Below are 52,988 nucleotides of genomic sequence, written 5' to 3' on the forward strand. Positions count from 1 at the left end.
TCCGCCGTGGCGACCTGATCAGCCTTGGACCTCTCCGAAGGTCGGCGCTCTTACACCACCTCTCGGGGCACTACCCGCCACGGCGCCGGGCTTGAAGACCTACTTCGCAGGTTTCCTGCCATTCAGGGCGCAACCTTTCGCGCAGCAATCGAAAAATGCCTGATCCCTGGCGCCTCCACGGGTGATCTTCGGAACGCTTTAGACGCGGCCTGTGAAACGCTGCTTTCTTTAAGAGAGGAGGATTTCCGCCCGCTGCCTGTTGATGCCGAAGGGCGGATGGATGTTGATGCTGGGCTACGTTGGTATGCAACCCGCTTTCGAGACCTTGCGAAAGCCGCACAGCGCATGTGACCCTCAGATGGCCCGCGACCGCGTTTTCGTGCACGGGGGCCATCCCAGCTCTATTTTGCGTTAAAGAACCCTGGACAGAAATCCGCGCCCGCATCAGATAGCGTCTCCATTTCTCGGTCAGGCGGCAAACAGACGCCAGATTCAAAATGGGAAAGCAAATGAACACATTTTTTGTCCTGATGGCGAAATACGGCCCCGAAGTGATGATCCCCTCCGAAATCGTTGCCAGAGATTGGTTCGGGGTTGAGAAGAGCAAATTCAACGAAAAGGTTCGAAACGGTGAAATCCCGCTTCCCGTCATGAGGATGGAAGATAGCCAAAAGAGCCCGCGTGGTGTGCACATTCTGGATCTGGCAGAATACTTGGACAAGCGCCGCGAGGAAGCACGCCTGCTCGGGCGGACATAAGCATATAAGACCCGAAAACTTACCCAGGCTCGGCTCGGAGTAGATATTGGGGTGCTGGGCACAAATTTGGCCCGCCTGTCAAAACGCGCAACGGCGGCGAAGCGCGAGTAATTTGGGCTATCCCACGCTATAGATCATTTGGGCCTGCGACCTGACTACTTCGGAAAATATTCTCAATTTCAACGTAGTAGCGCAGCCGGTCATGCTGCGATCGGCCTTGAGTTCGTCCGTAGATCGAACGAATATCTCGCCCTTCCGGCTTCACAACCCACCCCAGCGCCCTGAGCACGGTTTCAGCTTCACCTCGGATGGTTCGCCGCGTCGCCTGATCCCGGGCCAACGGCACGACATGCGCAACCGCGTTGTCGGCACAACCATGATGACGCTGCAACTCAATTTTGACGGGCTGTATTGAATGCCTCTCCTCGATCCAGCAGCAAACTCGGACAAGATCGTTTTTAAGGCGTTCCTCAGCTTCAATCGTGCGCTGAATCGCTGCGACAACGTCCGGGGGTCGGTTGAAATCGGTCATGATGCCCCTTCGACAAGAATGGCCTTTGCTTATGCAAGAGGTGATAGGGAGCATCGCGTACCGCTGCGCTCACATCAATATCCCGTTTCTTTGCTCGCTGTGGCCAAACGGCGCTCAATGCGCCAACGATGATCAAAACGCTGACCCCGATCAAACCGAAGCTGACAAGTATTTCTGCTGTGACGGCGTCGAGCATAGCATTCGCCTCCCGAGATTGCTTCCACACCATCTTGGCACAGGTTCCCCTTCGTGGCGAGCATCCGCTTCAACATGTAACCGGAGAGGAGTGGTGCATTGAGGAAGCGGCCTTCAGCCGCAACTCCCTTGAGCTGCGCTCAGGCCTACGGAGGCAATCGACCATGCGGCCTTCTGGGGAACATGATGCCTTCCGGCCCATAGCCGACCTCCGTTACTGGCACAGCGAATGTCTCGTGTCAGCCCTTACTTTGGACCTAAGTTATCGCGCCGACTTGCGCGCTCATCATGCCAAAAAACTTTTGACGCGGATACTCAGCGCAACGTCTAAGAAGAGTGGAGGCTCCTTCCATTCGGCTATGCAAAAGTAGCCTCATGGTAGAGCCCCGTCCAGTCATTCATATATTGGGCTCTAAGATGAAATGTTAGTGGGTGAGCCTAACTGATAGCCGCCTTGAGGCTTTCTGTGAATCTACTGAAGTCGATCACAGTCGGCAAATCCGCAGCCAATTTCTCGACAAAAACTTCTTCCGAGATGCCTCGATATTTAAGATCCTTTAGAATTCGGCGATAGAATTTTTTACTTTCCGATGAAGTGCCTTTTGGAAACTCTTTCCGATGCTCTTCCGCGAGCTCCGCGATTGAAGTTATCGTGAAGTATTTGTCGCCAATCATCTTCTTGACGCTTCCAGATCTCCCTTCAACGCAAACTTCCAAGAGAAACTTCTCTATACTTTCCACAGGTAGAAAAATCTTCTTTTGATGTTTGTAGTCGTCTGGAACCTTGTCCCTCATGTCACCATCAATGATGCTCAGGATACTTCTTTCAAGTCCCAAAACATTCCCTGCTAAAAGATCGCGGTGAAGCTTCAAAACGTTTTCCCAGCCTCCAACTGGAACGACATGAATGAGCCTACTTTGTAATAGACCTGCTTCTTCAATTTGCTTCTGAACAAGTATCTTGGCGAGCACATCTTCAACCAGTATCAAGGTGTCGAAGCCATCGTGTTTGTAAACATCTCGAATAACGTAACTGGGATAAGCGGGATTGATAGATTCGACTTTCCCGCCTTCGTTCTCGATCTTGAAGATGTTCTTGGGGTCAATTCGGCGAATAACCTCTGGAGAGTGAGAAGTTAGGATCACCATGATGTTCTCATCTTTCTCTACTAAGTCATTGATAGTCGATAGAAATCGATATACCGCAATAGGGTGCAGGGCTACTTCAATTTCATCAATGAGGGCGAGAATAAATTCACTCTTAGGCAAAGAGCGCCTGACAATTGCATTATAAACAAAGTGGAGAAGGGTAATCAGGAGGCATTCACCAGAACTCATCCTATACTGACTGATGAGTTTGCCGCCGACGTCGTTGAAGTAAGGAGTGTTCTTCAATCCGTGCTTTTTTGCGATATCACGATTTCGAAGCTTTTTCAGTCCCGAGTATTTTCCAGGAGTTCCGTGAAGTATGTAGCTAAGTTTGTCTTTAACGTATTCGTCGGCATCTACAATTTCATCACTTCCAAGAGTTCCGGATTTCAGAAGCGTGTCGACAAGGCGAGAATCGTGAAACCGTGAGCCATAAAATAGGCTGCCCTCATACATACCATTTATCTTGAGGCGGCTCCCGTCATCAGCCCACCAGCCTTTGGTTGGGTGAGGTTTCCAAGTGCGCGAATCTCCGGCTATTGAGATTTGGACTTTGGAATCGGGGCCGTAGTCATCTTCGTCAAGCTGCCGAAGTGAGCCTCTCAAAAATGCTTGAGAAAGAGCTTGTAAAATCGTGCTCTTCCCAGAGCCGTTCCCTCCGACGATAACACTGGTTCCTTTGGAGAGAGGGAACTCCATGAACGCGTGGTCTACGTTCTTGATGTTGTCTACCTCAATAACGATGGTGTCCATGTCGCTCTCTTCCGATGAATGATATTCAGCCCTAAGTATCAACAGAGTAGATCGCAGTCCATGTGAGACAGACCATAACTGCGCCATTTGTGATCGCAGGGGAGGCAGGTATGAGCCGTAGAACGCATCCCCTTGCTGAACATCAGTCTTACTTTGCAGAGCCTTCAGAAGTTTTTCTTGGCAACGCGGCAGTTCTTTGAGTTTTTTCGCACATGCGACGCTCATCCAGATCGCAGTGAACGGCCGCTTCCCACCGCTCTGCACAGGTTACGCCATAGAGAAATGGCTCTACGCATGCTCTTGCACCGTGGGGTTCAAGCCTGCAGAAAACGACCATCTCCCGCCCATTTGAGTTGGCTGTAAAGGCTGCCGGAATTGCTTCTACATAATCCCAAGATTAACATTTTCGCCAAACCAAAGCGATAATAAGGTTTAGGGTGCAACATTCGGTGCAACAGATTTTGCCGGAGTCAGTTTCAGCCAATAAAACAAGGCGCCTCAGGACTCCTTGGGACCATCCATCATCGGCGCGACGCTCAGGCGAGCGGCACGGACAATGTCTAGGTTGCCTTCGTTCATTGGCTTTACAAGCTCGCTCATCGTTTCCGCGCCCCTCGGTTCGGGGCCCGTTTGTCCCTGTTTTCGACCCCGGTGCAACCCAATGTTGCCCCAAACCCGAAATGTTGAATGGCCGCGCGGGGGATTACGGTGAAATCAAGGTAGCGAAAAGCGGCAGGTCATGCGCCCGGCGCTCCGGCGCGGCGTACCATGCCGAACAGGTCGCGCGGATCGTCCGGATCGGCGATCAGGTCGAGTTGCTCGAACAAGCCGGTCTTGGTCAGTTGATCGCGCAGATAACGCAGGGCCGAGAAATCCTCGGTTGCAAAGCCGACGCCGTCGAACAGAGTGATCTGGCGCGCGTCGCGACGGCCCTGCGCGGCGCCGGTGATCACCTGCCACATCTCGGTGACGGGGAAATCTTCGGGCATCTGCTGGATCTCGCCTTCGATGCGGGTCTGGGGCGGGTATTCGACGAAGACATCGGCGCGGCTGAGGATATCCTTGTGCAGCTCGGTCTTGCCCGGGCAGTCGCCACCAATGGCGTTGATATGCACGCCCGCGCCGACCATGTTGTCGGTCAGGATCGTGGCATATTGCTTGTCGGCGGTGCAGGTCGTGATGATCTGCGCCCCCAGAATCGCCTCTTGCCCAGTGGCGCAGGCGGTGATCTCGAACCCCTGATCGGCAAGGTTGGCGATGGTCTTGCGCGTCGCCCCCGGGTCGACGTCATAAAGCCGCAGCTTGTTCACGCCGCAGATGGCGCGAAAGGCAGTGGCCTGAAATTCCGATTGCGCGCCGTTGCCGATCAGCGCCATGGTGTCGGCCCCCTTCGGCGCAAGGTATTTCGCCACCAGAGCCGAGGTCGCCGCCGTGCGCAGCGCCGTCAGCACCGTCATTTCCGACAACAGCACGGGATAGCCGGTGCTGACCTCGGCCAGCAGGCCAAAGGCGGTCACGGTCTGCAGACCCTCGGCGGTGTTCTTGGGGTGACCGTTGACATATTTGAACCCGTAGACATGGCCATCCGAGGTCGGCATCAGCTCGATCACGCCAACATCCGAATGCGAGGCCACGCGCGGCGTCTTGTCGAACAGTTCCCAGCGGCGGAAGTCGGCTTCGATATAGTCGGCGATGCCGGACAGCATGTTTTCGATGCCGATGTGATGGATCAGGCGCAGCATGTTTGCGACGCTGACAAAGGGCACAAAGGCCAGCTTGGAGGGCTGGGGAGCAGACATGGTATACCTCGCAGGGGACATGTCTGCGATTATCCGCTATAAGGATTGCAAGGAATATGACGAAACTGCTGTGAAATGCGCTATCGGCTATACAATATGCCAGTGTGAATTGCACAAATTGCAGGAACAGCATGTCAAAGCCGAACGCCGCCAAGCATATCTTCGACGATCACGACCGCACCCTCATCGGCCTGCTGCGGCAGGATGGCCGCGCCCCGGTGTCCAAGCTGGCCGAGATCATGGGGGTGTCGCGCGGCACGGTGCAGGCCCGGCTTGACCGGCTGTTGGCCTCGGGCGCGCTGCTGGGGTTCACCGCGCGTGTGCGCGACGACTACGATGCCAGCCACATCCGCGCGGTGATGATGATCGAGGTGTCGGGGCGCAACACCACGCAGGTCATCAACAAGTTGCGCCGCCTGCCAGAGCTGACCGCCCTGCACACAACCAGCGGCAAATGGGACCTGATCGCAGAGATCATGGTGGACAGCCTTGCCGATTTCGACCGGGTGCTGCGCGAAGTGCGAGTGGTCGAGGGGGTGCTGAACAGCGAAACCAACATTTTCCTGTCAAGCGTCTGATCCCATCGCCAACCGGCCCGGGGGTTGCAGATCGCGCGGGTCCTGACGCCCCTTGCGCGATGCGCTCCGTCACACCCCGTGCCATGAGCGTTGGCCCGATAGCGCCCAGGCTGGAGCGATCGCGCCGAACTGATCGAGATGCCAAGGACGCGGCCACATTCAAAGGCAGCGTGCGTCTGCGCATTGCGCAGGCAGGCAAGAGTTGACCCCGGCGCCGCTGTCCGACCCGCCTTTTCAAGCTGGTCGACGCTATGGGCGAAACCTGCGGCGGTCTTCGACAGGGGCTGAAGGCTCATTCGATCAGAGCCTTGCAGGCTAGCACGCCGGGAGCATTGCAAATCGAACGCGTGGCAGGCGGCGTCTGGGGCTATTGCGCGAGATCCCTGCCGTAGTGCGACAGGATCGCCTTGATGTTCTCCGGTTTGGAGGAAAGCTCTGCCCTGTTCGCGACGGCGCCAAGATGGTGTTCCATGATCTCGATGGCGCGCGGGGCATCGCCCTGCCGGATTGCCTCGATGATCTGCGAATGCTCGTCGACGGCGCAGTCGGAGGAATGGCTTCGGGCATAAAGCGACATGATGAGAGAACAGCGCAGGACCACATCGCCAACGAAGCGCGCCAGCACGTCATTGCCGGTAAGCTCTGCCAGAAGCATGTGAAACTCGCCCGCCAGACGGATGGAGACCGGGCCGTTCTTGCCGTTGACGCTGTGCTCACGGCGCAGATGCGCCTCGAGGCGATCGTATCCGCTTTGCGCCATGCCCTGACACAGAATGCGGACAACTTCCTTCTCGAGGCAACGGCGCACGGCAAAGACATGCTGCGCCTCTTCCTTCGAGGGCTCGGCGACAAAGGCGCCGCGATTGCGACGGGTCACGACGAGGCCCTGATTTTCGAGCCTGACCAGAGCGTGGCGCACGATGGTGCGACTGACGCCGAACTGTTCGCCCACCGTGTCTTCGGGCAGGCGCATTCCGGGCTTCAGCGCTTGCTCGATGATTGCCTTGCGCAGCAGGTCATGCACTGCGTCGGTCAGGGTGGTCTTGTTGTCGCTCATGTCCGCTCTGCCCGTAAAAATCTGCCCCGTCATATCGGGTACAACTCTTCCGTCAACTGGAGACAATAGCATTGGATGGCGGCGATTCGCGCCAAATAACCGAGAAATCGTATCCGATACTGGCCAGGTCAGAATACAATGCTCTGCCGCCGAGAGAAACAGAATGCGGCCAGAGTTACGGCTGCGCAACTCTGCGGCAATCTCTGGCGGCGCAGGCAGCAAACCCTGCCGGGACAGCGAGCGACGTGTCGCCTAGGCAGCGCGCCAAGGGCAAGACGCCGAATGGCAAAGGCAGGTGCGGCCGGTGTTCTGGCCGCGATGGGCGGGGGTTGCCCCCGCCCGCAGGTGTCAGCGCTCTGACACGGGGGTCCATGCGAACTGCTGCATCGGCGCATCGACCGGCGTGTCCGCGAGGTGGTTGGTGTAGTTGCTCATCACCTTCTGGGCGATGCCAAGCACGATATCCAGAACGCTCTGCTCGGTGTAGCCAGCGGCGTAGAAGGCCTCCAGCTGCGCGTCCGTCGGGTTGCCCCGGCTGTCGGTCATCGCCAGCGTGAAGGTCCGCAGCGCCTCGAGCTTGGCGGTCGGAAGCGGGGTTTCGTCGCGCAGGGCGTTGCTGATGGCGTCATCGACCTTCATCATCTTGGCGATCCCGGTATGGGCGGGCACACAGTAATGGCAGGCGTGGTAGACGTTGATGGTCTGCCAGACGACGGTCTTTTCCTCGGCATCAAACGAGGTTTCCTCGGCGAACAGGCGGTGCAGCACCTGATAACCATCAAGCAACGCCGGCGAGCGCGACATCACGGCGTGCAGCCCGGGCAGGCGACCAAAGGCGGCTTTGGATTTTTCGATCAGCGGCACGGCGGCGGCGGGAGCGGTGGTTTCGTCGAGCTTTGCGAACTTGGTCATGAAAGCAGTCCTTGCGTTTGCTTTTGCGGATGGCTGCAACCTGTACATTCTTGAGCGATTGCTCAAGTATTTTCTTGAGTGATCGCTCAAACGTTATCGTGAAGCCATTGCATGGAACCGCGCATCCCCCCTAATTTGCCGCCATGGCACGTACCGCATCGTATGACCGCAACGCCGCGCTTGAGACGGCGATGAACCTCTTCTGGACGAAGGGCTATCATGCCACGTCGCTCAAGGATCTGGAGGCGCGGTTGCAGATGAAGCCGGGGTCGATCTACGCCGCCTTCAAAAGCAAGGAGGCGCTGTTTCGCGCCACGCTGGATCGCTACGCCGCGCGCATGAGCGCTGAGCTCGAGGCGTTGATCGCCTCCAGCCCGACGCCGCTTGAGGCGCTACAGACGCATCTGCGCTCGCTGGCGGTGATTGCCCCTTGCGATCGGCCCTCAACGGCCTGCATGTTGGTGAAATCCCTGCTGGAAGCCCCGCAAGAGGACGAGCTGCGCGATTTCATCACCGCGCATCTGGACCGGGTCGAGACGCTGATCGCCGCCGCCCTGAATGATGCCCAGCGCAAGGGCACGCTGCCTGCAACCTGCGACACCGGGCGGCTGGCGCGGCGGGTGCAGACTTATATCTTCGGACTGAAGGTACAGGCGCAGCGCGAGACGGATCCGGACCGGATGCGCGACCTTTGCCATGATCTCGCCGATGAGATTGGCCGCGCGGCTGCCACCTGAGACAGGCCCGCGCCCGCCCCCGAAGCCGGTCAGGCGGCGCTGGACAGGATGTCTTCCATCGTCACCGGCACCAGCGCACCGCGCTGCGCGATCACCCGGCCCGCCACACGGGCCGCGAGGGTCAGGCGGCTGTCCATCGGCAGGGACAGCTGGTCGGTGGCGAAAAACCCGGCGTTGAAACTGTCGCCCGCGGCGGTGGTGTCGACGGGCTGCGCGCTTGGCACGGGCGTCACCTGCCCGCTCTCGCCGCCCTCGCGCCAATGGATCGCGCCGGGGCCGTTCTTGACCACCACCGTGCGCGCCGCTGCATAACGCGCCAGCGTCGCCGCCGGGCTGGCATCGCCGAAATGGCCCTGCTCATCCTCGAAGGACGGCAGCACGATGTCCGAATGGTCCGCGCCCAGCATGATCCAGCGCCGCATCTCGGCCGGGCTGCGCCACAGCGCGGGACGCAGGTTCGGATCAAAGGCCACCCGCGTTCCCTGCCTGCGGGCGCTGTCGATCGCCTCGAACAGGCGCAGGCGGGCGGAGTCTGACAGGATCGCCAGCGTGATGCCAGAGAAATACACCATGTCCGCCCTCGCCATGGTGCGGCGCAGGCGGCCCCGGTTCTCTGCCAGCTTGCGCGCGGCGGATGTCTCACGCCAGTAGGAAAAACTGCGCTCGCCGTCTTTCAGCGCGATCATGTACAGGCCCATGGTCCGGTCGCTGCGACGGTGCACGTAATCTGTGTCGATGCCTTCGGCCCGCAGCATATCGAGGAACCTGCCCGACAGCGCATCCTGCCCGACGCAGGTATGATAGCCGCAGTCCACATCCGGGCGAAGGCGCCGCAGGTACCAGAGCGTGTTGAACGTGTCTCCGGCAAATCCCTGCATCACCTGCCCGGCGGCATCGGGGGCCAGTTCGACCATGCATTCGCCAATGGAAATGAAACGCATTGCGTGAATCCCTGGGTGGGGCCCCGCCCGGCGACCAGAGGCAACCGGGCGGGGCTTTGAGGTAAGGCGCGCGCGCCTTAGCTGAACAGCACGCCGCCGTTGATGTCGACGTTCACGCCGGTCAGGAATGCGCTGTCGGACGAGGCGAGGAAGGCCACCGCGTTGGCGACATCTTCGGAGGTGCCCTGACGCTTTACCGGGGCGGCGGCTTCGTAGCCACGGCGCGCCTGATCGGGGGTAAAGATGTTGTGGAAATCGGTGTCGATCATGCCGGGGCACAGCGCATTGACGCGGATTTTCGGCCCCAGTTCCTTGGCAAGGCCACGGGTCAGGGTCATCACCGCGCCCTTGGAGGCCGCATAGGCCGCAGCGCCCGCGCCGCCGCCGTCACGCCCGGCCTGGCTGGCGAGGTTGACGATCGCGCCTTCGTCCATATGCTCGAGCGCCGCCTTGGTCATCAGGAAGACGCTGGTCAGGTTCAGCTCCATCACCTTGTTCCAATGCTCCAGATCCATCTCACGGATGGTCTTGCGCGCGATCAGGCCGCCCGAGTTGTTGACCAGCACATGCAGCCCGCCAAAGGTGTCGACGGCGGTCTGCACCAGCTTTTTCACCTGCTCCGGATCGTTCAGATCGCCTTGCACGGCGATGGCTTTGCCGCCCTGTGCCTCGATATGCGCCACGACCTTCTGCGCGCCTTCGGCAGAGGAGAAATAGTTGATGACGACATTTGCGCCCTCGGCCGCCAGCTTGATGGCGCAGGCCGCGCCGATGTCACGGCCACCGCCGGTCACGATGGCAGTTTGTCCCTTGAATCGCATGGTATCTTCCTTCTTGTAGATTGGGTTTTGCCGGAGAGGTCCGGCGTTGTTTCAGGTGTTGGCCAGCTTTTTGAGAACCACCCGGAAGGCGTTCTCGTCCGCGTCTGTGAAGTAAAGGTCGGCGTCATAGCCCTGATCGTCGACAAAGTGAAAGATCCGCTTGGGCGCTTCAAGGCGATAAGGCACCAGCAAGGTGGCGATGCGGTGCCGCGTCGCCGCCGGATAACGGGCGGTCAGGAAGGTGCTGACGGGCAGGCCTTCGTAATCCTTCGGGTCGACATCGGGGAAATCGGTGGTCTGGGTGATCTCGGGCTTGCCTGCCTCGGACCAGACGACCTGTCCGTAGAACCCGGCGCGCTGGCCGGTGTTGCGGAACGATGTCTGCCCCAGATCATAGCGGTTGTTGGCGTGCAGCAACCAATCCACCGTGACCGGCTCCGAAGCATCCACCTTGTCGACGATGACAAAGTAGCTGTTGCGGACGAAATACACCTCGCGTTCGGCGCGGGTCACCTCGGGCGACAGGCTTTGATAGGCCGCCGTGGCATCGCCGTGGATGAACACGTGATCCTCATGCTGCTCGGCCGCGAGGATGCGCCCGGTGGCGGCCATGGCGCGGGCCTTGTCCTTTTCGGCGTATTGGCCCTTGCCGTTGATCAGGATGGCGTTCTTCGATCGGGTCTGGCGCCGCCAGTTGCGGTGCATGGTCGAGCCAAAGGCGACGTAATAGCCCGACTGGATCGCCAGATCCTCGCCGTAAGCCGACAGGCAGAAGGCGTTCTGATCGCCATGGCTGTGGCTGACCGAGCCGAAGGGCGAGGATTTGAACACGAACTGGATGTGCTCGTCCGGGTCCGCCATGGCGTGCTGCACGCCGACCCAGCCGATGCCGCGAAAGTGTCGCATGCCGCCTTCGGGCGGGGTGGCCTCGACCTCGGGATAATCGGTGCGAAAGGCCATTTCGTCAAAATTGGTGTCCCACCAGCCCCAGTTGTAGAACGCGCCTTCGGTGCCGGGGTTCAGCCTGAGGTTTTCCTCGCAATACCACTGGTACGCCCCGTTGCCGGTGACCCCGGCAAACTGACGCATGTTGAGCCCGGTCTTGATCCCCGGAAGCTCGCCCTGCGTACTGTCATCGCCAAAGGTGGCGCGGCGGGTGTCGGGGGCCTTGCAGAACAGCGGGAAATCGCCGGTGTTCTGAAAGAACGGGCGCTTGTACAGATCGATGCCGCTGAAGGATTTCAGCCGGTTGGCCGCGTCGATCAGATAGGCGATGCCCATCATCCAGTAATTCGTGCCCTCGGCCCAGCCACCGTCGCTGTCGCCCCAGGGCGAATAGACGGTGAACAAGAATTCGACGCAGTAATCGAGCCATTCGCGGGCCTCGTCATCGGCGTCATCTCCCAGCAGCGCGATGCAGGCCGGGATGATGGTCAGCGAGACCGAGCGCACGGCGTGGCTGTCATAGGGGAACAGGTGGATCTTGGCGTTGATCATCGCGTGTTCGGCGATGTCGCGGGTGCGTGCCAGCAGCGCGCCGCGCACGGTGGCGCGCTCGTCTTCGGACAATGCGCCATGCAGCCAGTCATAGCCCCAGGCCAGCGCGTTGTTCACGCGATAGGCCCATTCGTCGGTATAGGCGCGGCTGGTCATGCCCATCGGGTCCCAGCTGGCCAGCTCCAGCAGCCATTCCTTGGCGCGATCGGTCATTGCCGCGTCATCCAGAACCGCGCCGCCGATGGCGAGGTGGCGGATGGCGTACCACGCCTCTTGCAGGTCGATGTAGGTCTGGCGCCAGACCGGCGGGGTGCGCTGGTGGTTGGGGTAGCCAGCGGGTTCCGTCATCACCGGGCGGTCCATCCACGGCAGCACGGATTTCTTCAGGAAGACATCCCAGCCGCAATGGCTTGGGTCCGCCGCCACCGCCGCCTTGAACGCGGCCAGCCGGTCGGGGCCGAGCCACAGGCGCGGGTGCGCCATGTCGGCCTTTGCAAAGCGATCCTTGCGCGCGGGCAGCGGCGTTTCCGGCAGCCCTTCGGCGAGGGAGAAGGCGCGTTCCTGCGACCAGGTCGTTGCCTGTTTGCCCACCTCGTCGCAGGCGGCAAAGGCCCAAGTATAATCGCCCGGCGGCAGCGCCGCATCGGGGGTGAACATGTTCCAGCGGATCGGGCCGAAGGTCTGCGGCGCTCCGTCGGCAGGAGTGATGCGCAGCAGGTAGCGCGCTTCGTCCTCGATCACCGGCAGCCAGGTGAACCGCGGCGGGTTCTCGGCGATCACGGCATGTGCCTCGGGCGCGTAATGGATCGTCAGCCGACCGGCGCGGGGTTCGTCGAGCGTGGGAAGAGAGGTGCCGGACATGGGGGTTCTTTCGAATTGGATATGTGGGTCAGACAAGCTGCGGACGCGGAGGGAGGAGGAGGCCCGCGCCCGCCGGACCGCTCTGGTGACGCGTGGTCAAAAGAGCGGCCTTTGTGCGTTCAGCCGTACTGGCGGGCATAGGCCGAATTCATCGCATCCAGAACCTTTTCCAGCCCCATCTTGTCGAGGGTCGACATGTAATCGTCCCAGTCTGCCTTGACGTCGCCAGAGCCGAGGATCCAGGCCTGCTGACGTTCCAGCATGTAAGACAGAAGGCTCGGCCAGTACTTGTCAAAGACCGCCTGTTCGCCCTTGTCGAAGGCAACGCCGAGGAACTGGTCGACCAGCAGATCGTTGGCATCATACAGTTCGATGCCCTCGCGGGCGGCGGGGGCTGTCCACTGCCATTCGTAGCGATAATCCATCCAGTAGCCGCGATAGATCTGCGCCCCCACGGTGTACATCTGGGTGTTGACCGGCGTGTCGCTGTTGAGCACCGCATCGGTGAACACCGGCTCGCCGTCGATCATGTTCCAAGTCTCGCCCTCGACGCCGAAGTTGGACAGCAGGCGGCCCTTTTCGGTGAACCAGAAGTCGAAATACTTGATGGTCTCGACCGGGTGTTCGTTGGAATAGGAAATCGCCCAGCCATCCGGCTTGATCGGGGTGCGACGGTGTTCTTCCATGCGCACGCCGCCCGCAGATTTCGGCGGCAGGAACGGCGCAAAATCAAACCCGGGGATCTTTTCGGCCAGCGCCGTATTATAGCCAGAGGTCGAGGCGAACCAGTCATGTGTTACCCCGCCCAGATTTTCAGACAGAAGATACTCGCGCGCCGACGAGCCGCGGGTGAACACTTCGGGGTCGATCAGACCTTCGGCGTACCATTTGGCGATATTGGCGATCCCGTCACGATAGGCCTCCTGCGCGTAGGGGTGCACGACCTTCCCATCCTTGACGTAGAAATCGTGATACGTGTCAGACCCAGAAGAGCGCGCATCCCACAGCGTCAGCAGACGCAGCACCTCTTCCCAGTCGCGGGCGAAATAGGGGATCTCGTCCTTCTTGCCATTGCCATTGGGGTCGTCGTTGCGGAACGCGGTCAGCACCGTGTAAAGCTCATCGACGGTGTCGGGCTGCTCCAGCCCCAGCTTGTCGAGCCAATCCTGACGGATGTACCAGGCCCGGCCGAATTTGCCATCGGGCAGATAGGGGATGTAATACATCTTGCCGTCAAAGGCCGAAATCGCCTGACGCAATTCCGGACGCTCGTCGAAGAACGCCTTGATGTTCGGTGCGTGCTCTTCGATCAGATCGTCGAGCGCAAGGAACGCGCCTTCCGGGCCGTATTGGTTCACCGGCTGCTGGATGCGGTTGCCGCCCACGATGTCCGGCAGCTTGCCCGTGGCCAGCAACAGGTTCATCGCCTCGTAATTGTCCTTGGTGTTCTTGCCCGAGGTCGCGTCCTTGAGATGGATGCCAGTCATCTCGCGCGCGGCAAGTTCGACCGGGTAATCCTCTTGGTAGCCCTGACTGCGGGGCCAGTGCATGTGGATGGTCAGCTCGAGCGGGTCGCTGACGATGGTCAGATCGTCCTCGGCCCATGCCGGCGCGGTCAGGATCGTGCTGGCCAGAGCCATGGCCGTCAGTTTGGTGATACGCATTCCAAGTCCTCCCTTGGGGTGTACACAGGTCATTCCTTCACTCCTCCGAGAAGAATGCCCTTGCTGAAGTATTTCTGCAAAAACGGGTAGATAAGCAGGATCGGGATGATCGAGCAGACGATGATCGCCGCGCTGACCGTTTCCACGCTGTAGTTCGCGGTCAGCAGGGTCGAGGCGAATTCCTGATCGTCGGTCAGCTCCGCGATGGTCTGGCGCAGGTAGACCTGCAGCGGGATCTTGTCTTCGTTCTGAAGCAGGATCATCGCCCAGAAGAAGCCGTTCCAGCGCGACACGATGCAGAACAGCGCGACGGTGGCGATGGCCGGTTTCGACAGCGGGACAAAGACCTTCCACAGCACCTGGAACTCGCTGGCCCCGTCCATCCGGGCGGCTTCCTCGAAGCTTTGCGGAATGCCTTCGAAGAAGTTGCGCAGCAGGATGATGTTGAAGCCGCTGACCGCGAAGCCGATGATGATGCCGAAGTAGCTGTCGAGCAGGCCAAGGTCCCGCATGTTCAGGAAGAACGGGATCATCCCGGCATGGAACCACATGGTGAAGGCCACCATCAGGTTCCAGAACCGCCGCCCGTAAAGCTGCGGGCGCGACAGCGCGTAGGCACCGGGAATGATGAACGCAAGGCTCATCAGCGTGCCGAACACCGTGTAGACAAAGGTGTTCTTGTAGCTGATCCAGAACATCGGTTCGGACAGCACCCGCTTATAGGCTTCGATGGTCCAGCCGACCGGGGTCAGCACGACGTTGCCGGCGCGCGCCTCGAAGCCTGAACTCAGCGACAGCGAGGCGATGTAGATGAACGGATACAGGGTCGAAAGGGCGAACAGGCCGATCAGGATCATGTTGACGATGACAAAGAGGCGATCGCCACGCGAGTAGAGATTGAGGTTGTTCATGGCGTCACCACAACGATGTGCGCGAGAAGCGCTTTGAAATCATGTTGGCGGAGATCACGAGCACAAAGGCCACCACCGCGTTGAACAGGCCCGCCGCGCCGGCAAGGTCGTATTGCCCGCCCTGGATGCCCTGCCGGTAGATGAATGTGTTCACCACATCCGCCGTCTCGTAGGTGGCGGGCTGGTACAGCAGGATGATCATCTCGAAGCCGACTTCGAGGATGTTGCCGATGCGGATGATCAGCATGATGATGATCGTCGGCAGGATGCACGGAACGGTGATCTTCCACATCATCTGCCAGCGGCTGGCCCCGTCGACCACGGCGCTTTCGTACAGCGTCGGCGACACCCCGGCGATGGCCGCAAGGTAGACGATCGACTGAAAGCCCGCCTCTTGCCAGACCCCGGTGCCGATGAAGATCGGGCGGAACCATTCGGCCTTTGTCAGGAAATAGATCGGATCGACCCCGAACCAGCCGAGGATGGTGTTCACGATGCCCGCTGATGGCGAAAACGCCGTGATGACGATGCCCGCGATGATCACCGAGCTGATGAAATGCGGCAGGTAGACGATGGTCTGCGCCACGCGTTTGAACCAGGCGTTGAGCACCTCGTTGAACATCAGCGCCAGCAAGATCGGAACCGGGAAGCCGAACAGCAAGCCGTAGGCGCTGATGATAACGGTATTCTTCAGCGCGCGCAGGAACTGGTCATTGCCGAACAGGGTCTGGAAATGTTCCAGCCCGACCCACGGGCTGCCTTCGATACCCCGAAAGATCGAGTAATCCTTGAACGCGATCTGAAGCCCGTACATCGGCTTGTAGAGAAAGACGAGCAGCCAGATGATGGTCGGCAGCAGCAGCAGGTACAGCTGCCATTCGCGCTTCAGGTGGTCGCCGACACGCTGGATGCGCGAGGCTGCGCGGTTGCGCTGTGCCTCGCGGGCCTGAAGCACCAGCTCTTCGGTGCGGTTGCCTTCGATTTCAGGGGTATGGGTCATGCCGCCTGCTCCACCGCCGTGGTCTGGCCGGGCAGCGCCATGCCGGTGTCCGCATCAAAGACGCGCAGCAGGCCCGGCTGCACGGCGAAATGCGCGTGTCCGGTCGAGGCCGGCACATGGCCGATGGTCTCGTGCCGGATGACGAAGGGCTCGCCGCCAAGCGTGGCATGGATCAGCGCCTCCGAGCCCAGCGTTTCCACCAGATCGATCTCGACGGCGACGCCGGTGGCGGCCAGCGTGGCGAACTCGGGCCGGATGCCAAGGATCACCTTGCGCCCTGATTCCAGCCCCGGCAGCGACGGCAGCGGCAGGCTCTGGCCATGGAAGTCCGCATGGGCCATGCCATCCCTGACCGCGACAACCGCATTCACCATGTTCATCGGCGGCGAGCCAAGGAACCCCGCGACAAAGGTGTTCACCGGGTTCAGGAACAGATCCATCGGCGTGCCGACCTGCTCGATCCGCCCCTCGCTCATCACCACGATGCGGTCGGCAAGGGTCATCGCCTCGACCTGATCATGGGTCACGTAGATCGAAGTAACGCCCAGCCGGTTGTGCAGCCGCTTGATCTCGGCGCGCATCTGGCTGCGCAGCTTGGCGTCGAGGTTCGACAGCGGCTCGTCGAACAGGAACACCTTGGGGCGGCGCACGATGGCGCGGCCCATGGCGACGCGCTGGCGCTGACCACCAGACAGATCGGCGGGGCGCCGTTCAAGGTAATCGGTCAGGCCGAGGATGGCCGCGACCTCATCGACGGATTCGGCGATCCGGTCCTTGGGTTCCTTGCGGATGCGCAGGCCGAAGGCGATGTTCTCCGCCACGTTCAGATGCGGGTACAGTGCGTAATTCTGGAACACCATGGCCACGTCGCGGTCTTTTGGTGCCACCCGATTTACCCGCCGCCCATCGATGGTCAACGTGCCGTCGCTGATCTCCTCCAGCCCTGCGATCATGCGCAGCGTGGTGGATTTCCCGCAGCCCGAAGGCCCAACGAGGACGACGAATTCGCCCTCTGCGACGTCGAGTTCGATGCCATGAACAACGCGCAACGCGCCATAGCTCTTGACGATACCGTCGAGGCTGACTCCGGCCATGTGCTCCTCCCTAAAAAGCGAGCCTCGGGTCGGTCGAGGCCGCAGGTCCTGCCTGATTGGTGGCGGCGAATCGGCGCAAAGTCAAGTCTTGTATCCAAGTTGGGATACCAGTATTTTCGGATCAACGCGTATCTGCGCCACCACGTCCGGCGCCCCTTCCCGCCCCAAGCTGGAATTGAAACGCGTCCTCGGTTATGGGGGAACGCTCAAAGGGGAACCGTATGACGAAGACCGCCAGCCTGACCGCCAGCCGCCGCAACAGCGTCGACGATATCGTCGATCACCTGTACCGCGAGATCACGTCGCTGCGCCTGCTGCCCGGCACGCGGATCTCGGAAACCGACATCGCATCGCAGTTCGGCGTGTCGCGCCAGCCGGTGCGGGACGCCTTCCGCCGGCTGGAAACCATGGACCTGATCCTCGTGCGCCCCAAGAAGGCGACCGAGGTCAAGAAATTCTCCATGCGCGCCATCGAGAAAAGCCGGTTCGTGCGCGCCGCGGTCGAGGCCGCAGCCCTGCGCAAGGCGGCAGAGCTGTGTGACAAGGCCGGAGGGTTCGAATTGGACTCACGCATTGCCTTGCAACACAAGGCTTTGGCCAATGAGGATTATTCCGGATTTGGCGCGCTGGATTACGCCTTTCACAAGGCGATCTGCGAGATCGGTCAGGTGCCCTTTGCCTTTGACATCATCAAAGAGGAAAAGGAAAAGGTCGACCGCCTGTGCATCCTTGGCCTGTCAAAGGAACGCCGGATGCCGCAGCTGATCCAGGATCACGAGGACATCGCCGCCGCCATCAAGGCGCATGATGCCGAGGCCGCGGTCGCCGCCGGAATGCGCCACCTGTCACGTCTGGATGAAACCATCGCAGCCATCCAGATCAACAGCGCCGCCTATTTCACCGATGACTCCTAAGCCACACCGCATCTCGCGATAGAGGATGCTGCGATCGGGGTAAGTTTTCTACCTCTTGCAAAAAACAACTTGTATCCCAGATTGCATACCAACATGATGCCTTCCATGGACGTGGCGCTGGGAGAGCAGCGCCCTGCCCTTCTGGGAGGAAATGCATGACCGATATCATCCTCGCGAAGCGATTCTCTGCCGCCGCGGTGGCTCTTGGACCGGTTCCCGGCGGCGCGCAGGCTCCGGAGCTGCACGGCCGGGCTATCCACGTGGGGGATGCCCCCGCCGCCATCGCCAAGCAGAGCCTTGTCACGAACCTGAGCGAAAACACCGGCAACAGGGTCCAGGCCACCGTGCGGTTCAAACGACCCGGCGCCTTTGATCAGGTCTTTGCAGGCACCCCGGATCGGACCGAGGCCAATCCGACATGATCCGCAACGCCAGATAACAGCAGTGTCGGGGATCGCCCAAAGGCGGCCCCCATCCCGCGCGAAAGCTACTTACATGACACCCCAACCGCATTTCGTCACGCGGATCGGACAGGCGCCGTGCGCCGTTCGGTCTTCCGACATGCTCCTTGCCTCCACCGCCTTGGTGGCGCTGACCGCCCTCGGCGACACTCCCGGTGCGATCCTGCGGATGCCTGGCATCGGCCCCTATCTGCCGGAAGTGTTGCCGTGACCGCCGTCGGGGCTGGCGGCATGAGCGCCCTGCGCAGCCCCGGCGGGCTGTTCGCTCTGGCATGGCCCATGGCGATGCGGATGCTGATGCTGCACGGTATCGTGGTGGTCGATGCATGGCTGGTGGCGCCGCTAGGCGAGGCATCGGTCGCCGCCATCGGCCTCGCCAGTGCCGTGGCGGCGCTGCTGCTCGGGGCACAGAATGCCTTTGCAAACGCAGCGCAGATCCTCGTGGCGCAGGCTTGGGGATCGGCCTCGCCATCGGCTCTGCGCAGTGCCTGCCGCACCGGGCTGGTGATCAACCTTGCGGTCTGCACGGTGGGGCTGTCGGTGCTGGCGCTGGCCACCGATCCGCTGCTGTCCCTGTCGGGACAAAGCGCCGAGGTTCAGGCGCAGGCCCGGCTGTACCTGTTGATCTTCATCGGCGTCGTGCTGGCCGAAGCGGTCGGGCAAAGCCTGTCGGCGTTTTTCAATGGCTGCGGTGACAGCCGCGCACCGTTCCTCAGCTACATCGTGTCGGTGCCGATCAATGTCGGCCTGTCATGGGCGCTGATCCATGGCACGGGCGGCTTGCCGCAGCTGGGGCTGGCGGGCGCCGCCGTGGGCAGCGTGCTGGGCTCGCTGGTGCGGGCGGGCTACCTCGTCTGGCGCGTCTGGCGATCCACCGATAGCTGGCGCCGCGCCGACTCCTTGCCGCTGCGCCCGGCGCTGCGGGCGCATCTGGCCTTTTCGCTGCCGATTGCCGCGACCTTCTTTAGCGCGCAGGCGTCGGGCAGTGTCTGCATGTTGATCTATGCGGCCTATGACGTCTACCAGTTTGCCGCGCTGACGCTGGTCATGCCATGGATCAACGTCGTCGGCACCCTCGGCATGGCATGGGCGCAAGCCGCCGGGATCGCGGTGGCGCAGCATCTGGGCCAAGGCGGCGGACGGGCAGCGATGGACCATTTCCTGCGCATGGTCTGGCGCGGATCGGCCGGGTTGTCGGTGCTGGTCTCGGGGTTCTACGCCCTGCTGATTCTGGAAGCCGACAGCCTATACGCCGCGCTCGCGCCGCAGACCCTGACCGCGCTGGCGACCTTCCTGCCGGTGCTGCTGATCTTGCCCTGGCCGAAAAATTCCAACGCCATCTGCGGCAACACCCTGCGTGCGGCGGGGCGGACGGTCTACGTCATGCATATCTTCTTGTGGTCGCAATGGGCCTTCAAGGTGCCGCTGAGCGTGGTGCTGGTCTTGTGGCTCGACACCCCCGTGGTCTGGGTGCTGGCGCTGAACCTCGCGGAAGAATTCGTCAAATTCATCCCCTTCCATCGGGGCATGCTGAAGGGGCGTTGGCGCGATGCGTTGCCGGACTGAGCCCGCCCCCTGCCCCGTCGCGCCTGACCGGGCCAGACCAGCACCCGCTCTGTTGGCGTTGCCTGCGTGCCCGGCGCGAGGCGGCCAGCATGAAACGCGCGCCGCGACGCGCATCTTGGATGCCCTTCTTGTATCCAAGATTGAAACATTCTTACATCACCAAGCGCGCGGGCGTCGCCTGACGCGCCTGTCATCATCGGGGGGAACGACATGAAGGTGCTGATCGCAGGAACGGGCTTTGCCGCCGAAGGGCACGCCGCTGCCTTTCGTGCGGCGGGGGCAGAGATCACCGGCATCGTCGGGCGCACCCCGTCGGTGGTTGCCGAGCTGGCGCAGCGGCTGGAGATCCCCTACGCAGGCACCGACTGGGCCAGCGCGCTGAAGGCCTGCCGCCCCGACATCGCGTCCATCGCCACACCCGGCGGCGCGCATCACGACCAGATCACCCAAGCCATCGACGCAGGCTGCCATGTCTTTTGCGACAAGCCGCTGACGATCACCGGCGAATCCGCGCGCGAGCTTGCCGACCATGCGGCGCGGGCCGGGGTCAAAACCGCCTATGCCGCCAGCTTTCGCTACACCCCCAGCGTCCAGCACGCCGCCCGACTGGTGGCCGAAGGCGCCATCGGCGAGCCGACCGAGGTGGAGTGCATCTCGCATTTCAACCTCGAACGCGGCATCCCTTTTGGCTGGTCGCACCGCGCCGAACAGGGCGGCGGGCGGCTCAACAACAACTTCACCCACACGCTGTCGATCGTCACCGCCGTTGTGGGCGAGCAGATCACCCAGATCACCGGAGATCTGCGCGACGACATGCACCGTGCGCCCATCGTGGACGGCGTCCACAACTTCGCCACGCGTCGGGAGTTCATCCCCGAAGACCTGTCCGCTCCGGCGCTGGACTGGGGCGACAGCAACGTCGAATGGTCCTACACCGTTCTGGCCCGCATCGACAGCCCGCTGGCGGCGCAGCCCGTGTCGGTGCTGTTCAAACATGGCGGTCTGGTGCCGCGCTTTGGCGACGATCACATCGTGTTCTACGGCACCAAGGGCGCCGTCCACCTCAAGGGGCATTACGGCAGCGGGCAGGTCTCGCTGTATGGGGCCGACCGTGACTGGCGCGCCCTGCCCTTGCCCGATGACATCGCATCGACCCTGCCAAAGGTCGCCGGGGAAACCGAACTGTGCTGGCACATCCTTGCGCGCGATTTCGTCCGCGACCTCAGCGGAGAGCCCGCCGCCCCCTATCCAACCTTTCGCGAAGGCGCGCAGTACCAGCAGATCATCGACCTGCTGCGCGTCGGCGCCCCGTGGATATCCGCCCCCAAGCTGTGAGCCAGACATGAAGATCACCAATGCCAAGGTATTCGTCGGCGGCCCCGGCAAGAATTACGTCACGCTGAAGATCGAAACCGATCAGGGCGTCTACGGGCTCGGCGATGCGACGCTGAACAACCGTGAAACCCTGCCGGCAGCGTATTTGCAGGACTACCTGATCCCCTGCCTGATCGGAATGGATCCGCGCCGGTCCGAGGACATCTGGCAGTTCTTCTATCGCGGCGCCTATTTCCGTCGTGGGCCGATCGCCATGGCGGCCTTTGGCGCCATCGACATGGCGCTGTGGGACATCAAGGGCAAGCTGGCCAACATGCCGCTGTACCAGCTGTTTGGCGGCAAATCCCGCGACGGCGCGCTGGTTTACGCCCATGCCACCGGCGCCGACCTGCCCGACCTGATGGAGTCCATCGCGCATTACGTCGATGCCGGTTACAAGGCCGTGCGGGTGCAATGCGGCATCCCCGGCATGCCGTCGGCCAGCTACGCCGTGCCGGAAACGTCGGGCGCGTCGAAACACTACATCACCGATTTCAGCGGCATCCGCCCCAGGACCGAGATCTGGGACACCGACCGCTACATGCGCTACATGCCCGGCGCCCTGACCGAGATCCGCGAGCGGTTCGGCCCCGACCTGAAACTGCTGCACGACGTTCACCACCGCCTGACCCCGCGCGAGGCGGCGCAATTCGCCAAGGCGGTGGAGCCGGTCAATCTTTTCTGGCTCGAAGACCCGACCCCGGCCGAGGACCAGACTGCGCTCAAACTGATCCGCCAGCATTCCACCACCCCCATTGCCATCGGCGAGGTGTTCAATTCGCTGCACGACTGCCAGCATCTGATCGAACAGGAGCTGATCGATTTCATCCGCGTCGCGGTGACCTATGCGGGCGGCATCACCCATGTGAAACGCATCGTAGAGCTGGCAGGCATGCACCACATCCGCACCGGATTTCACGGCGCGCCCAGCCATTCGCCGCTGTGCATGGCGGCGCAGGCCCATCTGAACGCCTGGGCGCCGAATTTCGGCATTCAGGAATATCTGGTGCTGGGCACCCCGGAATGCGATGCGCTATTCCCCTCGGATCATCAGATGCAGGACGGGCTGTTCCATGTCAGCGATGCGCCCGGCCTTGGCGTCGATTTTGACGAGACGCAGGCCGCCCGCTACTGCTATGCGCCCGGCAGCCACCCTGTCGTGCGCCTTCAAGATGGAACGCTCTGGAACTACTAAGCGCGGCGAGGGCTATGTCCCGGCCTGATCCAACGCCCTGTGCCCCTACGGCATTCCTCTCGGCTTAACGAGACTTGGTCGCAGGGCCTACACAGGCGTTTTCAGTTTCGGGGCGGAGCTTATCTTGCCACGCCCCATACTCTGCCGCTCGGTGTTCCTTGATGAGCCCCCCTCGGCAGCGATCTGCCAGACGCCCTTGAGCGTCCCTCTTTGACGTGCCCGCCCCTATGTGTCGCATCCGGTCAAATGCTATGGCGGCGGCTATAACAGCTCTGGCTTGATGATATGCCAATCCATCATCGCCCTTAACAGCGTCTTTGCGGCCGATCCGGCATTGATGCACAAACAGGTGACGGATTCACTTTTTGAATACAGAGACGTAGCAGGCAACTCCCCCCCACGAAGTACAAGATCAGGAACTTGGCCTGCTGCTGGTTTCGTGGACAGCGGGTAGGGTTTGCATAGCGCGGCCCTCGACCGCCATGGGATTGGGTCGCCCAGCTTCGAGGGGCGGCGCCTCGGACTGTAGAAGCGCTCAATGAGGTCAAACACGTCGGCACGGAGGGCATCACGGGTGCGGTAGAGCTTGTGGGCCGTCCGGTCGGTCTTCATCGCCGAGTTGTTCCGGACGTCGCCGGCGCGGTTCATCCACTGCCCAGCAGGGCATCTGCCATGCAGATGTCTCGAAAGGAATGAGCATGTCCGTGACCAGCGAGGCGCCCCGGTCCGCCTGCATCGACCAACCGACAACGCGCCGAAAGAAGAGGTCGAGCAGGACCGAGACGTAGAGCCAGCCCTCCGCGGTCCAGATGCAGGCGACGCCGGCAAGCCCTGTCTGATTCGGACGGTCGGCCTTGAAATCACGGTCGAGAATCTTGTCGGCGATGACCGAGCGTTCAGCGTCGTCCTACTGCTTCCCGCGTCGCTTCGGCCGCGCCCTCATTGTATCCCGGCGCATCAGCCGTTCGATCCGGTGCAGTCCGCAGGCAGGCCCACCCTTGGGCACGCCGCGCCATAGGTGCAGTCGCTGGCTTTGAAGCTCTAGTCGATCTCCACGATGAGCTTCGCCTCGTAGCTTGCCCGCGCGCTGATCGCTCGCCCGGGCCAGACGTGGACGCCCCACCGAGACACGCCCAGAGCGTCGCACATCCAGCTCACTGGCCAGATGTGCCGATGCTTCGCAACGAGTGCGAACGTCATGGCGCGTCCTGCGCGAATTAGGCGGTCGACCATTGCCCTCGGACCGATGGCGAATAATGGTCTCACCCTTTTTCAGGATGCTTGAGCTTGGCGACCTCTTTCTTCAGGGCTGCGATCTCGGCAAGATCAGCGCGCTGCTGGCCATTGCCAGAGAACGCCCCGGTCGGCGCCGCCGCTTCACGCATCCACCGCCGTAGAACGCTCGCGGCCAGTTCCAAATCACGGCATGTCTGGGCCACCGCCAAGCCTCGCACGGTCACGAGCTTCCCCGCCCCCGGCTTGAACACGCGACTGAACTTCGGCGTCGTCATCTCCACTCTACAGTTCCATCGTCACGATCTTATCTTTGTGTCCATGAAACCGGCAGCAGGCCATGACGCGCAGATCAGTTCAAGTGCCTTCGCTGCAAGTCGCGGGGGTTTCCAAAAGTCAGCTCGGCCTCAATTGTTGGGCTTACGCGCAGTGACGTCTCGGCCCATGCTGCCTGTTTCGACTGCAATGCTAGCGTTCGTAAGTTACCGGGCGAGGCGGAATGAAACAGCGTCCGTAGATACCTTGATACCAACACAAGCCTGACTTTGATCGACACGGCTGTTGTTACCACCGGGGCCTGAGCAATCCAGCGCGATGACGCCCGGCGGCGGCTTGGTATCGGTGGGGATGTCGTGGATCGGGCGGCGCTCTGGCGGATCAGCCTGCGGGCAAGGATTGCCGCCACGGCGACAAGCGCGGTGAGTGACAGGATCTACGGCGTGCGATCCCGCCGGGCAGGATGCCCCGGTAGCGCGCGCGGTGTAGGCGATCGGATTGCAATAGCTGCGATAACCCCGGCCCCACAGTCTCGGCGTGCTCAGTCTTGGCGTGGCGCCGACCATGATGATGGTCACGGCGATCAGCGCCAGAATGGCGACGATCCGGGCAAAGGCCCCCAAGACGCAACGTCAGGCTGGTGGCCTCTTTGCGGTAAATCGGGGCTGTTCGCCTGCGCTATCCTATACCGGGCTGGCTTGGGACGGGGCCGGTTTCCCCGAGCCTCACAAGGGCTTTCATGACGCCCGGGACCAGCGGGCATCAGGCCCGGTCACGCCAGTGGCTCTGGCTCGGCCCCTGTCAGGGCGACGGCCCGGTCGGCACTCAGGATGGCAGCCGCCATGTTGGGAGAATGGAAGTAATCTCCCGCAAGGGCGATGCGCCCCAAGGGCATCTGTAGCGGCGCCTGCAACGCTGCCCGGCCCGGCAGCGCGACCGGGGCGCCGTGGGGCCAGCGGGCGATCTGCGTGGCCTCGATCCGCAACGCCGCGCCCGGGAACAGCCCCTGCAGGTGGCGCTGCGCCAACTGGGTCAGGGCGTCGTCGGTCAGGGCCGCAAGCTCCGCCGCCCCTGCCGCACCGCGAAACAGCATCAAAGTGCTGAGCCCGCCGGTATCGAGCCCGGTGCCTTGATCGAACATCACGCTGAACGGCGCGCCGGGGGTGGCAAGCGCATAGGCGCCGCGCCACGGCGCAGCCCCGCGCACGCCAAGCGCGACGCTCAGGAACGGGCCATAGGCGATCTGGCCAAGCGCAGCCGCGCAAGCCTCTGGCAACCCGGACAGGATACTGCGCGTGATCGGCGCCGGGGTGCAAACGATGCAGCGCCGGGCGCGCAGCCGGGTGCCCGCAAGGTCCACGCAGACATGATCGCCCATGTTCTGCACATGGGTCACGGGGGCCTGGGTCAGCACTCTGGCGGAGCCAATGGCATCGACAAGCGCGTCAATCATGCGCTGGCTGCCGCCTGTCAGGTTTGCGCCGGGGGCCTGCCCGCTCCAGACATTGGTGAAACTGCGCAGCGCGTGGCCTGCGGACATGCTGGCGGGGTCTCCGCCAGAGCGTTCGGTGAGCGCGGCCAGCATCACCGACACCTGTGGGTGCAGCGGGCCGATGAACTCGGCAAGGGTGCGGTGGTCCTCGAACGTGGCATCGGTGCCATCGGCCATGGCGCGGGCCATACGCGCCGCGCCCCAGCGCAGGCGCAGCCCCATCCGCGCAAAGGACGCCCGCGCAGGCAGCGACATCGGCAGGCGCAACGGCCAGAGCTCGGGCCGCCCCTGCACCATTTTCCCGCCCAGAGACATCGCCATCAGCGCCCCCCGGATCGGCGTGCGGGTCAGGCCCAGTTCGGCCACCAGATCGCCCACCGGGGTGCCGGGGCCGGAAAACATATGCGCCCCAAGGTTCAGCGGCACGCCATCGTGCAGCACCGAACACACCCGCCCCCCGGCGCGCACGCCCGCCTCTAGCACCAGCACGTCACGCTCGCGCAGCCGATAGGCGGCCGTCAGCCCGGCAAGCCCGCCGCCCACGACGATCACGTCGCGCAGGCGGTCAGGGTCAGGAATCGCCGCGCTCATTGCGCCGCATGGGGAGACCGCGCGCGCGGCACATAGGCCCCGCCCGGAGTGGCCGAGGCCAGCGTGTCGCCTTGCGTCACCACCTGCCCACGCAGCATGGTCAGCACGGGCCAGCCGGTGACTTCGAGCCCCTCGAACGGGGAATAATCGCAGCCGTGATGCAGGTATTCCTGCCGAATGGTGCGGGTCAGATCCGCATCCCACAGCACGATATCCGCGTCCGAGCCGACCTCGAGCGCGCCCTTCTGCGGATACATCCCATAGGTTTTGGCGTGATTGGTGGAGGACAGCGCGACAAAGCGGTTCAGATCGATGCGCCCCTTGGTGACCCCTTCGAAAAACAGGATCGGCAGGCGGGTTTCGACCCCCGGAATGCCGTTGGGCACGTAGCGGAACGATTTCTCGCCCTTGGGTGTCAGCTTGCCCTCTTCGGTATAACGGAACGGGCAGTGATCGGATGAGAACACATCGAAGGTGCCATCGATCAGCCCCTGCCAGCAGGCCTCCTGATCGTCGGTGCCACGCGGCGGCGGGCTACAGACGAACTTGGCGCCCTCCATGGCGTCGCCCTGCATGTCGTCTTCGGTCAACACAAGGTATTGCGGGCAGGTTTCGGCGCGGATGTTCAGACCCCGCGCGCGGGCACGTTCGATTTCCTCGATCGCGGCGCGATTGGACACATGCACGATCATGATCGGCACCTCGACGATTTCGGCCAGGCTGATGGCGCGGTGCGTCGCCTCGCGTTCCACCGCAACCGGGCGTGAGGGGCCGTGGTAATAGGGCGCGGTCTTGCCCGCCCGTTCCAGTTTTTCCGTCAGGAAACGGATGGTGTCATAGCCTTCGGCATGGACCATGACAAACGCGCCAGAACTGCGCGCGGCGTCCATCACCCCCAGCAATTCGCGATCATTCAGCACCAGATCGTCATAGGTCATGAACACCTTGATCGAGGTATAGCCGTCCTCGACCAAAGCCGGAATATCCTGCCCCAGCACGCCCGCCGACGGATCGGACACGATGACATGAAAGCTGACATCGGTGTGACAATTGCCGTCCGCCAGCGCGTGATAGGCGGTCAGCGCCTCGCGCAGGCCCTTGCCCTTTTCCTGCAGACAGAACGGCATGACGGTGGTGTTGCCGCCAAACGCGGCGGCCAGCGTGCCCGAGGCGAAATCATCGGCCATCACCACCTCGGGGCCAGAGGGCTGGGCAAGGTGGACATGGCTGTCGATACCGCCGGGCATCACCAGCTTGCCCGTCGCGTCAATGGTCTGCGCCGCGCCGTCGAGCGTTTCGGCAATCGCGGTGATGCGCCCGTCGGTGATGCCGATATCGGCGCGAAAACTCTTGGTGTCGGTGACAAGGGTGCCGCCAGAGATGATGGTGTCGAAGGTCATATGTGGCCTCGTTCCTGCCTGCGAATTGGGCGTCTTTGCGCCTTGGGGTGTTGTTTCATGCCGCGCGGGGCGGCGAAGGGGTTTCATTCGGGCGGGCCCCATCCGACAGATCAGCCAACCGCCACAGCCGGAGCAGATCATGCCGTTCGACCCCACCCGCCTTCATGGCATCCATGCCGCCACCGTTTGTCCGTTGACAGCCGATTTTACCATCGACCGCAAGGCGTTGGTGGCGCATGTTGCCCGCGTGATGGACTGCGCTGGCATCAAGGGCTTGCTGATCAACGGGCACGCCGGGGAAAACGCGCAACTGTCGCGCAGTGCCAAGCGTCAGGTGGTCGAGATCCTGCGTGACGCCTTTCCCGATGCCTGGCTGACCTGCGGCGTTTACAGCGAAAGCGCGCTTGAGGCGGCGGATCATGCCCGCGACGTAGCCGCAGCGGGCGGCGATGCGGTGCTGGTGTTTCCGCCCAATGGCTGGGCGCTGGGGCAATCGCTTGCAGCGGTGGTCGACCATCACGCCCGGATCGCTGGGGCGAGCGATCTGCCGGTGGTGCTGTACCAAGCGCCGGTGACGGCGGGGCGCATGGCCTATCCGCTCGACACGCTGCTGGCGCTGTGTGCCCTGCCCCATGTGGTCGCGATCAAGGAAGGCAGCTGGGAAATCGCCCGCTATGATGCCAATCGCCGCGCAGTCAAGGCGGCGTTCCCCGACATTGCCGTGCTGGCGTCGGGGGATGAACATCTGCTGACCGGCTATCTGATCGGGACCGAGGGTAGCCAGGTGTCGCTTGCCGCCGTGCTGCCCGACCTGACGGTCGATCTGTGGGATGCGGCGCAAGCGCAGGATTGGGACCGCGCGCGCGCGTTGCACGACCGCCTCGCGCCGCTGGTCAGCGCGATCTACAGCCCACCGCCGGGGGTGTCGCCGACCGCCTGCCTCAAGACCTGTCTGGTACTGTTGGGGCATCTGGACAATGACCGCACCGCGCCGCCGACCCAGCCGCCAAGCGATGCCTATCGCGAGGTGCTGCGCTCCGCGCTGGACGTCGCGCTGGATGGGGCACAAAACGGCTGAACGGGCCGCCCGATGGGCGACCCGTCTGGCACGTGTCAGGATGGAATATCCCGCCACCCGGATCAGTTGGTCGGGGTGGCCATGACCGCGTCGAACAGCGCCTGCTGGGTCTCGGTTTCCAGCATGGCGTTGTACAGCGGCACGGCAGCTTCCTGGAACGGCTTGGGGTCGGGCTGCGTGATGGTCACGCCCTTTTCGACCAGCGCATCCAGCAGCGGCTTTTCCTGATCATCGACATACTGACGCTGCCAATCGGCGGATTCGCGACCGGCTTCCAGAACGGCGGTCTGGATGTCTTCGGGGAGCATGTCGAACGCGGCCTTTTGCATGAACACCGGGGCGGTCATGTTGAGCCAGCCAACCATGGCGAAATCGGGCGCCACTTCGTAAAGCTTCTGACCGGTGTAGTTGGTCGCAGCGCCTTCGGCCCCATCAACCACGCCGCTTTGCAGCGCGCCATACAGTTCCGAATAGGCCAGCGGCGTCGGGTTGGCCCCAAACGCGGTGAACGCATCCACGTGAATCGGGTTCTGCATGGTGCGGATCTTGACGTTTTTCAGATCGTCGATGGAATTGACCTCTTCCTTGGTCATGATGTGGCGAATGCCAGAGGAATAGACCGCCAGCAGTTCAAGCCCTGTCTCATTGGCGGAATCCTCCAGCATACCGTAGACCGGGCCATCCAGAACGCTGCTCAGCTTGGCGATGGTCGGGAACAGGAACGGCAGGTCGAACACGCGGTAATCGGTGATGTAGTTGCTGATCGTGGAATTGGCGGTCATCGCCACGTCGAGCGAGCCCAGCATCACCTGTTCGACCAGCTGCGCCTCATCACCGAGCTGACCGTTGGGGAAAATCTCGATGGTGGCGCGCCCGTCGGTCTTGGCCTCGAGCAGTTCGCGCATCTTTTGCAGGCCCTTGTCCTGCACTTCGTCTGCGGCGTTGGTATGGGCGACGCGCAGGGTGTAGTCCTGCGCGAACGCCGGAAGCGCAAGGGCGGCAGACAGCAGGCAGGCCAGAGAGGTGAGGGTTTTCATGTATCGTTTCCTTATGGTCAGAGAGATCAGTCGTAGAAGAATGAGGGAAGCCAAAGCGTTACCGGCGAGGCAAAGGCGGTCAGCCCCAGCACAATCACCATCGGGATCAGCGGCAGCCACACGCGCGAGGACACCTGTTCGATGCGTCGCCCCGCCACCATCGATGCGATGTAAAGACAGATGCCATAGGGCGGCGTCACCAACCCCACCGACAGGTTGAGCGCGGCCATCACGCCGAAATGCACCGGGTCGATGTCATAGCCGATGGCGATGGGCATCAGCACCGGCATGATGATCAGGATGGCGCTGATGCTTTCCATGAACATGCCGACGAACAGCAGCAACAGGTTGACCAGCAGCAGGAACACCAGCGGGTTGGACGTGACGCCGCGCAGGAATTCATCCAGCGCACGCGGCGCGCCTTGGCTGGCGATGATCCACGAGAAAATGCTGGCGGTGGACACGATGATCAGCACCGCCGCCGCAAGGCTCACGGTCTTGAGGATGATCGGCCAAAGCTGCGCGATGGTCAGTTCGCGGTAGATCCAGATCGAGATCGCGGCGGTGACAAACACCGCGACACAGGCAGCCTCGGTCGCGGTGAACACGCCGCCGACGATGCCGCCAACGATGATCAGCGGCACCAGCATGGCGGGCAGCGCATCGACCAACGCCGCCCAGAGCCGCGCACCGGAAAACGGCTGCACGTCCTTGTATGCCATGCCGCCGCGCTTGGCGTACAGATAGGTGCCGAACAACAGCCCTACCGACAGCAACAGCCCCGGAATGATGCCGCCCAGAAACATCGCGCCGATGGATTGGTTGGTGGTGATCGCGATGATGACCATGACGATGGACGGCGGCACAATGCTGGCCATCGCGCCAGACGCGGCGATCACCGCCGCCGCCATATCCACATCATAGCCGCGCTTGCGCATATCGGGGATCAGCATCGAGCCAATCGCCGCCGTATCCGCCGACCCGGACCCCGAAATCGCCGCAAGCCCGGTGCCCGCGGTGATCGCCACCATATAGAGGCTGCCGGTGATCCATCCCACCAATGCGCTTGCCAGCGCCACAAAGCGGCGGGCAATGCCCCCGGTTTCCATGATGATCCCGGCGGCGACAAAGAACGGGATTGCCATCAGCGGAAAGGAATTGACCCCGCCATAAACCCGCTGCGCCACGATCGACAGCGGCACATCGGTCAGCACCACGATGGCGATCAGCGCCGACACCCCCAGCGCCAGAACGATGGGCAGGCCCGAAAAGATCAGAAAGGCAAAACCGCCAAACGCAATATTCATGTCAAAGCCGCCGCGTTGGCGCGGGCCTGGGCCGGGCGCAAAATGTCAGGAAGGCTGGCGATGGAGAATTCCAGCATGAAATAGGCCATGCCCACCGGCAGCGCCGCATAGGGGATGGCCATCGGCAGGCGCAGCGCCGGCGATTGCACCATCATCCCGATGCCCAGCAACGCAAAGCTGCCCACGAACACCACATACAGGAACCACATGCCCAGCGCATAGGACGCCAGCCGCGCCAGCTGCTGCACCCGCACGGGCGTGCGGCGGATCAACACATCCACCCCCACATGCTGGCGGTTGCGCATAGCGATGCCCGCGCCCAGCAGCACCAGCCAGACCTGCGCGAACACCGCCGTCTCATCGGTTCCGGCGATGGAATAGCCAAAGACATAGCGCCCAAGGATCTGCGCCATGATTGCAAGCGCCATGTAGATGAACAGCAATCCCGCTATCAGATCGACCAGCCGTCGCAGCCCCGTCAGTGCCAGCGTGGCGGGCCCGGCAACCCTGTTCAGCCAAGGAGGAAGATCCGGCGATCTCGTCATGTCGGCGCCTTTCGTTTCGTTGAAATCTTGTGCGTTTGTCGCGTTGGTGGTCAGCGTTGCGCCAAAATCACCGGGCGAAAAGACCCCGGACTATTACAAAAACGACCGCCATTATTTTGGGCGCTGATTGCGTTGCCAAACCGGAATCGCTCGGCCATAGGTCGAAAAATCAGCCCTTTAGAAAAATGCGAGACGTCCATGACAGCCAGTTTTTCAAGCACGCCCGTGCCGCGCATCGGGTTGGCCGCCTGCGTCGTCGGCCTGCCCGAGATGATCCCCGTGGCCAAGGGCGCGGGCTATGATTTCCTGCTGGTGGATATGGAACATGGGCGCATCGCCATCGATGCGCTGGCGGGCATTTGCGTGACCGGGCTGGCCGCCGATTTCCCGGTGCTGGCGCGGGTGACGGGGCCGGGCTCGCCCGATCTGGCGCGGGTGCTCGATTGCGGCGCAACCGGCGTGATCATCCCGCATGTGGACAGCGTCGAACAGGCCCGCGCCATCGTGGCCGCCTGCCGCTTTGCGCCGCTGGGCAGCCGCGCGATTCCGGGGCCGCTGGCGATCCTGTCGTTTGAAGCCGTCCCCCCCGCGCAGTTGATCGCCGCCAGCGAGGAACGCGTGGAATTGCACGCGATGATCGAAAGCCGCGCCGGGCTGGATGCCGTGGCCGAGATCGCCGCCGTACCGGGGCTGAGTGCGCTGGTGATCGGGGCGAATGATCTGGCATCCGATCTGGGCCATACCGGGCAGCTCGATCACCCAGATGTGCGTGCCGCCTTTGCCACCATCGCCGCGGCGGCGCATGCCCACGGCCTTGGGTTCGGCGTGATGGGCCTGCCCCCGGCGTTGATCCCCGGCCATGCGGTGGCCAATGGCGCGACGCTGATCGTCGCCACCAACGAGATCAACCTGCTGGTCGATGGGGCCCGCGCCACGCTGGGCGCGGTCAGGGCGCAGCTTCCCGCAAGCCAGCCAGCCGCGCCTGCGTAAGCGACACGAACAGATCGCGAAACCGCTGCGTGGTGACAGACATTGGCCGACCACGCGGCGCAATCGTGGACAGCACCCGCGGCACGACGGGTTCGAAGGGCACGACCGTCAGGTCTTCGTAACGGCCCGAATGGGCGGTGACCTCATCCAAGAGCGCGACGCCCCAGCCCTCTTGCACGATGCGGGCGGCAGCGTTCAGAAACCGCACCTCGATCCGGGGATTGTACGGCGCGCCCACCGCCAGAAATGCCGCCGCCAGCAGGTCGGCCACCCCCGTCCCCGTCATCGGGCAGACCAGCCGCGAAAATTCCAGATCGCGCGGTGTCACCACCGGCAGCGCGGCCAACGGATCGCTGCGCGCGCACAGGCAGACCATGCGCAATTCGGCAAAGGGGGTCAGCTCGATCCCGTAGCTTTCGCTGGGCTCCATCGCAAAGCCGATATCCGCCAGCCCGTCCTCGACCGCAGCAATGGCCAGCGGCAGCGGCTTGGTTTCCAGCGACAGGTAGACATCGGGATAAAGGTCCAGAAACTGCTGCACCACGCTTGGCATCAACGCCTCGGTCAGCTCGGAGGTCGCCACCACCCGCACCCGGCCGATATGGCCAAGCCGGATGTCCTTGACCCGCTGGTTGACGATCTGCTGCATCACCGACAGCGGCGCGACCTCTTCGAACAGCAGCTTGGCTTCCTGCGTGGGCATCAGGCGGTTGGCGCTGCGTACGAACAGGGTAAAGCCGGCCTGCGCCTCGATATGTTTGAGCGCGATGCTGACGGCGGATTGCGACATGCCCAGCGCCTGCGCCGCTGCCACCGTGGTGCCGGTCGCCATCACCGAACGGAACACTTCGATCTGGCGCAGGTTCATCTGGCGCGCCCGTGGTCAGGCCGGATCATTTCAATTCGAACCGGATGTCATGCGCGCCCTTCCACAGGGTCGCGCGCCCCAGCGTGGCCAGATTTTCCAGCCCGCTGGTGATGGTGATGAAATGGTTGCCCGCCAGCTGCCCGACCTTGGAGGCAAAGTTCACGCCACCATAGGCCAGCAGGATCTCGGTCTCGCTGATGCCACCGGGATAAAGGATGATCTGGCCGGGCGCGGGGTAACAGGTGTGGTTTTCATACCCCACCCCAAAGTCATGATCGCCCAGCGGGATCCACACGCCCTCGCCCGACCAGCGCACATGCACGATCTGGCTGACGAAGGGCATGGCCGCGCGAAAGGCCGCCACGGTTTTGGGTGCATCGGCTTCGAATTTGGCGTCGAAGGTGAACTCTCCGGCGTGGATGACAAGGTCGCTCATGGCTTGGGTCTTTCTGCTGTCGTCAAGGTTTCAAAAGGCGCGGGGCGGGCGCGTCAAAACTCATCCGCCCGGCGCGCATTCCCCACAGGGGGCGGCCAATTTCGGCCACGGTGGCGGCACGGCTGGCGCAGGGCAACAACACAAGGTCAGCGCGGGACCCGACCGTGATATCGGCGCGATGGCCCAGCAAGCGGAAGGGATCGTCGCTGATCATCGCGAAACAGCGGTCCAGATCGCCCGTCTCGCCCAGCTGGGCGACATTGGCGAACAGGTTCGCCATGCGCGGCAGCGAGCAGTCGCCATAGGGCGTGAACGGGTTGAGCACATTGTTGGTGGCAACCGTACAGCACACCCCCGCGGCGTGGAACACATGCGCCGGGGCCACGCCGCGCGGCACGCCATGATCATGATCACGCCCGGTGATGAACAGGTCGGTCGCAGGCAGCACTGTCAGCGCGATGCCCGCATCACGTAGCATCGCTACGCTGTCGGCCAGCCGGTCCGGCGGCAGCATCGACAGCTTGGTGACATGGCCAATCGCCACCCGGCCCTGCATCCCGTGGGCAATGGTCTGGCGGGCGATCTCATCCATATGCCGCCAGCTTGGGTCGAGATCGAAATCCAGATGGACATCCAGATCGACATCAAACTCGCGCGCCATGGCAAAGATGCGGGCGATGTGGCCAACGGGGTCGGTGTCGGTATAGGGGCACCCGCCCAGCAGATCGGCGCCTTGGGTCAGGGCGGCGCGCAGGAGTTCCTCGGTGCCGGGATAGTTCAACAGCCCCTCTTGCGGAAAGACGCAGATTTGCAGATCCAGCGCCCAGGCGTAATCGGCGCGCAACTGGCGCACCGCGTCGAACCCGGCAAGCCCAATCACCGGGTCGATTTCCACCTGCGTGCGGATCAGCGTCGTGCCCTGCCCGATGGCCTTGTCCAGCACGCGCGCGCCGCGTGCGTAAACATCGGCGGTGGTGAAATCGCGCTTGGCGGCGGTCACCGCGTCCAGCGCGCCCTTGAGCGTACCGGTCTGGTTGTGCGCGCGATCCAGAATGCAGGCCTTGTCCAGATGCAGGTGGCTGTCGGCAAAGCCCCGGATGAGCAGCCCGCCGCCCGCGTCCATTGTCGAGGCCTCGCTGGACAGGTCCGGCGCGATATCGACGATGCGCCCGCCCCTGATGCCGATATCCACCGGCGCGGCCCCGTCAGACAGCCGTGCCCCCCGTATCACCAGATCAAGGCTCATTCTGCGATCTCCGTAAAGGTCGGTCGGCCTGAATAGGCCGCGATGCGGGCGGTATCGCGTTGCACATTGGCCAAGCGCAGCGCCCAGAAAAACAGCTCGGGCCGGGTTTCCTGCTTTGCGCGTCGGCATCTGGCGTCGCCCTTACGTCTCGCGGCGTTGCGCCAGACGTGGATGGCGGCGGGCCAAGCTGGCCGCGGCATGTTCAACCCGCCATCCAGCCGCCATCCACCAACAGGTTGTGCCCGGTGATGTAGGTGGTGGCCGGATCGCAAAGGAACACCACCGCCCCGGCCACATCCGCCGGGCGGCCAAGGCGCGGCAGCGGCGTGCGAGACTGTGAATAGGCCAGCACATCCTCGGCCACCGCCGGGCCGGTCTTGCCGGTCAGGATCTTGCCGGGGGACACGGCGTTGCAGATGATGCCCTCGTCTGCGTGTTCCACGGCGACCTGTCGCATCATCTGCAATACGGCGGCCTTGGACACGCCATAGGAAAACGCCCCCGGTGCGGCGACCATGCCATGTTGCGAGCCGATCACCACGATGCGCCCGCGTTCATCGTTTACGATGGGCTGGTCGCGCATCTGCGCCAGCGCCCCGGACAGGATGTTGAACATCCCATCCATGTTGACCGACATGACGCGGCGCCAATCCTCGGGCGTGGTGTCCGGCAAACTGCCGCGCCCCGGCGTCATGGCCGAGGGCACCACGATGTCCAGCCGCCCGTGCTGGCGGTGAATGTCGGCGCAGAGCTGCGCGCAGGCGGCGTGGTCGCGCACGTCCAGCTGCGCGAAACGCGAGGCGGGAGACATCTGCGCCAGCGGTTCGGCCACCAGCGGGCCGCCTTCGACCACATCGGTGGTGATGTCGCTGGCCCAGACGGTCGCGCCCGCCTGCGCCAGACGCAGCGCGATGGCGCGGCCAATGCCGGACGAGGCCCCTGTCACAAGGGCGCTTTTACCTGTCAGGGGCATGGGAGATCTCCGGTTGAGCGATGCGCCAGCGGCGTTCATCGGTAACGGCGTCGATCATCGGGCGACTGCCGGCGATGCCGCTCAGCGCCTTGAGTGTCGTGATCGACATCGGGGGGCGGCGCGGATCGGACCGAGGCGCAATATCGGGCTGATCCGGGTCGATCAGTGGTGCGGGCAGGCCCATCGCCTGCGCCCAGTCGGTCAGGGCAAACACATGCCCGCCGCCGATGTTGAAAATGCACCCCTCGGCCGCGTCCATGCAGGGCAGCACCGACGCGATCATCATTGCCGCGTCACGCGAATACACCCAATCGCTGCGCATCTCATTGGCCAGCCGAACAGGGCGGCCAAGCGCTGCGATACGCTGGATCTCACCGGGGGGCGACATGTCGGGCCGCGCCTCGCGCAGGCTTTCCCACGGGCCAAAGATCGCCCCCAGCCGCAGCGTCGCAAGCCGCACCCCCAACAGCGGAGCGATGCGCGCGCACAGGGTTTCGGCGGCCTGTTTGGTTTCACCGTACAGGCTGTTCGGAGCGGCGGCACTTTCGTCCAACACATCGGCACCGGGGCTGCCACGGCTGCCATAAACCGAAATCGACGACAGCAGGATCATATCGCGCACCCCCGCATCGGCCACCGCGCGCAGCGTGTTCAGCGCGCCCTGCACGTTGACTTCGGCGATGCGCAGCGGCTGGTTGCGGGTGGTTTCGGCGTTGGGCGTGATGGCGGCGGCGTGGATCAGCGCATCGCTGGCATGAGCGCGCAGCGCGCTGGCCAGCGCCTCGGGTTGCAGAATGTCACAGGGGTGGAACTGCGTGCCCGCAAGCTCGGGGCGGGCAAAAAGCAGCGGATCAGGGGGCGCGATGTCCAACAGCAGAACGCGATCGCCCTGCGCGCGCAGAGCCTCGGCAAGGGCAAGGCCGACAAAGCCCGCGCCGCCGGTGATGGCAATGGATCGGGGCATGTCAGGTCTCCGGTGGCAGGGCGGGTGCGGGGCAGGTAAGGCCCGGGTAATCCAGCGACGCCGAGGCGCGGCGGATCTCGGCCATGAAGATCTTCAACAGGCCGGAATGGGGAATGCCCCGGCGCGTGAACATCATGCAATGGATCGGGCATTCCTGCGCAAGGGGGCGCGCCACCAAGCGCTGCCCGCCCGCCTGCGCCGCCAGATAGGGCTGCGCCGACCACGGATCGACGATGCACACCCCCATGCCATTGGCGGCAAGCGAGGCTGCGGTCTGGCAATAGCGGGTTTCAAGCTGCGGATGGTAGGTGACGCCTGCGTCCTCGAACGCTTGCGAGACCATGCGGCCAAGGTGGCTTTCCTGATCGATGCCGATGAAGCGTTCGTTGGTCAGCGCGCCGACCTTGACCGTGGCATCGCGCGCCAGCGGGTGATCGTGGGGCAGCAGCGCGACCATCTGCCCAACCCGCAGCGCCTCGGTATTGACGTTCGGCAGCCGCCCGTTGGTCAGACCCACGCCCACATCGGCCTGCCCGGTCTGCACCGCGCTTAGCACGTTGCCAAGCCGGCGCACGTCAAAGCTGACCGTGACATCAGGGCGCGTGTCCAGAAACCCGCGCATCGCCTGCGGGATCAGCGAATAGCCCGGCGGCGGCGTCGCGATCACCCGCAGCCGCCCCACCCGCCCGTTGCGCAGATCGCGCGCGCGCATGCCAAAGCTGCGCACGATGCCGAACAGCGGGCGGATTTCTTCGTAAAGGCTGCGCGCCTCGAGCGTGGGTTCCAGATGCCGCCCCGTGCGTTCGAACAGCGTCAGCCCCAGCTGATTTTCCAACTGGCGCAAACCGGAGGATACGGCAGGCTGCGAGATCCCAAGGCTTTCAGCCGTCGCCACGGTGGTGCGCTGGCCCATCATCGCGGCAAAAATCTCCAGCAACCGCATCGAGGTGTCTGGCAGCTTGTCAGACCCGGTGGTCATTCGCTTATGTCGAAATCAAACGCGGGGTCGCCCTGCAACGCGGCCACCGCCTGCGCCATCGCCGCCGACACCGGGTCGATCACCGCAAGGCCGGTCTCCGCCTCGAGCCGGGCACGGATCAGCGCCATTCCGGCGCAGCCGAGCACAATGGCCCCTGCGCCCATGTCGCCCAATTCCATCGCCCGCGCGCGCATCAGCGCGTAGGTGGCCGGGTCGCGCATGCCGGATTCGGCAGAGGCGCCGTTCAGATGCAGCTCGCCCGCAAGGCGGCCCTCGACCCCCATCATGCGCATCTTGCGCAGATGGCGCGGGATGGATGCGGGCCCCAGCGCGATGACGCCGAACCGGTCGGCGCGGGCCATGGCCGAGAGCAGCGCCGCCTCTTGGCAGCCAATGGCGACAGGGCCGTCCGGCATGGCGCGCAACAGATCCAGACCGGGGTCGGAAAAACACCCGGTGATCACCGCCCGCGCAGGCGTGGCGCGCGCCAGATCCAGCAGATCCAGCCCCGCCCGCGCGACATGTTCGTCCGTGTAGATCGTCGCCGGGCTGCCGGGCAGATCCACCGTCGACAAGCTCAGCCCAGCGGGCAGCATGGCGCGGGCGGTGGCATCCATCCCGCGCGTCACGGTGCCCGAGGAATTTGGGTTCACCAGCAGGATATCGATCATCCGCGCAGCTCCGCGCCAAAGTTCTGCGCCGGGTCGAATTCCTTGACCATCGCACCGGGGCGCGCGCGCAGATCGACCGGCGCGCGGCCAAAGAAGCGCCCCTGCCCTTCGCGCGCCGCAAGCGTTCCCTTGTCGATGACCACCGCGCCGCGCGTCAGCACGGTTTCGGGGCGGCCTGTCAGCTCGCGGCCCTCAAGCGGGGTGTAATCCATGTTGTCATGCTGATCGGCGAGGGTCACGGTATGGCGCGCCTCCGGGTCCCAGATGGCGATGTCGGCGTCCATGCCGGGGGCCAGACGCCCCTTGGTGGTGCAACCAAACACCTTGGCGGTGTTGGTGCTGCTGAGGCCAACGAACTGTTCCAGCGTGATGCGCCCGGCGACGACACCTTCGGAAAACAGCCATGGCAGGCGCAGCGCAATGCCCGGCATGCCATTGGCCAGCTTGGGATAGGGCACATCGAACCCATTAACGAACTTGCCCGTGGCGTCCGCGCGGTACGGCGCGTGATCCGAATGCACGCCAACAAAGGTGCCCATGCGGATGTGATGCCACAGCGCCTCCTGCGTGGCCGCATCGCGCAGCGGCGGAGAGCAGATGTATTTCGCCCCCTCCATCCCCGGACGGTCCAGATCGTCGCGGGTCAGCGACAGGTATTGCGGGCAGGTTTCGGCGAACAGCTTAGCGCCGTTGAATTGCTCGCGCCGGATGATCTCGGCCCCGCCCTCGGTAGACACATGCACGACGAACAGCGTGGCATCGGCCAGCTTGGCCAGCTGCACCGCTCGGTTGATCGCCTCTTGCTCGGCCAGTTCGGGGCGCGAGATCGCATGATAGCGCGGCGCGGTCAGGCCACGGTCCGCCAGCTGGCGGTTCATCCATTTGACCATGTCGTTGTTTTCGGCATGGACCATGGTGATCGCGCCATGCTTGCGCGCCACGGTCAGGATATCGAGCATCCCCCCATCGCCGATGTTCATCAGGTCATAGGTCATGAAGACCTTGAAACTGGTGATGCCACGGGCAAAGGCGCGGGGCAGTTCCTCGGCCAGCACCTTTTGCGTCGGGTCGGAAATGATCAGGTGGTAGGAATAATCGATGACCGAGCGCGCGCCGCGGGCGTCATAGGTTTTCAACACGTCATCGACGCTTTCGCCGCGCTGCTGCGCGGCAAAGGGGATAAACGACGAATTGCCCCCGAACGCGGCCGAAATCGACCCCGACAGGTAATCATCCGCCGTCATCACCCCCGAGGAGCTTTCCTGCGCGATATGGGCGTGGGTTTCGATGCCGCCGGGCATGACGATGCGCCCGCCCGCATCGATGCGCCGCGTCCCGCCGGGCAGCTTTTCGGCCATGGCGGTGATGCGGCCATCGGTGATGCCGATGTCGCCGGTGGTCACGCCCTCGGTGGTGGCGATCTGGCCCCCGTGAATGACAGTATCGAATGACATGAGGTTACTCCGGCAGCTTGACGCCCGTCTGGGTGGCGATGCGGCCATAATGTTCGATCCGGCGGTGGGCCGCAAAGTTGAATACTGTGGATTTGCCAAAGGCGCATTTGGCGAAATCGGCCTCGGCGGTGATCAGCTCGTCACCTTCGGTTTGGGCCTTGGCGATGACGAACCCGTCGGGATCGACGATGATCGTACCGCCGATCATGTGGTTGCCATCCTCCAGCCCGCATTTGGCAACGGCCACAGCATAGGTCGAATTCTGATAGGCCCCGGCGCAGATCGACAGCTCGTGGTGATAAAGCCGCTGTTCCAGCCCCTCGGCCTTGGACAGGTTGTTCTGCGACGGCGTGTTGTAGCCGATGCACACCAGTTCGACCCCTTGCAGGCCCAGCTCGCGCCATGCCTCGGGCCAGCGGCGGTCGTTGCAGATCGCCAGACCCATCAGCACGTCCTGACTGCGGGCGACATTGAACCCAAGGTCTCCGGGCAGGAAATAGCGCTTTTCCAGATGCTGGTGCGTGCGTTCGGGTTCGTATTCGGCGTGGCCCGGCAGGTGGATCTTGCGGTATTTCAGCGTGATCTCGCCATCGGGGGATACAATGATGGCGGTGTTGTAGTGCTCGCCCTCGGGGGTCAGCTCGCAATAGCCAAAGGTCATGCCCATGCCATAGGCCTTGGCGGCATCGAACAGCGGCTGCGTCGCGGGGCCGGGCATTTCAGTTTCAAACCAATGGTCGAATTCGGCGCGGTCCTCGACGTAAAAGCGCGGAAAGAAGGTGGTCAGGCACATTTCGGGAAAGGCGATAAAGCCCGCGCCCTTGTCATGCGCCTGCGCCATCAGCGCCAGCATCCGGGCCACCACCTCGTCACGGGTTTCGGCCCGTTGGATGCCACCCATCTGTGCGGCCGCAAGGATCATTCGTGTCATCGTTTCAGTCTCTTCCAGAATTTAGCTGCTGATCGAAAGGCCGCGCTGAAAGCGTGAGATCACGCGCACCAGCGGCCACAAGACAACAAGGTACATCAGGGCCGCCATCACCAGCGGCGAGGAATTATAGGTCACGGCGCGGGCCATGTTGGCGCTGTACAAAAGCTCGGTCAGGGACACGACCGAGGCGATCGAGGTCAGCTTGACGATCTCGACCACGTTGGACAGCAGGTCGGGCAGCACGTTGCGCACCGCTTGCGGCAAGATCACGTAGGCCTGAGTTTGCGCGGGGCTGAGCCCGGTGGCGCGGGCGGCTTCGGTCTGCCCGCGCGCGACGGATTTGATGCCGCTGCGAAAGATCTCGGCGAAGTAGGCCGAATTGTTCAGCAGGAACGCGATGCACACCGCGACAAAGGGCGTCACGCGGATGCCAATGAACGGCAACCCCGCATAGATCAGGATCAACAGGATCAGCGGCGGGATGGCGCGGAAAACATCGATGAACACGAAGGCTGGCAAGCGCACGGCGGCGTTTTTCGACGAGGCCAACAGCCCCAGCGCCAGCCCGCCCGAAATGCCCAGCACGACCACGACAGCGCAGAGTTGCAGCGTGACCGATGCCCCCTTGAGCAGCAAAGGTGCTGCCTGACGCATGATGTCGATGTTGAAAAAGGCGTTGATGATGGTGTCCATGTCGGTCCCTCAGTGGTCGTAGTGGAACCGGTTTTCGACGTAGCGTGATAGCAACATCGCCGGAAAGAAGATGATCAGATAGGCAATCGCGGCCATGGTCAGCGGCGTGGCCGAGCCTGAAAACGCCTGCGCCGAGCCTGCGACCGACACGATTTCCTTGACCCCGATGACCGAGCCATAGGCCGTCATCTTGGAAATGGTCAGCGAGCGGTTCACCAGCTGCGGAATGTTGGTGCGCACCGCCTGCGGAAAGATCACGTTGACCAGCACTTGGTTGAACGACAGGCCGGTGGCGGCGCCTGCCTCCCACTGGCCGCGCGGCAGGGATGTCAGCGTGGCCCAGAAGATTTCTTCGACAAACGCCGCCAGCACCAGCGTCAGCACCAGATAAAGCACGAACCAGTCCGACAGGATGACCCCCAGCGAGGGCAGCCCAAAGAACAGGATCAGCATCAAAACCAGCGGCGGCAGCGCGCGCATGAGGTCCGCAAACAGCACGATGGGCCACGCCAGCCAGCGTTTCTGATAGGCCCGCAGCCCCGCCAGAAACGCCCCAAGCGCCAGCCCCGAAATCACCACCAGCACCGAAATCCAGATGGTGACCCAGACCGCCCGGACCATCTGCGGCATATAGGTCGCGATGATTTCGGGGTTCAGAAAGACATTGCCGAAATCCATCAGGCGGCCTCGCCCGACACACGCGACAGGAACGCGCGGAGGCGTTCGGACTTCGGGTTGCCAAAGATCTCGTCCGGGGTGCCCTGTTCGACGATCACACCGCCATCCATGAACACCACGCGGTCGGCGGCCTCGCGGGCGAATTGCATCTCGTGGCTGACGACGATCATGGTCATGCCGCCCTCGCGCAGATCGCGCATCACCTTGAGCACCGATCCAACCAGTTCCGGATCGAGCGCCGAGGTCGGCTCGTCGAACAGCATCACCTTGGGGTCGAGCGCAAGGGCGCGGGCGATGGCGACGCGCTGTTGCTGCCCGCCCGAAAGCTCGCCGGGCATGGCGTTGGCCTTGTGCTTCAGTCCGACCTTGTCGAGCATTTCCAGCGCGCGGGCCTCAGCCTCGGCGGCGGGGCGTTTCAGCGCCTTGCGCTGCGCCAGCGTGACGTTTTTCAGCACCGAAAGATGCGGGTAAAGAAAGAAGCCCTGAAACACCATGCCCACCTGCAGGCGCATCCGGTCCAGATCGCGCCGGGTGATGCCCAGCATCGGCTTGCCGTTGACATGAATCGCGCCCGAGGTCGGCTCCTCTAGCCGGTTGCAGCACCGTAGCATGGTGGATTTGCCAGACCCCGACGGGCCGATCACGAACACCAGCTCGCCATTGGCGACCTTGAGGTCGATGGACCGCAGCACCTGCGTATCTCCGAAGCGCTTTTCAAGCGCGGTAATTTCAAGCGTGGGAAGGGGCTGGGATGCCGACATATGCGAAAAGCCTGAGGGTATAGAGGGTGGCCGGGGATTGCGCCCCGGCCAGAAAGATCACGCAGCGCGGATCAACCGAAGGTGCAGGAGGCCTCGTGCTCGTCGGGCTGGTAGCCCTCGAAACCCGGGGTGCCGTAACCGGCCGAGGGGGTGACGATCAGCTCGCCCTCTTGCGGCGTGATGCCGAACCATTTTTCCGACAGCTTTGCCATGGTGCCGTCGATCTTCAGGCATTCCAGCGCGGAATCGAACAGGTTGCGCGTGGCGTAATCTTCGCGGCGGAAGGGCAGCGCCCAAGACAGGCCGGTGTTGATCTGGAAGGCGAATTCAAGGTTCGGGTTCATCTTGCCCGCCCATGCGGTCGCGGTCATGCCCGCCATGCTGGCATCAGCACGGCCCGAGGTCACAGCCTCGAGCGCGTCGGACGAGGTGCCAAAGGTCAGCACGGTCAGGTCCAGTTCCTCGGCCCGTTCGGTCAGCCATGTCTCGTACAGCGAGCCCTTGTTGGCGGTGACGGTCTTGCCCTTGAGGTCTTCGATGCTGGCGATGCCCGATCCCGGCTTGGCGGCGAAGCCAAAGTTGGTTTCCATGAAGCCTTCGGTGAACAGCAGCGTCTTGGAGCGTTCCTCGGTCACCGTGGTGGGCGCGGCGATATAGTCAAAGGTTTCCGAATGCAGCGCGGGGAACAGGCCGGTGTACTGGCCGGCGATGATTTCGATCTCGACGCCAAGCTTTTCGGCCATCGCCGCGGCGATATCGACGTTGAAGCCCTGAATGCCGCCATCCAGCGACGGGAAAGCATGCGGCGCAAAGGTGCCGTCGATGCCCGCCTTGTAGCTGTCCTTGATCGGGGCGATTTCGGCGGGCGGCTCGCCCTCGGCATGGGCGGCGGTGGTGGCAAGCAGAGCGGCGATGACGCCAAGAGATGCGAGTTTGAAGGACAAGGGGGAGGTCTCCTGTTGGATCGCGCATTGTCAGCATGCGCTGTGCCGCCAAACTCGGGGCGGCGGACGCTGGACGCCAGATAAAACAGGATTATCTGAAGAGTATAAGTATAAACCCAGATTATATTATAGGAATTCGGATAGGTTCAGGGGCAGTAGAGCTTTCAGTATAAATACCTGTTATTAAACAAATAATTTTGGATATTAAACAGGCTGAAAGCCGCATCCTCGCCGTGACGGTTCCGCGTCTTCCCGGCCAAACACCCCGGAAAATCTGCGTAAACTTTGGGCATATCGCCAGCTGGACCCGGCGAAATCCACGCGTTTGCGATGGTTCAGGCCCCGGCTCGCGCCCGCGCCGCGCCCGGAATTTGAAGAATCCCACCCGCTTGTGGAATAGCCGGGGCATCGCAATTTTCAGGAACCCGCCCGTGACCTCCCCCAAGACCGACACCCCCCTCCAGATCCTGATCTCGGCCCCCGACGATGCGGTCGCGCAGTTTCAACCCGCGATTGCCAAGGCGCTGGACGCCGCCGGAGTGAAGGCCCATGTTGCCCCAGATCTGCCCCCCGAAGAGGTGGATTACATCGTCTTCAGCCCCAACGGGCTGATCTCTGATTTCACGCCCTACACCCGTGCGCGCGCGGCGCTGTCGCTGTGGGCCGGGGTCGACAAGGTGCTGCACAACCCCACGCTGACCCTGCCACTGGCGCGCATGGTCGACCCCGGCCAGCGCGAGGGGATGATCGAATACGTCACCGCCCATGTGCTGCGTCATCATATCGGGATGGATCACTACATCACCGCGTCGCAGGGATGGCAACAGGTCGCCCCGCCGTTGGCGCGGGATCGCAAGGTGACGGTTCTGGGTCTCGGCGAGCTGGGCGAGGCCTGCGCCAGCGCCCTTGCCGCGCTGAAGTTCGACACCCACGGCTGGAGCCGACGCCCCCGCACCCTGCCCGGCATCACGGCCCATAGCGGCGATGCCGGCCTGTGCGATGCGCTCTCGGGCGCCGACATGGTGGTGTGCCTGCTGCCCACGACACCGCAGACCGAAAACGTGCTGAACGCGGCGACGCTGGCGCTGCTGGCCCCCGGCGCTGTGGTGATCAACCCGGGCCGAGGTTCGCTGATCGACGATAGCGCCCTGATCGCCGCGCTGGACAGCGGCGCGCTTGGCCACGCCACGCTGGACACGTTCCGCGTTGAACCCCTGCCCGAGGATCACCCGTTTCGCGCCCACCCCAAGGTCACGGTCAGCCCGCATGTCGCGTCATTGGTGCGCGTCGAGACCAGTGCGGCGGTGATCGCCGACAACATCAGGCGGGGCGAAGCGGGCGTGCCCTTTGTGCATCTGGTCAATCGGCAGGCGGGGTACTGATCAGGCTGTCGACGATCAGGCGGCGCGCGGCGGACCGGTCGGGCGCCGTGCGCGTCAGCAACACCAGCCGGCGCTGATAGGCCGCGCCATCGAGCAAGGCCCGCGCGCCTTTCAGCCCGGCCCAATCGGGCACCAGCGACGCGCCAATGCCGCTTGCCACAAGATCCGAGATCACCTCAAGCCCGTCCAGCGCACACAGCACATGCGGCATGATCCCGCGATCCGCCAGATAGCGCGCGGCGATCTGCCCGCCCCAGCTTTCGGGGTCATAGGCGATCAACGGCAGGTCGGCAAAGGCGGCCTCGGCGGTCCGCGCCGGGTGATCTTCGGGCACGAGCAGCCGCAACGGCTCGCTGCGCAGCGCGTGCTGCTGCAACCCGAACGGTGTCGGGAACGGCGGCGCGACGATCAGCGCCGCGTGCAGGTCTTCGGACAGCACCGCGTCATACAGCGCCGCCGACGAACCCGGTGTGATCTGCAATTCCAGCTGCGGCGCGCGGCGGCGCAGATCCATCAACAGCCCCGGCACGCTGGCGGTCAGCAGGGTTGAAATCGCCCCTAGCCGGAACACGCCCTGCACCACATCGGCATCGGCGCTGCGCTGCAAATCATGCGCCAAGCTGACGATGCGCCGCATCGCGGGCAGCAGATCGCGCGCCGCAGCCGAGGGCGCAGAGGCATTGGCCCGCCGATCCAGCAGCCCCTGCCCCAACTGTCGTTCCAACACCTGTATGCGCTGGCTGACCGCTGCGGGCGTCAACGCCTGCGCCTGCGCGGCTGCCACGATGGAGCCATGGTCGACCACCGCCAGAAAGCTCTCCAGAAATCGCGTATCCAAAAGAATTTCTTTCTCTCAGGGGTAAAGATTTTCGTTTTTCCTTTCTCTGCCGATTGGCTACCTCAAGGCAACCTAATACCGGAGACTCCAATGAAATCTGTGTTCCACCTTGCCCTGCATGTCACCGACCTTGATGAAACCCGCCGGTTCTATGGCGATGTACTGGGCTGCGCCGAGGGGCGTTCGAACGACACTTGGGTCGATTTCGACTTTTTCGGCCACCAGCTGTCGATGCATCTGGGCAAGCCATTCGAAACCACCCGCACCGGCAAGGTCGGCGATCACATGGTGATGATGCCGCATATGGGCGCGGTGCTGGGCCTCGACGACTGGAAAGCGCTGGCCGCGCGGCTGCAGGACAACGGCATTGCGTTTGACATCCCCCCTGTCATCCGCTTTGAGGGCGAGCCGGGCGAGCAGCGTACCATGTTCTTCTTCGACCCGTCGGGCAACCCGATCGAAATCAAGGGCTTTGCCGACACCAGCGGCATCTTTGCCAGCTGACGACGCAGGCCCCCCGTGGATCTCGGAATATCAGACCGCCGCGCGCTGGTGCTTGCCTCATCGCGCGGCCTTGGGCGCAGCATTGCCGAGGCACTTGCGGCTGAGGGCGTGCGCATCATGCTGACGGGCGCGACGCCGACGCGCTGCAAGACACCGCCGCGCAGATCAATGCGCGCGGCGCGGGGCAAGCCGAATGGGTGACGGTCGATCTGAGCGCGCCGGATTTTTCCGCCAAGCTGGCAGATCATGTTCGCGCGCAGATGGGAGGCGTCGACATTCTGGTCAACAACACGGGCGGCCCCAAGCCGGGCGCTGCGCGTGATATCGAGGTGGCGGAGCTGATGGCTCAGGCTCAGGCGCAGGCGATGGTGGCGTCGGTGATCGACCTGACCGGGCGGCTGATCCCGGACATGTGTGCGCAAGGTTGGGGGCGGGTGCTGACCATCGCCTCATCCGGCATTGAACAGCCCACCCCGAACCTCGCGCTGTCCAACACCCTGCGCGGTGCACTGGCGGGCTGGAACAAGACGCTGGCGAGCGAGGTCGCGGGCGACGGTGTGACCTGCAACATGCTGCTCCCGGGGCGGATCCACACCAACCGCGTCGATCAGCTGGATGGCGCCGCCGCCGAAAAACAGGGCAAGCCGCTGGAGGACGTGCGCGCCGCCTCGCGCGGTTCGATCCCCGCCAAACGCTACGGCAGCGTCACGGAATTCGGTGCGGTGGGAGCGTTCCTGTGCAGCGATCCGGCCGGCTATGTCACCGGGTCGATGGTGCGCTGCGATGGCGGGATGATCCGCAGCGTCTGACCTTGTTTGCAGATGTCACCCCGGCTGGCCCCAGCCGGGGTGACATCAGGGCCGAAAGCACAGCTCAGGGCTGATGCCCGCGCCGTTCAGATCCCACACGCGCAAGGATGTGGTCCGACGTAAGCCCTGCAGCCTGCCCTTCCGCAGCGCCAAGCCTGCCGGGCCATTTCAACCGCCATCACCGGTGGATACACCGGGTCCGCGACGCCCCCGCAAACCTGCTGATGATCGACGCCAGCATCGTCAGCCTTCCGTCAACACCGAACACAACCCTACCTAAAAATAGGGATTCCATATGGATTCGTGCATTTAACTGTCATTTTCTCAGGGTTAAGGTTGGGCGCCGATCCACACCATACGTCGGATGATGTTCATAAGGCCCATATGTATCACGCCAATGTCGCCCCTGCGAAGGCCGCTTAGGGGGGCACATCGGTCAAATTTCAATGGAAATTATGCCGCCACCCGGGTCACTTCCGGGTGGAAATCAACGCGCATGGCTCTGGGGACGATGCGGGCGTGTTATTGCAGATGTTGTGCTGGATCCGTGGCGAGGCGATCCGCTTGAAATGACTATTCTTCCAGCCATTGCCAGTAGGCCGAGATATAGGCACCCCGTACGGCGTGGCCTGCCTTGCGCCATTCTGCGCGCACTTGTGACGCTTGGTTGCGCTCGGCAACGAACCACAAGAACGGAGGGCATCGCTCGCAAATGGCGGCCCGCGCGGCGTCGGCCATCATCGCCTGCGTGCCCGGTGCCGCAAACGCGATTTCGACCCCGGCGTGGTCGGGAAACGGGTAGTGCGCGGCAGCTTCCTGACCGGGGTAGAGCGTAAATCGGCCGGTGAGGTCTGGATTGGCCTCTAGAATACGCGCCACAGCGGGGAACCCGGTCTCATCGGCAAACCCGCTGATTTCGCCGGAAATGCGGCAGCCACCCCCGCCGGGGTTGGTGACAAGGACCTCGGACCCGATTGGAACGGTGCTGGCCCATTGCGTGGCGCGACCACCCTCATGTTCAAACAGATCAAGGCATAGGGTTCCGGCGTCGTGGTTGACGCTGCGGGCGGTATAGACCGGCAGGTGCAGCTTGTCCGCGCCTTGGGGCCATTGGGTCGCACCGTTCGCGCCGACGGTGGGCCATTGCATGGGCCTCCCCTGTGGGCCGATGGCCAGCCGGAAATGGATCGCATCGTCTGAAAAACGCGAGACATCCCCGCGCAGGGTAACCCGCAGAAAACCGCCCCTGAGCGGCGCGACCGAAGCGACCGTCATCACATTGACGTTAGCGGGCAACTGCCCCTTTTGGGGGGCGTCATTCCAGCGGATGCGCTGCGCGATCTTTGGAAATCCCGCGCCGATCTGCGCAACGAGCGCATCTTTGAGCACCTGAAGGTGACCCGCATGTGGGGCGAAGATTTCGGCGCGGGCCCCACCGTCCAGCGGCGCAAAGCCGATGCGTCCGTAGTAGGTGTCGACCCTTATGCCGGTCTTGTCATCCTGCGCGATGGTCAGGCCATGCTCGGCGGCCTGGGCCAGCGCGCCTTGGCGCAAGCGCGCAAAATCCGCGCCAATCAGGTCGGTGCGCGCGATAACGTCAGGCATGTGTGGGGGCCTTTTGTCCGGCAAACCGCCAGATCAACGGAAGCGTGGCAAGCGAAACGGCGCAAGCCAGTGCGAAGAAAACGCCATAGCCGAAGTGTTCGGCAACGAACCCCGCCGCCGTGCCGGACACCATGCTGATGGCGGCGTCGGCGCATTGAAACAGGGTGAAATCAACTCCCCCCTGGCGTGGGTCGGACCAGTTCATGAACTGCCCATATAGCGCGACAAAACCAAAAGCCATGACCGCAGCGCTGGCCACCATAGCAATCGGGGCGACCAAAGCCGTGGGCAAAATCGTGTCGCCTGCAGAGAGTGCAACCAACCCCAGAATGGCCGATTGCAAGACGATGGCACCCACCAGAACCCCCCGCGCGCCAAAGCGGCGCACGGTTGCGCCGCCAACAATGGCCCCCGCAAAGCCCAAGGTCAGGCTGCCCACACCGCTGAGGATACCCAGCTGCGCCAAATCATAGCCCGCATCAATGAAATAAGGGCCAAACATGCCCATCGCGGTCTTTTGCGCGACCACATACAGCGCGGCCACCACCAGCCCCCGGCGAACCTCGGGGCGGCGCAATGCAGCCCGCAGACTAGGTTGGTGCGGGCGGCTGGCGGCTCCAGCGGCGCGGGCGACGAAGGCGAACGGCAGGCACAGCACCGCAACCACCAGCGCCATGCTCCAAACACCAACGGTCCATCCCGCCTGGTCAACCAAGATCAGGAAAACGCCCCCGCCGATGGCTGCGCCCAGATAGGCGCCACCCACCTGCGCGGCATTGCCCCAACCATAGCGCGTGTTCTTTAACGCCTCGACGGCATAGCCATCACAGGCGATGTCCACCGTGGCCGTGGCAAAGGCGGCGATCATAAGCACGCCCAGAACCGGTAGCACCGGAAACGGCCCGATCAGTCCAACCAGCACAAGGGTTGCGATCACAATCGCCGCACCCGCCAAAACGATGGTGGTTGACCGATCTCGCCCACCATCCGGCAGGCGGAACCGTTCGACCCGTGGCGCCCAAAGGAATTTCAGCGCCCAAGGCAGCACCAGAAGCGAAATCAACCCAATGCGATCCAGCGGCAGATCCTGCGCGCGCAAAACGCCCGGAAGGCCTGTCCATGTCACGCCGCCGATGACGCTTTGCGCGACATAGACGCCACCGATTGCCCCGATGACGCCCCACGACCCCCGCTGCACAGCCATCAGAAGCGGTAGGCGATGCTGGCCGTCGCGGTGCGGCCTTCGGTGCGGTAGCAATATCCGGCGCTACAGGTCTGGTCGGTGTTGTCGAACACGTTCTTGACATTCACCTGCAGGCCCAGCCCATCATAGCCGACCCGACCAAAGTCATAGGACAACGACAGATCCGCATAAAGCTGGTCGTCGTTCTTGAACGTGTTCTCGTCATCGCCCCAGCTTTCGCCCACATAACGCAGACCGGCCCCAAAGCCCCAACCCGCAAGCGCGCCGTTGGTGGGTTCATAGAACGCCCAGACCGATGCGGCATGTTCCGGGGTCGCGGACAGCTGGTTGCCCTCGGTTCCGGTGGCCCCGCGCTCGATTTCCATATCCAGATAGGTGTAGGATGTGGTCAGCCGCAGATCGTTGGCAAAGTTGAACTGCCCTTCGACCTCGAACCCGCGCGAGCGCAGATCATAGGGCACCTGCACCTGATACAGCCCGCCGAACACCGTGGAATCGACCGTCTGAAACACCACGCCGTCTTCCTGTTGGATGTCGAACAGCGATGCGGTGATCAGGCTCTCGGTGCCGGGAAGCTGGTATTTCAGGCCGATTTCCTTTTGCAGCCCGCGCGTGGGATCGCCGGTGTGGCCGCTGTCGGGGTCGGTATTGCTGTCGTAGACGATGCCTGTGGTGGGCACGAAGCTGCTGGAGACGTTGGCAAAAACCGACAGGTCGCTGTTGATTGCATAGCTCAGGCCAAGCCGCCCCGAGAATCCTTCGTCCGACGTGTCGGTGCCATCGTGCGCCGCGTCAAAAGTGGTGGTTTCGACCCAATCGTACCGCCCGCTCAGAAAGACCGTCCAAGGGCCGCTGCTCAGTTGATCATGCAGATAGATGCCGTATTGGTCCATGTCCTGACCGCCGGAATAGGGCTGATCGGCCGCATCCGTCGCCGCGGCTGACACGTAGCCCACACCGCCATAATAGGTTTCATAGGATGAGCGGGCAAAATCAAACCCGCCCACGACCGTATGCGCCCAAGACCCGGTGGAAAAAGCCGTCTCAACACTGGTGTCGATTGTCAGGTTTTCCGAATCTTCCAGGTAATGGCCCCAGTAGCGGCCAAAACCCGCACCCGTATCGTAGACGCCGCTGAATTCCAGATCGGCGTCAACCTCGGAATAGCGCAGCTTCTGGCGCAGGGTGATCGTATCGGTCAGCGCGTGTTCGACCTCGTAGCCGATGCGCCACTGCTCGTTGACGAAATCGTTGTAATCGGGATCGCCGATATAGTAATCCGATGCCTCGCCGTAGGCCTCGTTGTAATAAGATGCCGTGCCCCCGCGCATCGATTTGGCGTATTCGCTTAGCAGGGTGATGGTGGTGCGGTCTGTCAGCTCATATGTCAGCGCGGGCGCGATCATGTTGAGATCGTCGCTATAGCCATCGAGCGGCGTGTCCGCATCGCGGGTCACCCCGGTCAGGCGATAGCTCAGGCGCCCATCGCCCACGGGCCCGGTAAAGTCAAAGGCCAGTTCCTTGCGGTCATCGGTGCCAAAGGTCAGCTGAATCTCGTTAAAGGATTCATCCTTGGGGCGTTTGGACACCACGTTGACGATACCGCCCGAGCCGCTGACGCCGTACATGGACGACGATGGACCTTTGAGCACCGAGACCGCCTCAAAGCTATAGGGGTGGTTCTGGTACCACGCCGAGGGGCCATTCACCTGCCGCAATCCGTCTCGAAACAAGCCGTTGTAATAGCTTGAAAATCCGCGAAGATAGACTGCATCGTAGCGGCTGTCGTATCCAAAGGCATTGACGTTGGTGCCCGAGCTGTAGCCAAGCGCATCCAACAGCGTGCGCGGCTGCTGGTCTTCGATCTGGTCCTGCGTGACGGTGCTGATGTTCTGCGGAATGTCGCGGATTGAGGTATCGACGCGGGTCGCCTGACGGCCGCTTTCGGCGACGTATCCGTTTTGCACCAACGTGTCGTCGCTTTCAGCTTCCAGATACAAAGTGCCCAGATCCATGCCCCCGGCATCCTGAGCCTGCGACGTGGTCGAAAATGCGGTAAGCCCCGCGAGCAGGGCAAGTCGAGAAACACTCATGAGAGCCTCCGGCTAGACCTTGGCTACTCCGTGTTTGCTCAGGCTTGGATTGTGAATTTTCTGCTATCTGACTATTTCAGTCGTGATTGGCCACCAGCCTTCATAGCCCGTCGCAGCGGCAACGAAATATCGTTGCGCGTCTGCAACAGTCGGCCCTGCGCAGAGCTATGGCTGAATCTGGTGTTTGGGCGGTTTGAAAGCTGGCGGTGCATCTGGTTGGTTTGATGTTGCCAAACA

49 protein-coding genes and 1 pseudogene are annotated in these 52,988 nt (G+C 63.0%); 14 read left to right on the forward strand and 36 right to left on the reverse strand.

The features are described 5' to 3' along the window. Nucleotides 1-509: 509 nt before the first annotated feature. Complete coding sequence (locus tag Q4543_RS15530; protein WP_303439583.1) at nt 510-758, forward strand: pyocin activator PrtN family protein; 249 nt, start codon at nt 510-512, stop codon at nt 756-758. 127 nt (nt 759-885) lie between these two features. On the opposite strand, the gene Q4543_RS15535 is transcribed toward Q4543_RS15530, so the two are convergent. The 3 genes from Q4543_RS15535 to Q4543_RS15545 all read right to left on the reverse strand — a co-directional run bounded on the left by Q4543_RS15535 (nt 886) and on the right by Q4543_RS15545 (nt 5,186). After that, nucleotides 886-1,290: a hypothetical protein gene (locus Q4543_RS15535; RefSeq protein ID WP_303439585.1), complete on the reverse strand. Its 405-nt coding sequence runs from the start codon at nt 1,288-1,290 to the stop codon at nt 886-888. Nucleotides 1,291-1,923: 633 nt separating this feature from the next. Further along, entirely contained in the window at nt 1,924-3,387 is a 1,464-nt protein-coding gene (locus Q4543_RS15540) for an ATP-dependent endonuclease (RefSeq protein ID WP_303439587.1), read from the reverse strand. A 737-nt stretch (nt 3,388-4,124) separates the two neighbouring features. Continuing rightward, nucleotides 4,125-5,186, reverse strand: a complete 1,062-nt coding sequence (locus tag Q4543_RS15545) for an ornithine cyclodeaminase (RefSeq protein WP_303439588.1) — start codon at nt 5,184-5,186, stop codon at nt 4,125-4,127. Between the two features lie 131 nt (nt 5,187-5,317). On the opposite strand from Q4543_RS15545, the gene Q4543_RS15550 reads away from it, so the two are divergent. Further along, nucleotides 5,318-5,764 carry an Lrp/AsnC family transcriptional regulator gene (locus Q4543_RS15550; RefSeq protein WP_303439590.1) on the forward strand — a complete coding sequence of 149 codons (447 nt, stop codon included), beginning with the start codon at nt 5,318-5,320 and terminating at the stop codon, nt 5,762-5,764. A 367-nt stretch (nt 5,765-6,131) separates the two neighbouring features. Here Q4543_RS15550 and Q4543_RS15555 read toward each other — a convergent pair whose 3' ends face one another. Then, the gene (locus Q4543_RS15555) at nt 6,132-6,821 is read right to left on the reverse strand and encodes a GntR family transcriptional regulator (protein ID WP_303439592.1); all 690 of its coding nucleotides are present in this window, start codon (nt 6,819-6,821) and stop codon (nt 6,132-6,134) included. Between the two features lie 348 nt (nt 6,822-7,169). Then, a complete protein-coding gene (locus Q4543_RS15560; RefSeq protein ID WP_303439594.1) occupies nt 7,170-7,733 on the reverse strand; it encodes a carboxymuconolactone decarboxylase family protein in 564 nt (187 codons plus the stop codon). A 143-nt stretch (nt 7,734-7,876) separates the two neighbouring features. Between Q4543_RS15560 and Q4543_RS15565 the strand changes: the two genes are divergently transcribed. Continuing rightward, the gene (locus Q4543_RS15565) at nt 7,877-8,470 is read left to right on the forward strand and encodes a TetR/AcrR family transcriptional regulator (RefSeq protein WP_303439596.1); all 594 of its coding nucleotides are present in this window, start codon (nt 7,877-7,879) and stop codon (nt 8,468-8,470) included. Between the two features lie 29 nt (nt 8,471-8,499). Here the strand turns inward: Q4543_RS15565 and Q4543_RS15570 are convergent, their stop codons facing one another. From Q4543_RS15570 to Q4543_RS15600, 7 genes are all read right to left on the reverse strand, one after another. Then, on the reverse strand, nt 8,500-9,411 hold the full coding sequence (locus Q4543_RS15570; RefSeq protein WP_303439597.1) for a sugar kinase: 912 nt from the start codon (nt 9,409-9,411) through the stop codon (nt 8,500-8,502). A gap of 77 nt (nt 9,412-9,488) precedes the next feature. Beyond that, complete coding sequence (locus tag Q4543_RS15575; RefSeq protein WP_303439598.1) at nt 9,489-10,232, reverse strand: SDR family NAD(P)-dependent oxidoreductase; 744 nt, start codon at nt 10,230-10,232, stop codon at nt 9,489-9,491. 51 nt (nt 10,233-10,283) lie between these two features. Continuing rightward, entirely contained in the window at nt 10,284-12,590 is a 2,307-nt protein-coding gene (locus Q4543_RS15580; protein ID WP_303439600.1) for a heparinase II/III family protein, read from the reverse strand. 119 nt (nt 12,591-12,709) lie between these two features. After that, nucleotides 12,710-14,254 carry an extracellular solute-binding protein gene (locus Q4543_RS15585; RefSeq protein WP_303439602.1) on the reverse strand — a complete coding sequence of 515 codons (1,545 nt, stop codon included), beginning with the start codon at nt 14,252-14,254 and terminating at the stop codon, nt 12,710-12,712. Between the two features lie 29 nt (nt 14,255-14,283). Continuing rightward, the gene (locus Q4543_RS15590; RefSeq protein WP_216005283.1) at nt 14,284-15,165 is read right to left on the reverse strand and encodes a carbohydrate ABC transporter permease; all 882 of its coding nucleotides are present in this window, start codon (nt 15,163-15,165) and stop codon (nt 14,284-14,286) included. Nucleotides 15,166-15,169: 4 nt separating this feature from the next. Then, nucleotides 15,170-16,165: a sugar ABC transporter permease gene (locus Q4543_RS15595; RefSeq protein ID WP_216005282.1), complete on the reverse strand. Its 996-nt coding sequence runs from the start codon at nt 16,163-16,165 to the stop codon at nt 15,170-15,172. After that, nucleotides 16,162-17,259: an ABC transporter ATP-binding protein gene (locus Q4543_RS15600; RefSeq protein ID WP_303439605.1), complete on the reverse strand. Its 1,098-nt coding sequence runs from the start codon at nt 17,257-17,259 to the stop codon at nt 16,162-16,164. Before Q4543_RS15600 ends, Q4543_RS15595 begins: the two co-directional genes overlap by 4 nt. A 221-nt stretch (nt 17,260-17,480) precedes the next feature. Between Q4543_RS15600 and Q4543_RS15605 the strand changes: the two genes are divergently transcribed. The 6 genes from Q4543_RS15605 (at nt 17,481) to manD (ending at nt 22,769) form a co-directional block, all read left to right on the forward strand. Continuing rightward, nucleotides 17,481-18,173: a GntR family transcriptional regulator gene (locus Q4543_RS15605; RefSeq protein WP_303439606.1), complete on the forward strand. Its 693-nt coding sequence runs from the start codon at nt 17,481-17,483 to the stop codon at nt 18,171-18,173. Between the two features lie 155 nt (nt 18,174-18,328). After that, nucleotides 18,329-18,595, forward strand: a complete 267-nt coding sequence (locus tag Q4543_RS15610; RefSeq protein ID WP_303439608.1) for a hypothetical protein — start codon at nt 18,329-18,331, stop codon at nt 18,593-18,595. Between the two features lie 73 nt (nt 18,596-18,668). After that, entirely contained in the window at nt 18,669-18,845 is a 177-nt protein-coding gene (locus tag Q4543_RS15615; RefSeq protein ID WP_303439610.1) for a hypothetical protein, read from the forward strand. Then, nucleotides 18,842-20,200, forward strand: a complete 1,359-nt coding sequence (locus Q4543_RS15620) for an MATE family efflux transporter (RefSeq protein WP_303439612.1) — start codon at nt 18,842-18,844, stop codon at nt 20,198-20,200. The genes Q4543_RS15615 and Q4543_RS15620 overlap by 4 nt, the downstream gene beginning before the upstream one ends. A gap of 210 nt (nt 20,201-20,410) precedes the next feature. After that, entirely contained in the window at nt 20,411-21,535 is a 1,125-nt protein-coding gene (locus tag Q4543_RS15625) for a Gfo/Idh/MocA family protein (protein WP_303439614.1), read from the forward strand. Nucleotides 21,536-21,542: 7 nt separating this feature from the next. Continuing rightward, entirely contained in the window at nt 21,543-22,769 is a 1,227-nt protein-coding gene (gene manD / locus Q4543_RS15630; protein ID WP_303439616.1) for a D-mannonate dehydratase ManD, read from the forward strand. A gap of 495 nt (nt 22,770-23,264) precedes the next feature. Here the strand turns inward: manD and Q4543_RS15635 are convergent. The 4 genes and pseudogenes from Q4543_RS15635 to hydA (Q4543_RS15650) all read right to left on the reverse strand — a co-directional run. Further along, nucleotides 23,265-24,280: pseudogene (locus Q4543_RS15635) on the reverse strand (transposase); the annotation flags it as partial. Nucleotides 24,281-24,484: 204 nt separating this feature from the next. Continuing rightward, the gene (locus Q4543_RS15640) at nt 24,485-24,901 is read right to left on the reverse strand and encodes a hypothetical protein (RefSeq protein ID WP_303439618.1); all 417 of its coding nucleotides are present in this window, start codon (nt 24,899-24,901) and stop codon (nt 24,485-24,487) included. Between the two features lie 149 nt (nt 24,902-25,050). Beyond that, a complete protein-coding gene (locus Q4543_RS15645; RefSeq protein ID WP_303439620.1) occupies nt 25,051-26,361 on the reverse strand; it encodes an NAD(P)/FAD-dependent oxidoreductase in 1,311 nt (436 codons plus the stop codon). After that, nucleotides 26,358-27,761, reverse strand: coding sequence for a dihydropyrimidinase (hydA, locus tag Q4543_RS15650; protein WP_303439621.1), 1,404 nt, complete (start codon nt 27,759-27,761; stop codon nt 26,358-26,360). The genes Q4543_RS15645 and hydA (Q4543_RS15650) overlap by 4 nt, the downstream gene beginning before the upstream one ends. Before the next feature lie 139 nt (nt 27,762-27,900). Here hydA (Q4543_RS15650) and Q4543_RS15655 point away from each other — a divergent pair, with 139 nt between their 5' ends. Continuing rightward, entirely contained in the window at nt 27,901-28,839 is a 939-nt protein-coding gene (locus tag Q4543_RS15655; RefSeq protein ID WP_303439623.1) for a dihydrodipicolinate synthase family protein, read from the forward strand. Nucleotides 28,840-28,901: 62 nt separating this feature from the next. Here Q4543_RS15655 and Q4543_RS15660 read toward each other — a convergent pair whose 3' ends face one another. From Q4543_RS15660 to Q4543_RS15670, 3 genes are read right to left on the reverse strand one after another with little or no spacing between them, the layout of a single operon-like run. Then, nucleotides 28,902-29,876 (reverse strand): TRAP transporter substrate-binding protein, encoded by a 975-nt coding sequence (locus tag Q4543_RS15660; RefSeq protein ID WP_303439625.1) that lies wholly within the window; start codon nt 29,874-29,876, stop codon nt 28,902-28,904. Between the two features lie 26 nt (nt 29,877-29,902). Beyond that, nucleotides 29,903-31,183, reverse strand: a complete 1,281-nt coding sequence (locus Q4543_RS15665; protein ID WP_303439626.1) for a TRAP transporter large permease — start codon at nt 31,181-31,183, stop codon at nt 29,903-29,905. Next, nucleotides 31,180-31,728 carry a TRAP transporter small permease gene (locus Q4543_RS15670; RefSeq protein ID WP_303439628.1) on the reverse strand — a complete coding sequence of 183 codons (549 nt, stop codon included), beginning with the start codon at nt 31,726-31,728 and terminating at the stop codon, nt 31,180-31,182. The genes Q4543_RS15665 and Q4543_RS15670 overlap by 4 nt, the downstream gene beginning before the upstream one ends. 198 nt (nt 31,729-31,926) lie before the next feature. Here Q4543_RS15670 and Q4543_RS15675 point away from each other — a divergent pair, with 198 nt between their 5' ends. Further along, nucleotides 31,927-32,718, forward strand: a complete 792-nt coding sequence (locus tag Q4543_RS15675; RefSeq protein WP_303439630.1) for an HpcH/HpaI aldolase/citrate lyase family protein — start codon at nt 31,927-31,929, stop codon at nt 32,716-32,718. On the opposite strand, the gene Q4543_RS15680 is transcribed toward Q4543_RS15675, so the two are convergent. The 13 genes from Q4543_RS15680 to Q4543_RS15740 form a co-directional block, all read right to left on the reverse strand. Beyond that, nucleotides 32,675-33,586, reverse strand: coding sequence for a LysR family transcriptional regulator (locus tag Q4543_RS15680; RefSeq protein ID WP_216002417.1), 912 nt, complete (start codon nt 33,584-33,586; stop codon nt 32,675-32,677). The two genes, Q4543_RS15675 and Q4543_RS15680, sit on opposite strands and share 44 nt — an antisense overlap. A gap of 25 nt (nt 33,587-33,611) precedes the next feature. Then, entirely contained in the window at nt 33,612-34,022 is a 411-nt protein-coding gene (locus Q4543_RS15685; protein WP_216002418.1) for a DUF3830 family protein, read from the reverse strand. Between the two features lie 22 nt (nt 34,023-34,044). Then, nucleotides 34,045-35,268: an amidohydrolase family protein gene (locus Q4543_RS15690; protein WP_303439632.1), complete on the reverse strand. Its 1,224-nt coding sequence runs from the start codon at nt 35,266-35,268 to the stop codon at nt 34,045-34,047. A gap of 202 nt (nt 35,269-35,470) precedes the next feature. Then, nucleotides 35,471-36,241, reverse strand: coding sequence for an SDR family NAD(P)-dependent oxidoreductase (locus Q4543_RS15695; RefSeq protein WP_303439636.1), 771 nt, complete (start codon nt 36,239-36,241; stop codon nt 35,471-35,473). Next, nucleotides 36,225-37,205, reverse strand: a complete 981-nt coding sequence (locus Q4543_RS15700) for an NAD(P)-dependent oxidoreductase (protein ID WP_303439638.1) — start codon at nt 37,203-37,205, stop codon at nt 36,225-36,227. The genes Q4543_RS15695 and Q4543_RS15700 overlap by 17 nt, the downstream gene beginning before the upstream one ends. Before the next feature lies 1 nt (nt 37,206). Further along, nucleotides 37,207-38,184 (reverse strand): LysR family transcriptional regulator, encoded by a 978-nt coding sequence (locus Q4543_RS15705; protein WP_303439639.1) that lies wholly within the window; start codon nt 38,182-38,184, stop codon nt 37,207-37,209. Further along, complete coding sequence (locus Q4543_RS15710; protein WP_303439642.1) at nt 38,181-38,855, reverse strand: aspartate/glutamate racemase family protein; 675 nt, start codon at nt 38,853-38,855, stop codon at nt 38,181-38,183. Before Q4543_RS15710 ends, Q4543_RS15705 begins: the two co-directional genes overlap by 4 nt. Further along, on the reverse strand, nt 38,852-40,309 hold the full coding sequence (gene hydA, locus Q4543_RS15715; RefSeq protein ID WP_303439645.1) for a dihydropyrimidinase: 1,458 nt from the start codon (nt 40,307-40,309) through the stop codon (nt 38,852-38,854). Before hydA (Q4543_RS15715) ends, Q4543_RS15710 begins: the two co-directional genes overlap by 4 nt. Before the next feature lie 4 nt (nt 40,310-40,313). Beyond that, on the reverse strand, nt 40,314-41,240 hold the full coding sequence (locus tag Q4543_RS15720) for an N-carbamoyl-D-amino-acid hydrolase (protein WP_303439647.1): 927 nt from the start codon (nt 41,238-41,240) through the stop codon (nt 40,314-40,316). Nucleotides 41,241-41,261: 21 nt separating this feature from the next. Beyond that, nucleotides 41,262-41,933 carry an amino acid ABC transporter permease gene (locus tag Q4543_RS15725; RefSeq protein WP_303439649.1) on the reverse strand — a complete coding sequence of 224 codons (672 nt, stop codon included), beginning with the start codon at nt 41,931-41,933 and terminating at the stop codon, nt 41,262-41,264. A 9-nt stretch (nt 41,934-41,942) separates the two neighbouring features. Continuing rightward, nucleotides 41,943-42,611 carry an amino acid ABC transporter permease gene (locus tag Q4543_RS15730; protein WP_216002426.1) on the reverse strand — a complete coding sequence of 223 codons (669 nt, stop codon included), beginning with the start codon at nt 42,609-42,611 and terminating at the stop codon, nt 41,943-41,945. Beyond that, the gene (locus Q4543_RS15735) at nt 42,611-43,372 is read right to left on the reverse strand and encodes an amino acid ABC transporter ATP-binding protein (RefSeq protein ID WP_303439653.1); all 762 of its coding nucleotides are present in this window, start codon (nt 43,370-43,372) and stop codon (nt 42,611-42,613) included. The genes Q4543_RS15730 and Q4543_RS15735 overlap by 1 nt, the downstream gene beginning before the upstream one ends. Nucleotides 43,373-43,443: 71 nt before the next feature. Then, nucleotides 43,444-44,316: a transporter substrate-binding domain-containing protein gene (locus tag Q4543_RS15740; RefSeq protein ID WP_216002428.1), complete on the reverse strand. Its 873-nt coding sequence runs from the start codon at nt 44,314-44,316 to the stop codon at nt 43,444-43,446. Nucleotides 44,317-44,828: 512 nt separating this feature from the next. Between Q4543_RS15740 and Q4543_RS15745 the strand changes: the two genes are divergently transcribed. After that, on the forward strand, nt 44,829-45,698 hold the full coding sequence (locus tag Q4543_RS15745; protein WP_303439667.1) for a glyoxylate/hydroxypyruvate reductase A: 870 nt from the start codon (nt 44,829-44,831) through the stop codon (nt 45,696-45,698). Here Q4543_RS15745 and Q4543_RS15750 read toward each other — a convergent pair. Then, entirely contained in the window at nt 45,676-46,536 is an 861-nt protein-coding gene (locus Q4543_RS15750) for a LysR family transcriptional regulator (RefSeq protein ID WP_303439656.1), read from the reverse strand. The genes Q4543_RS15745 and Q4543_RS15750 overlap by 23 nt on opposite strands. Nucleotides 46,537-46,626: 90 nt before the next feature. Here Q4543_RS15750 and Q4543_RS15755 point away from each other — a divergent pair, with 90 nt between their 5' ends. Together Q4543_RS15755 and Q4543_RS15760 are read left to right on the forward strand one after the other, a co-directional pair. Further along, complete coding sequence (locus tag Q4543_RS15755; RefSeq protein ID WP_303439657.1) at nt 46,627-47,040, forward strand: VOC family protein; 414 nt, start codon at nt 46,627-46,629, stop codon at nt 47,038-47,040. Nucleotides 47,041-47,204: 164 nt separating this feature from the next. Then, complete coding sequence (locus Q4543_RS15760; protein WP_303439669.1) at nt 47,205-47,849, forward strand: SDR family oxidoreductase; 645 nt, start codon at nt 47,205-47,207, stop codon at nt 47,847-47,849. 573 nt (nt 47,850-48,422) lie between these two features. Here Q4543_RS15760 and Q4543_RS15765 read toward each other — a convergent pair. Genes Q4543_RS15765 through Q4543_RS15775 form a run of 3 tightly spaced genes read right to left on the reverse strand, consistent with a single transcriptional unit; the run spans nt 48,423 to nt 52,751 of the window. Beyond that, a complete protein-coding gene (locus tag Q4543_RS15765; protein WP_303439659.1) occupies nt 48,423-49,454 on the reverse strand; it encodes a siderophore-interacting protein in 1,032 nt (343 codons plus the stop codon). Next, on the reverse strand, nt 49,447-50,658 hold the full coding sequence (locus Q4543_RS15770) for an MFS transporter (RefSeq protein ID WP_303439662.1): 1,212 nt from the start codon (nt 50,656-50,658) through the stop codon (nt 49,447-49,449). The genes Q4543_RS15765 and Q4543_RS15770 overlap by 8 nt, the downstream gene beginning before the upstream one ends. After that, entirely contained in the window at nt 50,658-52,751 is a 2,094-nt protein-coding gene (locus Q4543_RS15775) for a TonB-dependent siderophore receptor (RefSeq protein ID WP_303439664.1), read from the reverse strand. Before Q4543_RS15775 ends, Q4543_RS15770 begins: the two co-directional genes overlap by 1 nt. Nucleotides 52,752-52,988: the final 237 nt, after the last annotated feature.

Origin of the sequence: Salipiger sp. 1_MG-2023, from assembly GCF_030547555.1 — a bacterium.
Classification (GTDB): Bacteria; Pseudomonadota; Alphaproteobacteria; order Rhodobacterales; family Rhodobacteraceae; genus Salipiger.

Coding starts and splice junctions, on each gene's coding strand:
- Q4543_RS15530 (WP_303439583.1), top strand. CDS start 510: ATGAACACATTTTTTGTCCTGATGGCGAAATACGGCCCCGAAGTGATG.
- Q4543_RS15535 (WP_303439585.1), bottom strand. CDS start 1,290: ATGACCGATTTCAACCGACCCCCGGACGTTGTCGCAGCGATTCAGCGC.
- Q4543_RS15540 (WP_303439587.1), bottom strand. CDS start 3,387: ATGGACACCATCGTTATTGAGGTAGACAACATCAAGAACGTAGACCAC.
- Q4543_RS15545 (WP_303439588.1), bottom strand. CDS start 5,186: ATGTCTGCTCCCCAGCCCTCCAAGCTGGCCTTTGTGCCCTTTGTCAGC.
- Q4543_RS15550 (WP_303439590.1), top strand. CDS start 5,318: ATGTCAAAGCCGAACGCCGCCAAGCATATCTTCGACGATCACGACCGC.
- Q4543_RS15555 (WP_303439592.1), bottom strand. CDS start 6,821: ATGAGCGACAACAAGACCACCCTGACCGACGCAGTGCATGACCTGCTG.
- Q4543_RS15560 (WP_303439594.1), bottom strand. CDS start 7,733: ATGACCAAGTTCGCAAAGCTCGACGAAACCACCGCTCCCGCCGCCGCC.
- Q4543_RS15565 (WP_303439596.1), top strand. CDS start 7,877: ATGGCACGTACCGCATCGTATGACCGCAACGCCGCGCTTGAGACGGCG.
- Q4543_RS15570 (WP_303439597.1), bottom strand. CDS start 9,411: ATGCGTTTCATTTCCATTGGCGAATGCATGGTCGAACTGGCCCCCGAT.
- Q4543_RS15575 (WP_303439598.1), bottom strand. CDS start 10,232: ATGCGATTCAAGGGACAAACTGCCATCGTGACCGGCGGTGGCCGTGAC.
- Q4543_RS15580 (WP_303439600.1), bottom strand. CDS start 12,590: ATGTCCGGCACCTCTCTTCCCACGCTCGACGAACCCCGCGCCGGTCGG.
- Q4543_RS15585 (WP_303439602.1), bottom strand. CDS start 14,254: ATGCGTATCACCAAACTGACGGCCATGGCTCTGGCCAGCACGATCCTG.
- Q4543_RS15590 (WP_216005283.1), bottom strand. CDS start 15,165: ATGAACAACCTCAATCTCTACTCGCGTGGCGATCGCCTCTTTGTCATC.
- Q4543_RS15595 (WP_216005282.1), bottom strand. CDS start 16,165: ATGACCCATACCCCTGAAATCGAAGGCAACCGCACCGAAGAGCTGGTG.
- Q4543_RS15600 (WP_303439605.1), bottom strand. CDS start 17,259: ATGGCCGGAGTCAGCCTCGACGGTATCGTCAAGAGCTATGGCGCGTTG.
- Q4543_RS15605 (WP_303439606.1), top strand. CDS start 17,481: ATGACGAAGACCGCCAGCCTGACCGCCAGCCGCCGCAACAGCGTCGAC.
- Q4543_RS15610 (WP_303439608.1), top strand. CDS start 18,329: ATGACCGATATCATCCTCGCGAAGCGATTCTCTGCCGCCGCGGTGGCT.
- Q4543_RS15615 (WP_303439610.1), top strand. CDS start 18,669: ATGACACCCCAACCGCATTTCGTCACGCGGATCGGACAGGCGCCGTGC.
- Q4543_RS15625 (WP_303439614.1), top strand. CDS start 20,411: ATGAAGGTGCTGATCGCAGGAACGGGCTTTGCCGCCGAAGGGCACGCC.
- manD (WP_303439616.1), top strand. CDS start 21,543: ATGAAGATCACCAATGCCAAGGTATTCGTCGGCGGCCCCGGCAAGAAT.
- Q4543_RS15645 (WP_303439620.1), bottom strand. CDS start 26,361: ATGAGCGCGGCGATTCCTGACCCTGACCGCCTGCGCGACGTGATCGTC.
- hydA (WP_303439621.1), bottom strand. CDS start 27,761: ATGACCTTCGACACCATCATCTCTGGCGGCACCCTTGTCACCGACACC.
- Q4543_RS15655 (WP_303439623.1), top strand. CDS start 27,901: ATGCCGTTCGACCCCACCCGCCTTCATGGCATCCATGCCGCCACCGTT.
- Q4543_RS15660 (WP_303439625.1), bottom strand. CDS start 29,876: ATGAAAACCCTCACCTCTCTGGCCTGCCTGCTGTCTGCCGCCCTTGCG.
- Q4543_RS15665 (WP_303439626.1), bottom strand. CDS start 31,183: ATGAATATTGCGTTTGGCGGTTTTGCCTTTCTGATCTTTTCGGGCCTG.
- Q4543_RS15670 (WP_303439628.1), bottom strand. CDS start 31,728: ATGACGAGATCGCCGGATCTTCCTCCTTGGCTGAACAGGGTTGCCGGG.
- Q4543_RS15675 (WP_303439630.1), top strand. CDS start 31,927: ATGACAGCCAGTTTTTCAAGCACGCCCGTGCCGCGCATCGGGTTGGCC.
- Q4543_RS15680 (WP_216002417.1), bottom strand. CDS start 33,586: ATGAACCTGCGCCAGATCGAAGTGTTCCGTTCGGTGATGGCGACCGGC.
- Q4543_RS15685 (WP_216002418.1), bottom strand. CDS start 34,022: ATGAGCGACCTTGTCATCCACGCCGGAGAGTTCACCTTCGACGCCAAA.
- Q4543_RS15690 (WP_303439632.1), bottom strand. CDS start 35,268: ATGAGCCTTGATCTGGTGATACGGGGGGCACGGCTGTCTGACGGGGCC.
- Q4543_RS15695 (WP_303439636.1), bottom strand. CDS start 36,241: ATGCCCCTGACAGGTAAAAGCGCCCTTGTGACAGGGGCCTCGTCCGGC.
- Q4543_RS15700 (WP_303439638.1), bottom strand. CDS start 37,205: ATGCCCCGATCCATTGCCATCACCGGCGGCGCGGGCTTTGTCGGCCTT.
- Q4543_RS15705 (WP_303439639.1), bottom strand. CDS start 38,184: ATGACCACCGGGTCTGACAAGCTGCCAGACACCTCGATGCGGTTGCTG.
- Q4543_RS15710 (WP_303439642.1), bottom strand. CDS start 38,855: ATGATCGATATCCTGCTGGTGAACCCAAATTCCTCGGGCACCGTGACG.
- hydA (WP_303439645.1), bottom strand. CDS start 40,309: ATGTCATTCGATACTGTCATTCACGGGGGCCAGATCGCCACCACCGAG.
- Q4543_RS15720 (WP_303439647.1), bottom strand. CDS start 41,240: ATGACACGAATGATCCTTGCGGCCGCACAGATGGGTGGCATCCAACGG.
- Q4543_RS15725 (WP_303439649.1), bottom strand. CDS start 41,933: ATGGACACCATCATCAACGCCTTTTTCAACATCGACATCATGCGTCAG.
- Q4543_RS15730 (WP_216002426.1), bottom strand. CDS start 42,611: ATGGATTTCGGCAATGTCTTTCTGAACCCCGAAATCATCGCGACCTAT.
- Q4543_RS15735 (WP_303439653.1), bottom strand. CDS start 43,372: ATGTCGGCATCCCAGCCCCTTCCCACGCTTGAAATTACCGCGCTTGAA.
- Q4543_RS15755 (WP_303439657.1), top strand. CDS start 46,627: ATGAAATCTGTGTTCCACCTTGCCCTGCATGTCACCGACCTTGATGAA.
- Q4543_RS15765 (WP_303439659.1), bottom strand. CDS start 49,454: ATGCCTGACGTTATCGCGCGCACCGACCTGATTGGCGCGGATTTTGCG.
- Q4543_RS15770 (WP_303439662.1), bottom strand. CDS start 50,658: ATGGCTGTGCAGCGGGGGTCGTGGGGCGTCATCGGGGCAATCGGTGGC.
- Q4543_RS15775 (WP_303439664.1), bottom strand. CDS start 52,751: ATGAGTGTTTCTCGACTTGCCCTGCTCGCGGGGCTTACCGCATTTTCG.